Origin of the sequence: Hymenobacter sp. UYP22 (assembly GCF_040547285.1) — a bacterium.
Classification (GTDB): domain Bacteria; phylum Bacteroidota; class Bacteroidia; order Cytophagales; family Hymenobacteraceae; genus Hymenobacter.
In genome coordinates this window covers 172,295-229,181 of record NZ_JBEPPK010000004.1, presented here as the reverse complement: position 1 = coordinate 229,181, position 56,887 = coordinate 172,295, and the positions used below count along the sequence as shown (strand labels likewise).

General features: G+C 59.9%; 52 protein-coding genes (2 of these 52 cut by a window edge). 35 read left to right on the top strand and 17 right to left on the bottom strand.

Annotation, left to right across the window (positions count from 1 at the left end):
- Positions 1 to 620, top strand: the 3' portion of a protein-coding gene (locus ABIB60_RS09525) for a transglutaminase-like domain-containing protein (protein ID WP_354579446.1). 256 nt of this gene lie to the left of the window's left edge; 620 of the gene's 876 nt are visible here — the last part of the coding sequence; its start codon lies beyond the left edge, outside the window; its stop codon occupies positions 618 to 620.
- A 136-nt stretch (positions 621 to 756) separates the two neighbouring features.
- On the opposite strand, the gene ABIB60_RS09520 is transcribed toward ABIB60_RS09525, so the two are convergent.
- Positions 757 to 1,365, bottom strand: a complete 609-nt coding sequence (locus tag ABIB60_RS09520; protein WP_354579444.1) for a redoxin domain-containing protein — start codon at positions 1,363 to 1,365, stop codon at positions 757 to 759.
- Positions 1,366 to 1,450: 85 nt separating this feature from the next.
- Complete coding sequence (locus ABIB60_RS09515) at positions 1,451 to 2,110, bottom strand: 4'-phosphopantetheinyl transferase superfamily protein (RefSeq protein WP_354579443.1); 660 nt, start codon at positions 2,108 to 2,110, stop codon at positions 1,451 to 1,453.
- Between the two features lie 140 nt (positions 2,111 to 2,250).
- On the opposite strand from ABIB60_RS09515, the gene ABIB60_RS09510 reads away from it, so the two are divergent.
- From ABIB60_RS09510 to ABIB60_RS09470, 9 genes are all read left to right on the top strand, one after another.
- On the top strand, positions 2,251 to 3,198 hold the full coding sequence (locus ABIB60_RS09510; RefSeq protein ID WP_354579442.1) for a WD40 repeat domain-containing protein: 948 nt from the start codon (positions 2,251 to 2,253) through the stop codon (positions 3,196 to 3,198).
- A gap of 128 nt (positions 3,199 to 3,326) precedes the next feature.
- Complete coding sequence (locus tag ABIB60_RS09505) at positions 3,327 to 4,310, top strand: DivIVA domain-containing protein (RefSeq protein ID WP_354579440.1); 984 nt, start codon at positions 3,327 to 3,329, stop codon at positions 4,308 to 4,310.
- Between the two features lie 151 nt (positions 4,311 to 4,461).
- Positions 4,462 to 4,818, top strand: coding sequence for a dihydroneopterin aldolase (folB, locus tag ABIB60_RS09500; RefSeq protein WP_354579438.1), 357 nt, complete (start codon positions 4,462 to 4,464; stop codon positions 4,816 to 4,818).
- A gap of 294 nt (positions 4,819 to 5,112) precedes the next feature.
- Positions 5,113 to 5,532, top strand: a complete 420-nt coding sequence (locus tag ABIB60_RS09495; RefSeq protein ID WP_315998494.1) for a BlaI/MecI/CopY family transcriptional regulator — start codon at positions 5,113 to 5,115, stop codon at positions 5,530 to 5,532.
- Positions 5,529 to 8,267 carry a M56 family metallopeptidase gene (locus ABIB60_RS09490; RefSeq protein ID WP_354579436.1) on the top strand — a complete coding sequence of 913 codons (2,739 nt, stop codon included), beginning with the start codon at positions 5,529 to 5,531 and terminating at the stop codon, positions 8,265 to 8,267. The genes ABIB60_RS09495 and ABIB60_RS09490 overlap by 4 nt, the downstream gene beginning before the upstream one ends.
- Before the next feature lie 241 nt (positions 8,268 to 8,508).
- Entirely contained in the window at positions 8,509 to 11,112 is a 2,604-nt protein-coding gene (locus ABIB60_RS09485; RefSeq protein WP_354579434.1) for a DUF5916 domain-containing protein, read from the top strand.
- A gap of 257 nt (positions 11,113 to 11,369) precedes the next feature.
- The gene (locus ABIB60_RS09480; RefSeq protein WP_354579432.1) at positions 11,370 to 12,095 is read left to right on the top strand and encodes a dioxygenase family protein; all 726 of its coding nucleotides are present in this window, start codon (positions 11,370 to 11,372) and stop codon (positions 12,093 to 12,095) included.
- Between the two features lie 88 nt (positions 12,096 to 12,183).
- Positions 12,184 to 12,699, top strand: a complete 516-nt coding sequence (locus ABIB60_RS09475; RefSeq protein ID WP_354579431.1) for a hypothetical protein — start codon at positions 12,184 to 12,186, stop codon at positions 12,697 to 12,699.
- Entirely contained in the window at positions 12,696 to 13,394 is a 699-nt protein-coding gene (locus tag ABIB60_RS09470; protein ID WP_354579429.1) for a pirin family protein, read from the top strand. Before ABIB60_RS09475 ends, ABIB60_RS09470 begins: the two co-directional genes overlap by 4 nt.
- Positions 13,395 to 13,477: 83 nt before the next feature.
- On the opposite strand, the gene meaB is transcribed toward ABIB60_RS09470, so the two are convergent.
- The gene (gene meaB, locus ABIB60_RS09465) at positions 13,478 to 14,455 is read right to left on the bottom strand and encodes a methylmalonyl Co-A mutase-associated GTPase MeaB (RefSeq protein ID WP_354579427.1); all 978 of its coding nucleotides are present in this window, start codon (positions 14,453 to 14,455) and stop codon (positions 13,478 to 13,480) included.
- 128 nt (positions 14,456 to 14,583) lie between these two features.
- On the opposite strand from meaB, the gene ABIB60_RS09460 reads away from it, so the two are divergent.
- Positions 14,584 to 15,984 (top strand): DUF5723 family protein, encoded by a 1,401-nt coding sequence (locus ABIB60_RS09460; RefSeq protein WP_354579425.1) that lies wholly within the window; start codon positions 14,584 to 14,586, stop codon positions 15,982 to 15,984.
- 185 nt (positions 15,985 to 16,169) lie between these two features.
- Here ABIB60_RS09460 and ABIB60_RS09455 read toward each other — a convergent pair whose 3' ends face one another.
- From ABIB60_RS09455 to ABIB60_RS09440, 4 genes are all read right to left on the bottom strand, one after another.
- Entirely contained in the window at positions 16,170 to 17,270 is a 1,101-nt protein-coding gene (locus ABIB60_RS09455) for a YncE family protein (protein ID WP_354579423.1), read from the bottom strand.
- Between the two features lie 101 nt (positions 17,271 to 17,371).
- Positions 17,372 to 17,914 carry an NUDIX hydrolase gene (locus ABIB60_RS09450; RefSeq protein ID WP_354579421.1) on the bottom strand — a complete coding sequence of 181 codons (543 nt, stop codon included), beginning with the start codon at positions 17,912 to 17,914 and terminating at the stop codon, positions 17,372 to 17,374.
- A gap of 93 nt (positions 17,915 to 18,007) precedes the next feature.
- The gene (locus ABIB60_RS09445) at positions 18,008 to 18,808 is read right to left on the bottom strand and encodes a M57 family metalloprotease (RefSeq protein ID WP_354579420.1); all 801 of its coding nucleotides are present in this window, start codon (positions 18,806 to 18,808) and stop codon (positions 18,008 to 18,010) included.
- Between the two features lie 105 nt (positions 18,809 to 18,913).
- A complete protein-coding gene (locus tag ABIB60_RS09440) occupies positions 18,914 to 19,672 on the bottom strand; it encodes a L,D-transpeptidase family protein (protein WP_354579418.1) in 759 nt (252 codons plus the stop codon).
- A gap of 130 nt (positions 19,673 to 19,802) precedes the next feature.
- Between ABIB60_RS09440 and ABIB60_RS09435 the strand changes: the two genes are divergently transcribed.
- The 4 genes from ABIB60_RS09435 (at position 19,803) to ABIB60_RS09420 (ending at position 23,050) form a co-directional block, all read left to right on the top strand.
- Positions 19,803 to 20,801 (top strand): alpha/beta hydrolase, encoded by a 999-nt coding sequence (locus ABIB60_RS09435; RefSeq protein ID WP_354579416.1) that lies wholly within the window; start codon positions 19,803 to 19,805, stop codon positions 20,799 to 20,801.
- Positions 20,802 to 20,808: 7 nt separating this feature from the next.
- The gene (locus ABIB60_RS09430; protein ID WP_354579414.1) at positions 20,809 to 21,231 is read left to right on the top strand and encodes a DUF4174 domain-containing protein; all 423 of its coding nucleotides are present in this window, start codon (positions 20,809 to 20,811) and stop codon (positions 21,229 to 21,231) included.
- A gap of 36 nt (positions 21,232 to 21,267) precedes the next feature.
- The gene (locus ABIB60_RS09425) at positions 21,268 to 22,422 is read left to right on the top strand and encodes an NAD(P)/FAD-dependent oxidoreductase (protein ID WP_354579412.1); all 1,155 of its coding nucleotides are present in this window, start codon (positions 21,268 to 21,270) and stop codon (positions 22,420 to 22,422) included.
- 148 nt (positions 22,423 to 22,570) lie between these two features.
- Positions 22,571 to 23,050 (top strand): hypothetical protein, encoded by a 480-nt coding sequence (locus tag ABIB60_RS09420; protein WP_354579410.1) that lies wholly within the window; start codon positions 22,571 to 22,573, stop codon positions 23,048 to 23,050.
- A gap of 84 nt (positions 23,051 to 23,134) precedes the next feature.
- On the opposite strand, the gene dnaA is transcribed toward ABIB60_RS09420, so the two are convergent.
- The 4 genes from dnaA to ABIB60_RS09400 form a co-directional block, all read right to left on the bottom strand.
- Positions 23,135 to 24,634: a chromosomal replication initiator protein DnaA gene (dnaA, locus tag ABIB60_RS09415; protein WP_354579409.1), complete on the bottom strand. Its 1,500-nt coding sequence runs from the start codon at positions 24,632 to 24,634 to the stop codon at positions 23,135 to 23,137.
- A 318-nt stretch (positions 24,635 to 24,952) separates the two neighbouring features.
- Entirely contained in the window at positions 24,953 to 25,882 is a 930-nt protein-coding gene (locus ABIB60_RS09410; RefSeq protein ID WP_354579407.1) for a bifunctional metallophosphatase/5'-nucleotidase, read from the bottom strand.
- A 125-nt stretch (positions 25,883 to 26,007) separates the two neighbouring features.
- Positions 26,008 to 26,766 carry a 5'-nucleotidase C-terminal domain-containing protein gene (locus tag ABIB60_RS09405; protein WP_354579406.1) on the bottom strand — a complete coding sequence of 253 codons (759 nt, stop codon included), beginning with the start codon at positions 26,764 to 26,766 and terminating at the stop codon, positions 26,008 to 26,010.
- A gap of 161 nt (positions 26,767 to 26,927) precedes the next feature.
- A complete protein-coding gene (locus tag ABIB60_RS09400) occupies positions 26,928 to 28,154 on the bottom strand; it encodes a porin family protein (RefSeq protein WP_354579404.1) in 1,227 nt (408 codons plus the stop codon).
- A 138-nt stretch (positions 28,155 to 28,292) separates the two neighbouring features.
- Here ABIB60_RS09400 and ABIB60_RS09395 point away from each other — a divergent pair, with 138 nt between their 5' ends.
- The 5 genes from ABIB60_RS09395 to ABIB60_RS09375 all read left to right on the top strand — a co-directional run bounded on the left by ABIB60_RS09395 (position 28,293) and on the right by ABIB60_RS09375 (position 34,181).
- Positions 28,293 to 30,071, top strand: a complete 1,779-nt coding sequence (locus tag ABIB60_RS09395; protein ID WP_354579403.1) for a methylmalonyl-CoA mutase family protein — start codon at positions 28,293 to 28,295, stop codon at positions 30,069 to 30,071.
- A gap of 35 nt (positions 30,072 to 30,106) precedes the next feature.
- Positions 30,107 to 30,484 carry a four helix bundle protein gene (locus tag ABIB60_RS09390; protein WP_354579402.1) on the top strand — a complete coding sequence of 126 codons (378 nt, stop codon included), beginning with the start codon at positions 30,107 to 30,109 and terminating at the stop codon, positions 30,482 to 30,484.
- 59 nt (positions 30,485 to 30,543) lie between these two features.
- Positions 30,544 to 32,664, top strand: coding sequence for a methylmalonyl-CoA mutase (gene scpA / locus ABIB60_RS09385; RefSeq protein ID WP_354579400.1), 2,121 nt, complete (start codon positions 30,544 to 30,546; stop codon positions 32,662 to 32,664).
- Positions 32,665 to 32,926: 262 nt separating this feature from the next.
- On the top strand, positions 32,927 to 33,712 hold the full coding sequence (locus ABIB60_RS09380; protein ID WP_354579398.1) for a hypothetical protein: 786 nt from the start codon (positions 32,927 to 32,929) through the stop codon (positions 33,710 to 33,712).
- A 31-nt stretch (positions 33,713 to 33,743) separates the two neighbouring features.
- On the top strand, positions 33,744 to 34,181 hold the full coding sequence (locus ABIB60_RS09375) for a hypothetical protein (protein WP_354579396.1): 438 nt from the start codon (positions 33,744 to 33,746) through the stop codon (positions 34,179 to 34,181).
- A gap of 181 nt (positions 34,182 to 34,362) precedes the next feature.
- Here ABIB60_RS09375 and ABIB60_RS09370 read toward each other — a convergent pair whose 3' ends face one another.
- A complete protein-coding gene (locus ABIB60_RS09370; protein ID WP_354579395.1) occupies positions 34,363 to 35,484 on the bottom strand; it encodes an MBL fold metallo-hydrolase in 1,122 nt (373 codons plus the stop codon).
- A gap of 282 nt (positions 35,485 to 35,766) precedes the next feature.
- Positions 35,767 to 36,252 carry a DUF4890 domain-containing protein gene (locus tag ABIB60_RS09365; RefSeq protein WP_354579393.1) on the bottom strand — a complete coding sequence of 162 codons (486 nt, stop codon included), beginning with the start codon at positions 36,250 to 36,252 and terminating at the stop codon, positions 35,767 to 35,769.
- A gap of 267 nt (positions 36,253 to 36,519) precedes the next feature.
- Between ABIB60_RS09365 and ABIB60_RS09360 the strand changes: the two genes are divergently transcribed.
- Together ABIB60_RS09360 and ABIB60_RS09355 are read left to right on the top strand one after the other, a co-directional pair.
- The gene (locus ABIB60_RS09360; protein ID WP_354579391.1) at positions 36,520 to 37,254 is read left to right on the top strand and encodes a metal-dependent hydrolase; all 735 of its coding nucleotides are present in this window, start codon (positions 36,520 to 36,522) and stop codon (positions 37,252 to 37,254) included.
- A 186-nt stretch (positions 37,255 to 37,440) separates the two neighbouring features.
- Positions 37,441 to 37,737 (top strand): hypothetical protein, encoded by a 297-nt coding sequence (locus ABIB60_RS09355; protein ID WP_354579389.1) that lies wholly within the window; start codon positions 37,441 to 37,443, stop codon positions 37,735 to 37,737.
- A 139-nt stretch (positions 37,738 to 37,876) separates the two neighbouring features.
- Here the strand turns inward: ABIB60_RS09355 and ABIB60_RS09350 are convergent, their stop codons facing one another.
- Complete coding sequence (locus ABIB60_RS09350) at positions 37,877 to 38,365, bottom strand: ankyrin repeat domain-containing protein (RefSeq protein WP_354579387.1); 489 nt, start codon at positions 38,363 to 38,365, stop codon at positions 37,877 to 37,879.
- Positions 38,366 to 38,511: 146 nt separating this feature from the next.
- On the opposite strand from ABIB60_RS09350, the gene ABIB60_RS09345 reads away from it, so the two are divergent.
- Complete coding sequence (locus ABIB60_RS09345) at positions 38,512 to 39,303, top strand: SDR family NAD(P)-dependent oxidoreductase (protein WP_354579385.1); 792 nt, start codon at positions 38,512 to 38,514, stop codon at positions 39,301 to 39,303.
- A gap of 87 nt (positions 39,304 to 39,390) precedes the next feature.
- Here the strand turns inward: ABIB60_RS09345 and ABIB60_RS09340 are convergent, their stop codons facing one another.
- Entirely contained in the window at positions 39,391 to 39,819 is a 429-nt protein-coding gene (locus ABIB60_RS09340; protein WP_354579383.1) for an OsmC family peroxiredoxin, read from the bottom strand.
- 174 nt (positions 39,820 to 39,993) lie between these two features.
- On the opposite strand from ABIB60_RS09340, the gene ABIB60_RS09335 reads away from it, so the two are divergent.
- The 5 genes from ABIB60_RS09335 to ABIB60_RS09315 all read left to right on the top strand — a co-directional run bounded on the left by ABIB60_RS09335 (position 39,994) and on the right by ABIB60_RS09315 (position 44,190).
- Positions 39,994 to 41,487 carry a GH3 auxin-responsive promoter family protein gene (locus tag ABIB60_RS09335; RefSeq protein WP_354579382.1) on the top strand — a complete coding sequence of 498 codons (1,494 nt, stop codon included), beginning with the start codon at positions 39,994 to 39,996 and terminating at the stop codon, positions 41,485 to 41,487.
- A gap of 267 nt (positions 41,488 to 41,754) precedes the next feature.
- Positions 41,755 to 42,213 carry an HAD family hydrolase gene (locus tag ABIB60_RS09330; RefSeq protein WP_354579380.1) on the top strand — a complete coding sequence of 153 codons (459 nt, stop codon included), beginning with the start codon at positions 41,755 to 41,757 and terminating at the stop codon, positions 42,211 to 42,213.
- Positions 42,214 to 42,262: 49 nt separating this feature from the next.
- Positions 42,263 to 43,108: an endonuclease/exonuclease/phosphatase family protein gene (locus ABIB60_RS09325; RefSeq protein WP_354579379.1), complete on the top strand. Its 846-nt coding sequence runs from the start codon at positions 42,263 to 42,265 to the stop codon at positions 43,106 to 43,108.
- Positions 43,109 to 43,150: 42 nt separating this feature from the next.
- A complete protein-coding gene (locus tag ABIB60_RS09320) occupies positions 43,151 to 43,717 on the top strand; it encodes a hypothetical protein (RefSeq protein WP_354579377.1) in 567 nt (188 codons plus the stop codon).
- A complete protein-coding gene (locus tag ABIB60_RS09315; RefSeq protein WP_354579375.1) occupies positions 43,714 to 44,190 on the top strand; it encodes a 3-oxoacyl-ACP synthase in 477 nt (158 codons plus the stop codon). Before ABIB60_RS09320 ends, ABIB60_RS09315 begins: the two co-directional genes overlap by 4 nt.
- A gap of 185 nt (positions 44,191 to 44,375) precedes the next feature.
- Here the strand turns inward: ABIB60_RS09315 and ABIB60_RS09310 are convergent, their stop codons facing one another.
- A complete protein-coding gene (locus ABIB60_RS09310) occupies positions 44,376 to 44,852 on the bottom strand; it encodes a hypothetical protein (protein WP_354579373.1) in 477 nt (158 codons plus the stop codon).
- A 304-nt stretch (positions 44,853 to 45,156) separates the two neighbouring features.
- On the opposite strand from ABIB60_RS09310, the gene ABIB60_RS09305 reads away from it, so the two are divergent.
- The 3 genes from ABIB60_RS09305 (at position 45,157) to ABIB60_RS09295 (ending at position 48,407) form a co-directional block, all read left to right on the top strand.
- A complete protein-coding gene (locus ABIB60_RS09305) occupies positions 45,157 to 46,329 on the top strand; it encodes a 1-deoxy-D-xylulose-5-phosphate reductoisomerase (protein WP_354579371.1) in 1,173 nt (390 codons plus the stop codon).
- 109 nt (positions 46,330 to 46,438) lie between these two features.
- Entirely contained in the window at positions 46,439 to 47,770 is a 1,332-nt protein-coding gene (gene rseP, locus ABIB60_RS09300) for an RIP metalloprotease RseP (protein WP_502915117.1), read from the top strand.
- Positions 47,771 to 47,900: 130 nt separating this feature from the next.
- Positions 47,901 to 48,407, top strand: a complete 507-nt coding sequence (locus tag ABIB60_RS09295) for a DUF6702 family protein (RefSeq protein WP_354579368.1) — start codon at positions 47,901 to 47,903, stop codon at positions 48,405 to 48,407.
- A 217-nt stretch (positions 48,408 to 48,624) separates the two neighbouring features.
- Here the strand turns inward: ABIB60_RS09295 and ABIB60_RS09290 are convergent, their stop codons facing one another.
- Positions 48,625 to 50,697, bottom strand: a complete 2,073-nt coding sequence (locus tag ABIB60_RS09290) for an OmpA family protein (RefSeq protein WP_354579366.1) — start codon at positions 50,695 to 50,697, stop codon at positions 48,625 to 48,627.
- A 370-nt stretch (positions 50,698 to 51,067) separates the two neighbouring features.
- Between ABIB60_RS09290 and lon the strand changes: the two genes are divergently transcribed.
- The 4 genes from lon to ABIB60_RS09270 form a co-directional block, all read left to right on the top strand.
- Positions 51,068 to 53,524, top strand: a complete 2,457-nt coding sequence (lon, locus tag ABIB60_RS09285; RefSeq protein ID WP_354579365.1) for an endopeptidase La — start codon at positions 51,068 to 51,070, stop codon at positions 53,522 to 53,524.
- Between the two features lie 206 nt (positions 53,525 to 53,730).
- Positions 53,731 to 54,795 carry a type IX secretion system protein PorQ gene (gene porQ, locus ABIB60_RS09280; RefSeq protein ID WP_354579363.1) on the top strand — a complete coding sequence of 355 codons (1,065 nt, stop codon included), beginning with the start codon at positions 53,731 to 53,733 and terminating at the stop codon, positions 54,793 to 54,795.
- 94 nt (positions 54,796 to 54,889) lie between these two features.
- The gene (gene hslU, locus ABIB60_RS09275; protein ID WP_354579362.1) at positions 54,890 to 56,308 is read left to right on the top strand and encodes an ATP-dependent protease ATPase subunit HslU; all 1,419 of its coding nucleotides are present in this window, start codon (positions 54,890 to 54,892) and stop codon (positions 56,306 to 56,308) included.
- Between the two features lie 113 nt (positions 56,309 to 56,421).
- Positions 56,422 to 56,887: the 5' portion of an SDR family NAD(P)-dependent oxidoreductase gene (locus tag ABIB60_RS09270; protein ID WP_354579360.1), read on the top strand. Its footprint extends 260 nt past the window's final position; only the first 466 of its 726 coding nucleotides appear in the window; it begins with the start codon at positions 56,422 to 56,424; its stop codon lies off the right edge, out of view.

Sequence of the window (56,887 nt, the reverse complement as noted above, 5' to 3'; positions counted from 1 at the left end):
TGCTCAACAGCTACCAGTACCCGGATGCCGATTTCCAGGTGCTGAACCGGGCCATTGAGCAGCTGCGCTTTGAGGTCTGGACGCTGCTGCAGCCCGAAATGCACCCCGCCGACCAGGTGCAGACGCTCAACCACGTGCTGTTTCGCACCCATAAGTTTGCCGCCAACACCCAGAACTTCCACTCCCCGGCCAACTCCATGCTGCACCGGGTGCTGGAAACCCGCCGGGGCAACCCGCTGACCCTCTGCGTGATTTACCTGCTAGTGGCCCAGCGCCTCAAGCTGCCAGTATTCGGGGTGAATTTGCCCAACCTGTTTGTACTGACTTACCGCGTGGAGCCGCCGCTGGAGCCGTTTTATATCAACTGCTACAACCGGGGCCTGGTACTGTCGCGCACGGATATTGAGCACTACATTGCCCAGCTCAACCTCACGCCCAACGACATGTTCTTCGAGCCTTGCTCGCACCTGGACATCGTGCGCCGGGCCCTGCGTAACCTGCAACTCAGTTTCGAGAAGCTGCAGGAACCCGCCAAAGCCGCCGAAGTTGGCCAGCTACTCGCCATCCTCACGGTGGAAATGGTAGCCGACAACACCGACGCGGCCCCGGATGAGGAGTAGGGAGTAGCACAAAAAGCCATCATCCTGAGCTTGGAAAGAACCTCATAGCGTTGAAACGATAAGCGTAACAACGTAGTGAGGTCTTTCCCAGGCTCAGGATGACGGCTTTTTGTGCGTAATAGTCTGCCTCTGCTTGCTAGAACTTCTTGATGAGGCAGCCGGCGGCGCGCTTGTCGGCCAGGGTAGCGGTGCGGCCGGCCAGCAGGCCGTCGAGCACCTGCTCCAGGTATTTTTCTTTCACGTAGGCCTCCACTTGCGGGTTATCATCAATGGCACCTTTGTAGCGTACGGCAAACCCGTCGCCGGCGGGCTGCAGCACCACCGCCTCGGGTGTTTTGCTGGCACCCAGCAGGATGCTTACTTTCTGGCCTTCATCGGTGAGCAGGGGCAGTTCGGCTCCCATGGTTTTTACTTTCAGCTTCTCGGCCTCGCCCATTTCAGCGCTGGCTTCCAGGTTGATGGGCGTATTCACAAACAGGAACTGCACGCCTTTGGCGCTGTACTCAGTGCTGAGCGCCGCCAGCCGGTTTTGGTAGAGCTTGGAGAAAGCGCAGGCCGGATTTACGAACACTACTACAATGGCCTTGCTGCCGGCGTAGCTCTTGAGCGCAACTTCGGCGTTGGCACCGTTCCGGAGGTTGAAATCCGCCACGGAGCGGCTGCCCTGGGCGCGGGCCACGCTCACGGCTACCGTGCAGAACAGTAGGGCAGCGGCAGTAACAAGGGAAATTCGGCGGAAAGACATGGCAGAGGCGAAGTGGTAAGGTTGTGAAGGGTGAAGTTGTGAATTGGTGAGTCGTAAGCGCAGAAAAAACATCAAACTCACCATTTCACTGACTCACCATTTCACCAATGGTGTACGTTAAGATATAGCCCGGGCTGGGCTGTGAGTAGTGAATCTGGTGTTGGCTGCGGGAGTTTTCGAGCAGCAGGTGTCCCGTCAAAACACCTGCCTCCCGCAGCTCAAACGGGCTGAGCAGCAACTGCTCTTTAAACACCAGGCCCCGGCGGCTGTGCAGCTTGTACAACGTCTCCTTGGCACTCCAATACAGACAGTACTTCACCGCATCGTCGCCGGCATTGGCCAGCTCGGATTCCGCTAGAACCCGGTGAGCCAACTTTTTAGCTTTGGGCCGGATCATTTCAATATCTATGCCAACTGCCTCCTGCGTGGAAAGCACCGCTGCCACCCACTCGCCGGAGTGCGATAGGGAAACGCCGCAAGCGGGCAGTTCCGGAAAGTAGGGCCGGCCATTTTCGTCGTTGTGCAGAGCGGCGGACGCGTCGCTGAGCTCCCGCAGCAGCTGGTGGGCCAGCACCCGGCCCGCCAGCCACTGCCGGGCCCGCAGCTCGTCGCGGCCCTGCGGAAAGCGGGCCAGGTAATGCGCCTGCGCCGGCAGTAGTGGCCACAACTCCTCGGCCGGCTCAGTTAGGTGCCAGAGGCCCAGCACGGCCGTTTGCGAGATGGGGGAGAGGGAGTGCAGGGGCACGTGGGGACGTTGTGAAATGGTGGAGGTGTGAATGGGAAAGGTACGAGGGAAAACAGAGGCCGGATGCTTCAGTAGCGGGCATAGTAGCCGTTGGGCGGTATCTTCGCCCTTTCACAACTTCACCCTTCACGATTTCACCCTTGTCTTCCCGTCCCCAGGTTCAGAAACTCGCCGCCCTTACCGGCCACCGCGACTGTGTGTATGCCCTCACCGGCCACGCGGGCCAGGATACGGTGTACTCCTCGGGGGCCGATGGGCTGGTGGTGGCCTGGCGCGCCGACGCACCCGAGCAGGATGGTGACTTGCTGGCGCGGGTGGAAAACTCGGTGTACGCTCTGCTGCACCTGCCGGGGCGCAACCTGCTGGTGCTGGGCCACAACTTTCAGGGAGTTCAGGTGATTGATTTGGCCACCAAGGTGCTGGTGTACGCCACAGCCCTGCCGCCCGTAGCCATTTTCGACGTGGCCTACTCCGAGCCACGGCAGCGCCTGTACGTGGCCCTGGCCGATGGTACCTTGGCCGTGCTGCGCGCCACCGACTTCACGCTGGAAACGCTGCTGCGCCTCTCCGATAAAAGCCTGCGCTGCCTGGCCCTGCACGAGCAGCGCGGGGAGCTGGCGGTGGGCGGCTCCGACCACTTAGTGCGGGTGCTGGATGCGGACTCTTTGCAGGTGCAGCGCGTTATTGAGGGCGCCACCAACTCAGTATTCACCTGCGCCTACTCTCCCAATGGGCAGTATTTGCTCACGGCCGGCCGAGACGCTCACCTGCGCATTTGGGACGTAGCCGCTGGGTACCGGGAGCACCGCAGCATTGTGGCCCATATGTTCACCATCAACCACCTGGCCTTCTCGCCCGATGCCCGCCTGCTGGCCACCTGCAGCATGGACAAAAGCATCAAGCTCTGGGACACCGAAACCTGGCAGCTGCTGCGCGTGGTGGATCGGGCCAGGCACGCCGGCCACGGCACCTCTGTAAACAAGGTAATTTGGCCGGGCAGCGGGAAACGGCTAGTTTCGTGTAGCGACGACCGTAGCCTGGCCGTGTGGGAAGTGGTCGGGGGTGAGCAACAAGAAGTGAGCGGGTAGCAGGCAAAGCGGTAAAGCCACGGCTTGCGCTTGCCTCCCCGTTTCATCGGCCTGATTGTACCTCCAACGCCGCCCAGGTTTCTGTAAAATTTCGCTTCTGCCTCCTAACTTCTGTCTTCTAGCTTCTCATGAAAATCACCGCCCTCGATATCCGGCAGAAAACCTTTGAAAAAGCTTTCCGGGGCTTGGATAAGGACGAAGTACAGGCGTTTCTGCAAACCCTTTCTCAGCAGTGGGAGCGAATGGGCGACGAAAACCGGGAGCTGCGCCTTAAGCTGGAGCACGCCACCCAGGAGGTGAGCAAGATGCGGGAGGTGGAAACCAGCCTGTACCGCACCCTCAAAACGGCCGAAGACACGGGTAACAGCATCACGGAGCAGGCCCAGCGCGACGCCCAGCTGCGCATCCGGGAAGCTCAGCTCCAGGCCGAGCAGCTCCTGAACGATGCCCGTCAGAAGGCCCGCGCCGTGGTGGATGACGCCTACCAGCAAGCTGAGCGCACCGTAGCCGAAATGCAGAAGGAAGTAAGCGGAATGGGGCAGGAGTGTCAGCGGCTCGAAAACCTGCTGGATGGCCTCACCCGCGACCTGCACAACCTGGCCTCCGAGGCGCTGGATAAAGTGGAGAAAACCCGCAACCGGCCGAAAGCCGCTACCTCGGCCATCCTTTCGCGGGCCGCCAGCGTAAAAGTGAATCGTCCGCACACCGCCGACGACTCACCCAAACCAGACGCCGCCATGTACGTTTCCACTTCTTCTACTGCTTCCGTGGCCGCCGTAGCCGGCGGAGCCGCTTTCCACGCTGGCTCGGCCGCCGATACGGAGCGCCGCCCTATTGGCTACAACCCCAAGCCCGGCCAGCAGCCCGACCCCGGCCAGCAGCCGGAACCCAATCAGCCCGAGCGGCCTGAGCCCGAAATTGAGCGCCCCGGCTCCCCGATTCCCGGTGCCCCCAACCCCGACGTGCAGCCCGGCCAGCCCGATATCCGGCCCAGCGGCCCCGACCGCCCGGAGATTCCGCAGCCGGTGCCGCCCACGCACCCCGGCCAGTCGGACCAGCCCAGCATGCAGGGCGCGGCCCTTGGCGAGAAGTCGTTTTTCGACGAGCTATAAGTCAGTCGTAGTACGTTTGAATTGCGCAAAGCCTACCTTTCGGGGTGGGCTTTGCTGCTTTCTGCCCTCGTCGGGGAATTGTACCGGACAGAGCTTACCGGGGCCAGTTGAGTTATAGTCCGGTATTCGTTTCACTTGCTTAGCTTATTCTATGGACCAGGTTGCGCTTGAAGGCATGGAGTTTTTCGCCTTCCACGGGTACTATGAGGAAGAGCAGAAAATCGGGAATAAGTACAGCGTTGACTTGTACATCGACACCGATTTACAGCAGGCCGGCACTTCTGATGAGTTGGAGAATACGGTAAACTACGTGGTGCTGTACCAACTGGTGGCTGAGGAAATGCACATACCGGCCCGCCTCTTGGAGCACGTGGGGCAACGCATTATCAGCAGGGTGCAGGCGGCATTTCCGCACATCAGCGGAGTGAAAGTGAGCGTATCGAAGTATAACCCGCCTTTTGGGGGTATCTGCTTCCGCTCCCGCGTAACCCTGGAGCGGAAAAGCTGACTTTGGCTGCCCGGGCCCGGTAAGAGCCACCTCCCTGCCGCTACTGACAACCAAGCACCCATAGCTGCGAAAGTAAAGTGGGAAGCTAGCTTCAGAACTGTATTTCAGGTAGTTGAAATATTATACGAAAAAAATCGTAGATTAAACTTGTATCTACGATATGCTTCGTATATGTTTGATGTACGAACTGATTCGTAGCTGTGTCGTTGGCTGCTCCTGCGCGTAGGGGGCAACTGGTAGGCAACGGTTGGCGGCGGTTCGGTAGTCATTTCCAGTACCTCTTAGTTTGTCTCCATGAGTAAATCCCCCATCCCTAAGCCGACTGAATCGGAGCTGGAAATTTTGCAGGTACTCTGGCAGCACGGCCCCAGCACCGTCCGCTTCGTGAACGACGAGCTGAACAACCGCCGTGAGGTGGGCTACACCACTTCCCTGAAGCTGCTGCAACTGATGCTGGATAAGGGCCTGGTGTTGCGCGACGACGACAGCAAAACCCACGTGTACCGGGCCGCCGTGCGGGAGGAAGAAACTCAGGGCCTGCTGCTCGACCGGTTCGTGGATTCCACCTTCGGAGGGTCGGCCATGAAGCTGGTGATGCAGGCGCTGGGCAACCGCCGCACCTCCCGGGAAGAGTTGGCCCAGATTCGGCGCCTGCTCAACGACATTGAAATTCAGAACGACACCACTCCACCTTCAACCAACGACGCGCAATGAACTGGCTGGAAACCTTACTACCCGCTGCGCTGGTACGCGCCTTAGGCTGGACGTTAGTACACTCTCTCTGGCAAGGAGCCGTAGTAGCGTTGGCCCTGGCCGGCTTGCTACTGCTGCTGCGCCGGCATCAGGCTGAAATCCGCTACCGTACGGCGGCGGTGGCCCTGCTGGTATTACTTGCGCTGGCTACCATCACGTTTGCCAGATACTACACGGCAACGCCGGAACCTTCCCCGGTGGCTGGGTTTGTAGTAGGAGATGAAGCCGCCGTACGCGCCGATGGGGTAATGCCGCTGGCCACTGCCGGTAGCGCACCCGCCACACGCTCAACCGCCCCGGCCGTTGCCCCAGCCGCGCCTACGGGCCTGCAGGCGTGGCTTACATACTTTGATAATAACCTGCCGGTATTGGTAGCTGCCTGGCTGTTGGGGTTGCTGGCCATGACGCTCCGCTTGCTGGGTGGCTTGGCGTACGTGCAGCGCCTGCGCCGCTACCGGGTGCAGCCCCTGGCTCAGGAGTGGCAGCAGCGCCTGACCGCCCTGGCCGATAAAGCCGGCCTAAAGCAACCGGTGCAGTTGCTGGAGTCGGCGCTGGTGCGGGTGCCGGTGGTAGTTGGCCACGTAAGCCCCGTTATTCTGCTGCCGCTGGGTACGGTTACGGGCCTGAGCACGGCGTATCTGGAGGCCATTCTGGCCCATGAGCTGGCCCACGTGCAGCGCCGCGACTACCTCATGAACCTAGTGCAGTCGGTGGCCGAAACGCTGTTTTTTTACCATCCGGCCGTGTGGTTCATCAATGCCTGCCTGCGCACGGAGCGCGAAAACTGCTGCGACGACGCCGCCACGGCCCTGGTGGGCGGCAACCCTCTGACAGTAGCCCGGGCCCTGGCCGCCCTGGCCGAGCTGACGGCCGCGCCCGAACCCACCGAAACCCGCTTGGCCATGTCGGCCCTGGGGCCCGATGGCTCAGTGTTGGGCCGCATCCGGCGGCTGGTGCAGGGCCGCACGGCGCCCACTTTCACGGAGGGCTTTATGGCCGCTTGCATCGTGCTGGGTGGTTTGGTGCTGCTGACTTCGGCCGTGGCCATTGCTGATCCGCACCCGGCCAGTGGCCTCAACACTGACAGCGCGCTGCAACAGCTGCCCTTCCTGCTGGACGAGCCTGACACCACGCGCAAAAGTGCTGCCACCGACAAAATGCTGGCTGGCCTGGCCCCGGAAGCGTTGCCTACTGCGGCCCCCATAGCGGGCGAAGATGACCTGGCCGCGCTGAACGCGCCCGCAGCAGCTCCTCTTGCTTCGGCTGCCGCCTCGGTTTCTCCATTGGCTACCCTGGCACCAAGCCCGGACGATGACGGGGACGACGACGGCAAAAAGCGCAAGCGTAGCCGGCAGCAGGTAGTAGTGGTGCCGGGTCCTGGCCGCAACCGCCCCGGCACTGTTGTAATCGAAAAGGACAAGAAGGGCCGAATTACCAATCTGCTGGTAGATGGGCAGCGAGTAGAAACGGCTTCGGTCGGTAAATCGAAAGGCAAGAAAACAGCCAGCCAGGTAGAAGTTATTCAGCTGCCAGGTAGCCGCAATGGATGGGCCAATGGGCAGAACTTCAATTTCAACTTCGACGACAATTTCCGCCGGAGCTTCCGCTTTCAAGGCCCGGGCCTGAGTACGGCAGAGGTGAACCGCATTAAAGTTGATGCTCAGCGGGTGGCCGCCGACGCCCGCCGCCAGTTTGGCAACAACCCGCAGTGGAGCCGCAACCTGGAGCAGAATACCGAAGTATGGGTTGATCAAGCCCTGAAAGCCCGCGCCCAGGGACTGAAAATCCGGTTGCAAGCCCTGCAGGGTGCCGAGAAATCTTTGCGCGCTACCCTGGAAGACCAGGACCTGAACGAGCAGCAGCGGGAACAGCTCCAGGAGCAGCTGGAAAACCTCCGGGAGCAGCAGCAGGATGCCCGCGACGACTTCCGGGAAGAGGCCCGCGACCTGGCCGAAGATGCCGAAGGGCGCACCCGCAACGGCGGCAACGAGGGCGAAGCCGCCCGCCGTCGGGCCGAAGCCGAAATGCGCCGCCACGAAAGTGAGATGCGTCGCCTGGAAGCTGAAATGCGCCGGCACGAAGCCGAAATGCGCCGCAATGAGGCCGAGATGCGCCGCCATGAGTCGGATGACCGTCGGCGGGAAGCCCGGGACTCGGAGGAGGCGCTGTTGCGGGAGCTGCGCAAGGATGGCCTGATCAAGAGCGCCAACAACGTGCAGGTGAATCTGTCGGCCACTTCATTCACCGTAAACGGCAAAAAGCAGCCGGCGGCCGTGCGCGACAAGTACCTGAAACTGGTAGAAAAGCAAACCGGCCGCAAGCTCACCAAGGGCTCGTTTAACCTGAACCGCCAGACCTCCAGCAGCACGGCTACTTTCCGGGGGCCGGAAGTGCCGCCGGCTCCTCCGGCTCCGCCCGCGCCCCCGGTGGCTGGCGTACCGGCCCCGCCCCGCGCTCCGCGTCCGCCGCGTGCTCCCCAGTTCAACTCCGACAACATTCGGGCGGAACTGCGCAAGGACGGTATCATCGGAGCCAACGAAAAGAGCTTTCAGTTTCAGCTAAACGATGCCGGCCTGATGGTAAACGGCAAAAGGCAGTCGGCTGAGCTAACCGAGAAATACCGCAAGCTGGTGGATGCCCCCGATGCCAATGGCCGCAGCACCCACCACAATATTCAGATTTCGATAAGTGAGTAAGGAGTGATAATGCCAGTATCGGCCGCCGCTGCAACGGCGGCCGATTTTTTTATCGGAAAGATGCCCCTGCCTAGGCAACGGTTCGGGTAGGAGTGGCATCTATTGCAACATTCCGCCCCAGCGGGCCAAAAAGCCACCTTCTGTACCAACGTGCCAGCCAACTATTCTGGCGGGCAGTTGGGCCCCACCACCTCCCTATTTTCTGATTCGCTTGTTGTACTTTTCCTCTCGTCGTTGCGTCGTGAAGCGTTGTCGTGTGCTTTTACTGCTGGTGGCCCTGTGGGCTGCCACTGGGTCGGCGCAAGCTCAGTCGGCCCCCGAAACTGCCGCCACGGCGGCTCAGCCGGCTCCCAAGCGCCAGTTGCAGGCTCTGCGCATTACCGAGGCCATGAAGCTGGATGGCGCCCTGGATGAGGCCGTTTGGCAACAGGCCCCTCTGGCCACCGACTTTATCCAGAACCGCCCCAGCCCCGGCCTCCGCGAAAAGCACAAAACCGAGGTGCGCGTGCTCTACGATGATGCCAACCTGTACATTGGCGCCGTGATGCACGACGTGTCCCAGGACTCCATCATGCGGGAGCTTTCGGCCCGCGACGACATGGGCAACACCGACTTTTTCGGGGTTTTCCTGGATACCTACCACGATAAAATCAACGGCTACGGCTTTTTCGTGACTACTGGGGGCGTGCAGGCCGATGCCCGCTACTCCCCGGCCGGGGGCGAGGATTTCAACTGGAATGCCGTGTGGGACTCGCGCACCAGCCTGCGCGGCACCGATTGGGTGTGCGAAATGCGCATTCCGTACTCGGCCATCCGCTTCAGCAAAACGGCCCAGCAGCTCTGGGGCGTAAACTTCATGCGTCAGCGTAAGCGCGACAACCAGGGCTTTTTCTGGAATGAGGTGAAGCCGGCCGTGGATGGGTTTGTAAACCAATGGGGCGAGCTGCAAGGGCTTAAGGATATTCAGCCCCCGCTGCGCCTCTCACTCACGCCCTACGTATCGGCCTACGCCAACCACTACCCCTACGATGTGCAGGGCACGCGCAACACCAGCACCAGCTTTAATGGCGGGGCCGACGTGAAGTGGGGCATTAATGAGAGCTTCACCCTGGACGCCACCCTGGTACCCGATTTCGGGCAGGTGCAGAGCGACAACCAGGTACTCAACCTTTCGCCCTTCGAGGTGCAGTTTCAGGAAAACCGGCAGTTTTTCACCGAGGGCACCGAGCTGTTCAACAAGGGCAATCTGTTTTACTCCCGCCGGGTGGGAGCCACGCCCATCGGCTTCGGTGACGTGAACGGGCAGCTGCGGGCCGGCGAAACGGGCCCCGATGGCCAGCGCCGGCCGGGCGAGGCTGTGGTGAGCAACCCCGGCGTGACGCGCCTGCTCAACGCCACCAAAGTATCGGGCCGTACCAAAAACGGGTTGGGCGTAGGCGTATTCAACGCCCTCAGCAACGACGTGTACGCCGTGGTGCGCGACTCGGTGGACGGGCGGGAGCGGGACGTGCTGACGCAGCCGTTCAGCAACTACAGCATCATGGTGCTGGATCAGAGCCTGAAAAATAACAGCTACGTGTCGCTCATCAATACCAACGTCACGCGCTGGGGCCGCACCTACGATGCCAACGTGACGGGCGGCCTGTTCCGCTTCGCCGATAAGAAGAACGCCTACGCCATTGATGGCCGCGTGGTGTACTCGCGCCGCCGCGGCAACGTGTTCGGCTCGGAGGAGCGCATTGACGACCAGAACGGCTACAAGTACCAGGTAGGCCTGAGCAAAATCAGCGGCAACTTCACCTGGCAGCTGGGGCAGGGCATTGAGTCGGATACCTACAACCCCAACGATTTGGGCATTCTGTTCGGCAACAACAATATTTCGCAGTACGCCAACATCAGCTACAACAAATACCAGCCCTTCTGGAAGGTTAACAACTTCTACTCCTGGGCCAGCCTGAACCACTCCTTGCTCTACAAGCCCACCCGCTACCAGAATGCCAATATTGCGGCCGGCTTCAACACCACCTTCACCAAGAGCTTTCTGACCACGGGCCTGAACCTGGACGCCAACCCCGTCACGCACGACTACTACGAGCCCCGCCAGTACCCGCTGGGCGACTACTACGTGCGGGTGCCGGTGAATGCCAACGTGGGCGGCTTCGTCTCCACGGACTACCGCAAAAAACTGGCCTGGGATGCCAATGCTGGCGTGCGGTGGTATGCTCAGGACGACCGGTTTCCGCGGCCCCGTCGCATGGGCTACGGCCTGGGCCTCTCACCCCGCTACCGCGTGAGCAACCAGCTCAACTTCCGCTACAGCTTTGATTGGAACCTGCGCCAGAACCAGGTGGGCTACGTGAACGGCGGCCTGGATGGCAGCCTGCCCGACGACGCCCGCTTCCGCGACGACCACCCCGGCGACGTGCTGCTGGGCGTGCGCCGCGTGCTCACGGTGACCAACACACTGTCGGGGGGCTACACGTTTAACAACCGCATGTCCTTGACGGTGCGGGCGCGCCACTACACCAGCACCGTGAACTACAGCGAGTTTGCGCGCCTGGGCAAAAACGGCCAGGAGCAGCCCGTAGCCTACCGCCGCAACCGCGACAATACCTTCAACGCCTTCAACGTGGATGCGGTATACGCCTGGTGGTTTGCGCCCGGCTCCCAGGTGAGCATCGTCTGGAAAAACGCCAGCTCCTCCTTCCTGGAAGCCAACGAAGCCACCCCGCTCTACTTCGACAACCTGAGCAACACCATCAACACGCCCCACAACAACAACCTGAGCATCAAAATCCTGTACTACCTGGATTACCTGATGCTGAAGCGCCGGGCCAAGGCGTAACCAAACTTAACCGGCACTGGCTTGAGCCGGCTGCCCTCAGCCGACAAGTAAGCCCCCGGCCGTAGCGCCGGGGGCTTACTTGTCTGTAGAGCTAGCAGTGGCAGGCAGGGCCGCAGAACTTGGGCCGCCGTTACAGTCCAGCTATTTCGCCTAGCCATCGGTAATTACGGCGTATCTGTCGATTAGAATTGGCAGCGGGGAAGTTGAGCGGCAAATTCAGCTAGGAATTCAGCCAATCATTTAACCCGTACTGCCTTATGGAACGCAAGAACTTTTTGAAGAGCCTGTTTGTGGGCGCTGTTTCGGCCCCGGCGGTGCTGGCGGCCTGCAGCAAAGCCGACTCGGATGCCGCCGCGCCCAGCACCGGTGGTACCACCTCGGGCGGGGGCTCCTCATCGGGGAGTTGCGCCGTAGCTCCCACCGAAACCGAAGGGCCTTTCCCCACCAAAGTGCCCTCGTCGTACGTGCGCTCCGACATTACGGACGGCCGCGCGGGCTACGCCCTGACGGCCACCATCACTATTACCAACAGCAACAACAGCTGCGCCGCCCTGGCTGGGGCCTTAGTGGACATCTGGCACTGCGACGCCGAGGGCAACTATTCCGAGTACGGCGGTACGGGTATGCAGAGCACCAACTACCAGGCCGTGCACTTCCTGCGGGGCCGCCAAACCACCGATGCCAGCGGGCAGGTAAAGTTTACTTCCATTTTTCCCGGCTGGTACTCGGGCCGCGCCACCCACATTCACGTGCACGTATATTCAGCCACCGGCACCTCGCTCAAAGTCACCCAAATTGCCTTTCCCGAGGGTATGGGCACAGCTGTTGCGGCCGTAAACGGGTACAAGAAAGGGTTGAGCGGCTATACCAGCAATGCCCAGGACAACGTGTTCAGCGACGGGGTAACCCAGGAGTTGGCCACCGTAACGGGTAGCACGTCGGCGGGCTTCCAGCTGAATATTATGTTTGCGGTGCCGGCTTAAGCGCCTGCGCAAGTGCCCTATATACACAGAAACCGCGCGGGGGTGAGCAGCTTCGGCGCGGTTTTCTTATTGCCTCGAAATCCTGAGTATGGCTGAGCGTATTATCACCCTGTGCTACCGCAAAATTATAGATACCACCTCCCAACGCCCCTGGGACAAGCTGGTGTTTGAGGATACCTATGCCGAGCTTCGTCTGCAGGCCCAGGTGTACAACCCCCAGGGTCGCTACCGCACTTACGCCGAGCTGCTGCACCACGCGCCGGGAGCCAGCCAGCTGCCGTTTCTGGTAAGTGCCGTGGCCCGGGGCTACCTGCCCCAGCTGGGCGGGCTGATACCCGACGTGGTAAATAACCTGGGCCGCCATTTCCTGGGGTTTAGCCGGTTTCAGTTTGAAATTATCAACTCCGACTTTCAGGATAAAAGCCGCCATCAGGTAGCCATCAACTTCTTTTCCGACCCACTCACCTGGCACGACACCATCAACAGCCTGCTGCTGGTATCGGAGGCGGCGGCCCTACCCGAAAATGGGGAGCTGCTGACGCACCTGGTGGCGCTGCAGCCTTACCTAAGCGTATATTCCATCCAAACGGCCCTTGCCTCATGAGTCAACTCTCGCCCGGCCGCATCTTCCTGGCCGACCAGCACGGGACGCTGGCTACTCCGCAGTCGAGCCGAACCAGCGTGTTTTCCTTTGGCCCCTACCAGGATGCGCAGCGCCAGCCCCTTGGGCGGCTGCTGGCCTGCAATGAGGAAACCCTGCACGGCGGCCAGCACCTGACGCTGCCCGCCGCCCAGGCGGCCTATTGCGTGGTGCTGCCCTTAACCGGCGAGGTCAACTGCGCGGCTGATGGCAAACCAGCGCTGGTGCAGGTGGAGCAGGTGTGGGTAGCCACCCTGCCGGAGGGGGAGGTGCTGAGGTTGCGCAACCCCTACGCGGCGGAGGCAGTGCGCTTTCTGCACCTGTGGGTAGCCGCTGAGCCCCTGGCACAGCCAACGCCGGCCACCATCAGCAGCTACACCTTTGCTCAACTGGAAAATGGACTGGCCGAACTCCTTCGCCCGGCCGGCCCCTGGCCATTCGGCCTGAGTCTGGGCCGGTTTGTGGGCCGGCAAGAAGAGGTATACCGCTCCGGCAGTGAGCAGGCTCTGTTTTTTGCCTACGTGCTGGCCGGTGCTTTTGAGGTGGAAGGCCGGCTGCTGCACGCCCAAGATGGGCTGGCGCTGTGGCAAGTAAGGGAAGCCGAGCTGGAAGCCCTGAGCAACAACGCGCTGGTGCTAATACTAGAAGTTCCGCAGTAGCACTAGGCCGTTGCCTGGTTTGGCATTGAAAGGTTGCGGATAGCTTACCCCGCTGAAACCAGACGCAACACCACGGCTTCGCACTACAACCCCAACAGCTCCTCTGCCGCCCCGAAGGCCGATTTGCTACCGCCCATTACCTGTCGGCGCAGCTCCGGGAGGTGGGCGGCTACCTCGGGGCGGGCGTAAAAGCGGGTTTCCAAGGTTTCCCGAATGGTTTCGTGGAGCCAGTGCAGGTTTTGCTCCTGGCGGCGCTGCTGGAAGTAGCCGTTGCCGTGGGCGTGCTGCACGTACTGCTCCACTACCTGCCACACCTCGGGCACGCCCGCCCCCGTGAGGGCCGAGGAGGTGGTAACCACCGGGCTCCACTGGGAGGCCGCCAGCGGGAATAGGTGCAAAGCGTTCTGGTACTCGGCCCGGGCCCGGCGGGCGGCCTGCTCGTTGCCGCCGTCAGCCTTGGTGATGGTCACGGCGTCGGCCATTTCCATAATGCCCTTCTTGATGCCCTGCAGCTCGTCGCCGGCCCCGGCCAGCATCAGCAGCAGGAAGAAATCCACCATGCCATGCACGGCGGTTTCGCTCTGGCCCACGCCCACGGTTTCCACAAAAATCACGTCGTGGCCGGCCGCCTCGCACAAGGCCAGTGCCTCGCGGGTGCTGCGCGTAACGCCCCCCAGGCTGCGCCCGGCCGGGCTGGGCCGGATGAAGGCCTGCGGATGCGCGGCTAGCTCGTTCATGCGGGTTTTGTCGCCGAGGATGCTGCCCCCGCTGCGCTGGCTGCTGGGGTCCACGGCCAGTACCGCCAGGCGCTTGCCCTGCTCGCGCACCAAGTGCAGCCCCAGGGCCTCAATAAACGTGCTTTTGCCCACGCCCGGCACGCCCGTAATACCCACCCGCACTGAGCGGCCGGTGTGCGGCAGTACGGCATCGAGCACTTGCCGGGCCAACTCCTGGTCGGAGGGCAGGGTGCTTTCGACCAGCGTAATGGCGCGGCTGAGCATGACGCGGCTGCCGGCCAGCACGCCGTCACTATATTCAGCAGGGGAAAAGCGTTTGGGCACGAAGCGTTGATAAATGAGGGGCCAGCCCGTAGCTTGCACCGGACACCGGGAAATGGGTATTTTCAGCAGCCGGTAGCCACCAGACTGCCACTTACCGCCGCAAGCTACACCTTACGCTACTTCTTGCCATGATGATTTCCCGATTTGTGGCCGCACTGGCGGCTGGGGTGCTGGGCGCCGCCGCCCCCGCGCTGGCTCAGAATGAGCTTAGCAACTTTACCGCCACCGGCCGGGGCGGCGTGGCCACCACCTTTGCCTCCGACTACCAAGCCATTGGCATCAACCCCGCCAACCTGGGCCGGGTGGGCGGGGCCACGGTGGCGTTTACCATTGGGGAGGTGGGGGCCGGAGCCGCGTCCCAGTCGCTCACGCGCCAGCAGCTGCGCCGCTTTATCACCAACCCCAACGAGCAGCTCACGGCCGCCGAAAAGCAGACGCTGGCCACGGCCTTCAACTCCGATAATGCCCTCAACTTCAATGCCGATGCGACCACCCTAGCGCTGGCCGTGCAGCTGCCCGTAATTGGGGGCGTGGCCATCAGCAACCGGGTGCGCACGGCCGGGCACGTGGGGCTCAATAAAAACGCGGCGGATATCCTATTTCTGGGCCGGGATGCCCCTATTTACACCACCACTGCCGCTGGCAATGTGCCTTTGGTAACGGAAGCGTTGGCCGGCACCGAAATGCAGTTTTCGGTGCTGAATGAGTTCAACCTGGCCTGGGGCACGCGCCTGCTCGATTTGCCGCTGTTTCAGCTGTCGGCGGGGGCGGGGTACCGCTACGTGCAGGGCGTGGGTATTGTGGATGTGCGCGTGCAGCCCGGCAATTTGCAGGCCTACACCTCCATGTCGCCGGTATTTGATATCGACTACGGTACCGTGGCCAGCAACCCCAGCTTCAACCTGCGCACTGGCAACGGGCTGAGCCCCGTGGGCAAGGGCCACGGCTTTGATGTGGGCGTGGCCGCCGAGGTGGGCAAGGCGTTGCGGCTGGGCCTGGCCGTTACCGATATCGGCCACATGACCTGGAACGGCAACCTGCTCACGGCCAACGACCAGAAACTGAAGCGGCTTAAATCCAATGGGGTGGAGAGCTACAACTTCGTTAAGGAAGCCGCCGAAATCTTTGCCTCCGGCTCCGATAGTCTGTTTCAGTACCAGCCCAGCCAGGACCGCCGCGCCGACTTGCCCACCAAGCTGCGGGCCGGGGCCGGGGTACGCCTCAGTGAGTATTTCGAGGTGGGCCTGGATGTAACCATGCCCCTGAATCAGGTGGCTGGCAACTTGCCCTCCACCTTTGTGGGCGCCGGCATCGACTACAAACCGGCCAAATGGCTGCGCCTGAGCAGCGGCCTGACGGGCGGGGCCGGCTACGGCTTCAGCGTGCCGCTGGGCGTTACGCTCGTCACCAGCTTCTACGAGGCCGGCCTCAGCACCCGCGACGTGGCCGGCCTGCTCACCTCCGAAAACCCCTACCTATCAGTGGCTGGCGGTTTTCTGCGGTTTAAGCTGGGCGGCAAGTCGCAGTAGATGTAGTGGTGAAGTGGTGAGCTGTCATTGCAAGTCGGGGGCCAAGCAGCCCTTCCTTGCCGCAGTGTGCAACGCCGACCTATGAAAAAGCCCCTGACGCCAGCACGGACGTCAGGGGCTTTTGGTTTCTTCTCGGGCTTGGTACAGCGGTAACCTGTCACAACTTCACCATTTCACAACTTTATCTATTTCCCCGGCTCGGTGATGAAGATGGGCAGGCCCAGCTTGCTGCGGCGGCCCCCAAGTTTCAGGCCGTCATCCACGTACTTAGCGGCCTCGGAGTTGGGGTTCTGGATGATGCCCAGAAACTGGTTGTCCTCGCGGGCCACGTAGATGTTACCGTCGGGGGCGCGCTGCAAAGAGCCTACTTTGCGGTTCGAGGATTTACCGATGACGGTGGCCTTGCCGGTCTTCAAATCGAACTGGTATACCTGGGCCTGGCCGCCGCCTTCCCCGTTACTGGAGCCGTAGAGCTTGGAGCCGTCGGGGGAAAACTCCACGCCGTAGGCTTCGGGGTAGGGGGCAAAGGCTTTCACGTTCTTCACCAGGCCAGTGGTGCGGTCGAAATCAAACACCTCGTACTTGTTGGCCTCCCGCCACAGAGCCACGGCCAGCTTGCGGCCATCGGGCGAGAATTTCATGGCCCCGATGGCGTTGCGGCCGGGGCCGGCGTGCATGCTGCCCACGTTGCTCATAATGGGCTTGCTCTGCACCCCGTCGGCCGTTACCAGGAAGCTCACGAAGGCGTTGGAATTCCAGCGGTGCGCCACAATCCAGACGTCGCGGCCGTTCTGGTGGCGCACGGCGGCCAGCTTTTCGGCCACGGGCGAAATGAGCAGGGCGTTCAGGCGGGGCACGTCGCCGAGGCCATTTTCCCGGGTCATATCCACCACGGAGTAGCGCAGGCCGTTGGGGCCACCCTGGGCGCCCACGGTAAATACATAAAACACGTTGCCACTGCCGGGGTCGGGCACAATGAGGGCACTCTGGGTGCTGGAGTTGGAACCCATCAGCTTGCGGCCGTTGGGCATTACCTGGTGCTGACGGTTGAACACAAACTCGCCATTGGTGTAGAACAGCAGCTGGCCCTGCTGATTGGTGGCCACGGCCGAACCCTCGTAAGTGGTCATTTTGCTGGTGAGCAGGGGAGTAGGTGCACCTCCGCCCTCGGGAAATTGCAGGCCGGCCTGCTGTCCAAACAGCCAAATGGATTGCTCCCGCTGGGCCAGGGCGGCCCCCGGCAGCAGCAGGGCCAGTAATAGCGGCAAAAAGGAAAGTCGTTTCATATCAGGTCAGATGATTCGGTGCCAGTCAGGATGCAATTTCGTGCCAGATTTTTGGAAGAAGGCAAGAAGATTGATTGCCGGCCTGCTGCCCGTTAGAGCTTCTATATTTCCCACTCCCCGGCCAGCAGGCGCGGAATGAGCGGGCGAATAATGTTGTAGCTGGCTCCCCAGAGCGGGTGCCCGCCCGCCAGCCGGTAGAACGGGATGCGGCGCGGGCCCGGCCAGCCGGGCAGCTCCCAGATTTCCTCGGTGTGGTTAGTAGCATCGGCCAGAAAACGGAGCGGAATTTCCAGCACTTCATCTACCTCGCTGGTTTGCCACTGCCACGCCGCCGGCCGCCGGATGCGGCCCAGAAACGGGCTGATGCGGAAGCCGGTAAGCACCGGCACGGTGGGCAGGGCCGCCAGAATGGCAACGTTGGTGGGCGGCAGATACACTTCCTCAAACGCTTCCCGCAGGGCGGTAGCCCGTAAATCGGCGTCTTGGGGTTCGGGCTTGCCCCCCGGAAATGCCAACTGGCCGCCGTGCACCCCGAAGGCCGCCCGGCGTACCATCACCACCTGCAGCTCACCGGCCTCGTCGCGGAAAACAGGTACAAGAACGGCGGAGTCACGGAGGGTTTTGGGAAACAGGAAATCAGGCATAACGCAACAGCGCCGACGCGGGCTATTCCGCGTCGGCGCTGGCAAGTTACGGCTTCGGCCGACTCGGGGTTGAGCCGGCAGCTGCCGCCCGTTTTAGTACAGGTAGCTTAGGGCGGTCCGGTCGTTGGCATTGAAGGGGCGGCTCTGGCCCGAGCCAATGCAGGCCAGCATCCAGGAGCTGGGGTCGGCGCTGGAGGGTGTGCCCGGAATCAGAACGGCGCCCACTGTGCTGGCACCTTCATTGGCCGTTGAGCCCCCGCAGCTGTAACTCCGGTCCATGTAGTCGGTGTGGCGGAAGCCAATGCAGTGGCCAATCTCGTGGGCCAGAATGGTAGCCAAGTAGGCAGTAACCGGGGTGTTGCCAATGGCCCGCGAATTCACTTTCACCTCGTTGAACGGTGCCCCCGCGCTGGTAGGGAAGCCCGCCGAAGCCAGGTAGCTGCCGTTGCCCCGCACAATGCTAATGGCCGCCCCCGATGATACGCGCTGGAAAGTGAGCTGCAGGCCCTGGGCATTATAGCGGGCAATGGCCTCATCGAGGCCGGCTACGTAAGCAGCGGGTAGCTGGCTGGAAATACTGATGGTAACCACCCGAGGCAGGCCGGTAACCAAGTTGGTAGTGCGGTACTGCTCATCCTGGCCCACGCGCAGCAGCTGCACCGGGTTGTGGGTACTCAAATCAGCCGGCGACAGGGCAATATCTCCCTCCACAATGTAGCTGCCGTCCTCGTCGCGCGAAACATTGGCAGTACTAAAGCCTAACTGCCGGATTTGCGTCAGCGCCTCAGCGCTAATGTCCTCCTGTTTGTTCACTACGGCTTCTTTTTCGGAGCAGCCACTCAGTACAGGCAACGCTGCAATGCCTGTCATCAGTAGAAATGAGGTGAGCTTCATAGGTATGTGGTTGTGGTGAATGGATGCTGATAATGTAGGTATATAAATGAATACTAGCGTTATAGTAGGTTGATTTTAATGCTGCGGCTGAGTGCCACTGCCCCACTAGTTGGCGCAAGCGTAGCTGCCAGCGGCTGTAATAGCTACCGTGGGCAACTCGTGGGTGCGCTCGAAAAACTGGTAGCCAGGAGCCAGCTGCTGCCAAAATGCAAGGTGGGGGCTAGCCATACGCCGGGCCAGGTTCTCGTCCGTTAGCTCAAAGGGGAAGATGTGCACCGGTATACTTGCCTGCCCGGCGCTGCGTGCCTCCACCGCCAGCACGTACAGCTCCCGGATGCCCTCGTCGGTGATGGGCAGGCAGCCAATGGTTTCGTCGGAGCCGTGGATGAAAATATCGTTGCCGGGGTCAAGGGTACCGGCGCGCACCTGGTCGGCGACGTTGGGGTAGTCGAGGCCCAGCGAGAGGTAGTACTTGCTGTCGGGGTTAAAGCGGTTGATGGTGTAAAATCCCTCCGGAATCTGCCCGTCGCCGGCCTGGCGCTTGGGCCCCAGCGTGCCGGAGGTGCCGGCCAGCCGGAACGTGCGCAGCAGCACAAACTGCCCCTGGCCTTGGTTGCGCCCCCATACCTCCACTCGCCGGCCCACTTTAAACGCCCGCAGAAACAGCTCCAGTCGCTCGGGCACTAAGCCGTTGCGGCGCAGCTGCGCCCGCGCCGCGCCATGGTAGGCCGCGTAGGCTACCCGCACCTTAGGAAACAGCAGTTGGTTAGCCCGGAAGGCCAGATTGGGCTCGGGCGCGCGCACTGAGGAGCGCGCGGCGGCCGCTACCAGCAGCACAGCGGCCGTTAGCAATAGAAAACGCATACAAGGGAGAGAAAAGCAGCTACCTAATCGCCAGAGTAAGGTAAACGGGCCGGCCAAGCGGTTTCGTATAGAGCAGGTACTATATTCGGCAAAGGCCGTATCGGGCGGCGCGGTTTTGCGTAGGCAGGCTATGGCTCCCACTCCCGCATCCCTTTCCGGTACTTACCAGCCCGATGTATTGGGGGCGGGCTTCGAACAGCTCATCCTGCCCCAGCCCGCCGACTACGAAGGGCCCGTGCGGGCCGTGCTGATCCGGTGCCAGTCCGGCCAGGAGAGGCCCTCCATCGGCCAGGCGGTGCTGTACGTGCATGGTTTCAACGACTATTTCTTCCAGCGGGAGCTGGCCCTGGAGTGCACGGCCCACGGCTACGGCTTCTACGCCCTCGATTTGCGCAAATACGGCCGGGCCCTGCTGCCGCACCAGCAGCCTAACACGGTGCGCCACCTCAGCGAGTATTACCCCGACCTGGATGACGCCCTGGCCCAGCTGCGCCAGGAAGGCTTTGCGGAAGTAGTGCTGATGGGCCACTCCACGGGCGGGCTAATTACGGCCCTGTATGCCGCCCACCGCCAGCCGGCCCAGGTGCGGGCGGTGGTGCTGAACAGCCCATTTCTGGAGCTACACCAGTCGTGGCTGCGGCGGCACGTGACCGTGCCGGCGGCGGTGGCCGTGGGAGCGGTATGGCCTACGCTACCGTTGCCCGCCGGCCTCCCCGATACCTACGGCCAGAGCCTGCACCGCGCCTACCGGGGCCACTGGGACTACAACCTGGCCTGGAAACCCAACCACGTGTTTGCGGTGAATGCGGGCTGGCTGCGGGCCATCCGGCGGGGCCAGGCCCAGGTAAAGCGCGGCCTGCGCCTGCCACTGCCGGTTCTGGTGCTGCACTCCGACCGCACGGCCACCGGGCGGCACTGGCAGGCGGATTTTCAGCGCGCCGATATTGTACTTGATGTGGAGCACATCCGGCGGCTGGCGCCCCGCCTGGGTTCCCAGGTAACCAACCTGCCCCTGCCCGGAGCCGTGCACGACGTATTTTTGTCCGGTCCGGAAGTGCGGGCCACGGCCTACCAGCAGCTGTTTGCCTGGCTGGATGCGGTACCAGCCTTGGCTACACACTCCTTATAACCTGGCTATGCTACTCCGAATAAGCGTGGTACTGGGCTGCCTGGGGCTACTGGCCACAACCTGCCCGGCCCAGACTTCCCTGGCAGCCCTGCTCAAAGCCAGCAAGTGGCAGAAGCGCGTATTGTTGCTTTGTGCCCCCACCGCCGATGATGCCAATTTGCGCCGCCAGCAGCAACTGCTCGGGCCCGTTGTGGACGATATGAATGCCCGCGACCTGCTGGTGCGGGAAGTGCTGTTCGACCACCTCACCGACCCCGACCGGCGCTACCTGCGTGAGCAATTGGGCGTGAAAACTACCAGCTTCACGGTGCTGCTGATTGGCAAAGACGGGGGCGTGAAGCAACGCGCTGGCACGCCCCTGCCACCCGCCCGGCTTTTTACCACCATTGATGCCATGCCCATGCGCCGCCAGGAAATGCGCCGTCCTTGATGTGCAGCAAAGGCCGCTCCCTGCGTACTTTCGGCCATGAGCTTGCCCGAGTATGATGTGCTGATTATTGGAGCCGGCCCGGCTGGCACGGCCTGCGCCCTGGCGCTCGGAGGAAGTGGCCTGCGGGTGGGGCTGCTGGACAAAGCGCAATTCCCGCGCGACAAGGTGTGCGGCGACGCCATTCCGGGCCCTACGCTCAAGGCCCTGGCCCACCTCAACCCCCAGTACGCCCAGGAGCTGCGCGCCCTCACGGCCCCGCACCGCACCGATGTGGCGTGCAGCCGCCTGGTGTCGTCGGCGGGGCAGGAGGTGAGCGTAGCTTGGCAGGCTCCGGCTTTCAATAGCCCCCGGTTGCAGTTTGATGCGGCGCTGCTCACCCTGGTGCGCCGCCACACCGCCACCGAGGTACTGGAAGGCAGCACCGTAAAAACGGTAGCGGCCACCGCCAGCGGCGCCACTGTTACGCTCCATAACGGCACTCAGCTTACTGCCCACCTGTTAATCGGCTGCGACGGGGCCAACTCCGTAGTGGCGCGCCAGCTGGCCCCACACCCCCTCAACCGGCAGCGGCACTGCGCCGCCGTGCGGGCCTACTACCAGGACGTAACCGACACGCCGGATACTACCAGTGACTTCCTGTTTTTGCGGCGCTACCGGGCGGGCTACTGTTGGGTATTTCCGGTGGGCAACGGCACCTACAATGTAGGTTTTGGTATGCTGTCCTCGGATATAGCCCGCCATAAAGTAGACTTGAAGCGGGTGCTGGCCGAGTTACTGGTTACCCATCCGCACCTAGCGGCCCGCTTTCAGAACGCCCGCCAGCTAGGACTGGTGCAGGGGTTTGGGTTGCCGCTGGGGGGCTCCCGGCGGCCCCTTACTGGCCCCCGCGCCCTGCTCTGCGGAGATGCCGCCGCCCTCATCGACCCCATGCAGGGCCACGGAATTGACAAAGCCGTCATCAGCGGGTTGCTGGCCGCCGAGCACGCCCGCCGCTGCTGCGCCACTCAGGATTTCACGGCGGCGGCGCTGTTCCCGTACGAGGTGGCCGTGCAGCGGCGGCTAGGCCGGGAGCTAAGGCAGCGCTACCGCCTCATGCAGCTGCTGGCCCGGCTGCCTTGGCTGACAGAAGCGGCCTTTTGGGCAGGCCGCTGGCCCTGGCTACGGCGGCGGCTGGTGCAGGCGCTGGGGTAGGAGGAAGCAGGGAGGCTGGCGGCGGCGCGGTGGGGTAGCCACCGGGAAATACCCCTGGTGCTAAGCTTTGCTAAGCTCCGCGCTGCTGCTTGGCCTCCGCAACAAATAAGTACTTACTTTTGCGAGCCTCAGCGACTCTCCCGCCCTTATGCATCCAGATTCTACCCGCATCCGTCTTCAACCCGCCAACACGCAGCGCATCCCGTTCTGGGGCCAGCTTTTCCTGGGCCTGCTCTGGATAGCCTACACCGTGTCTCTGATTGTGACGGGCGAAGGCGCCAGCGACATGCACTTTCTGCACTATGTATTTCTGGTGTTCAGCTTAATTTACCTGGGCTACGTGCTGGTGCACAATGCACCAGTGTTCGGTACCCAGAGTTACCTGGAGTTCACGCCCGCCTACATTGTACACAAAGACGGCCTGTTCCGGCCCAAGCAGGCATTCCCCGCCGAAAATATTGCGGGTCTGGAGCTGGCACCCCAGCAGCTGCGCGTGCAGCTCAAAGAAGGTGGCAACTACTCCCTGAGCCTGCGCCAGGTAAAAGGCACCAAGCGCAAGCGCATGCTGCGTGAGCAGGTGCGCAGCTTCGCCGCCAAGCATAACTTACCCCTGCGCGACGCTCAGTAAGTATCAACCTCCTCTCCAAAAAGGCCACGGGCCGCAACTACCACAGTTGCGGCCCGTGGCCTTTTCATGTAAAGCGCAGCGTGTTTACTTGCCCGCAAACTTCTTGCGCAGCTCCACAATCGTGCTGCGGAACGACTTGTCGGAGTCAATCAGGTCGGAAACGGTTTGCACCGAGTGAATTACCGTGCTATGGTCGCGGCCCCCGAAATGGTGGCCGATGCTTTTAAGCGAGTGAGTAGTGTGCTCCTTGGCGAAATACATGGCCACCTGCCGGGCCGTTACCACTTCCTTCTTGCGCGTTTTGGCCTTGAGCAAATCCAGAGACACGCCAAAGTACTCGGCGCAGGTTTTCTGAATGAAGTCGAGGTTAACCTCAGCCTCCACCTCCTCAATAATGTGCCGCAACGCCTGCTTGGCCATTTCCAGGTCAATTTCGCGGCGGTTGAGGCTACTTTGGGCTACCAGGGAAATCAGCACCCCTTCCAGCTCGCGCACGTTGGTATTCACCGAGTGGGCCAGGTACTCCACCACCTGCGGCGGAATATCAATGCCATCCTGCTGCATCTTGTTCTGGATGATGGCCATGCGCGTCTCGAAGTCGGGGCTCTGCAAGTCGGCCGTGAGGCCCCACTTAAAGCGCGAGAGTAGCCGGTCTTCCAGCCCCACCAAATCACGCGGGGGGCGGTCCGAAGTCATCACAATCTGCTTGCCCGCCTGGTGCAGGTGGTTGAAGATGTGGAAGAACATTTCCTGGGTCTTGTCCTTGCCCGAGAGGAACTGCACGTCGTCCAGAATCAGGATATCCACCAGCAGGTAGAAGTTGGCAAAGTCCTGTACCTGGTTGGAGCGCAGGCTTTCGATGAACTGGTTGGTGAACTTCTCGGCCGACACGTAGAGCACGAACTTCTCGGTGTTGGTGGCCTTGATGTGGTTGCCGATGGCCTGCACCAGGTGGGTCTTGCCCAGGCCCACACCCCCGTAAATCATGAGCGGATTGAAGCTGGTGGTACCGGGCTTGTTGGCCACGGCCAACCCCGCCGAGCGGGAAAGGCGGTTGCAGTCACCCTCGATGTAATTTTCGAAGGTATACGTGGTATTCAACTGCGACTTCAGGTAGTCGCGCTCAATGGTTTTGCTGGCCTCGAAGGGGTTACGCAGGGTGGGGGGGGCCGGAGCGGGCGCCACCGAGGCCGCCGCCACGTTGCGGGCCGACGCCGTCATGGCGCTGCTGGCCATGGCCGTGGCCGCCGGCGTAGCAGAAGCCGCCGGCCCCGCCGATTTGCGGGCCGTGGGCAGGTTGAGCGTCCGGGGTTTCTGCTGAGCGTTGCCCTGATCTACCACAATGCTGTACTCCAGGCGGCCATCGGGGCCCAGCTCCTGGTGAATAGCGCGCTTCAATTCTTCTACGTAGTGCTCCTCCAGAAACTCGTAGAAATAGGTGCTCGGCACCTGAATCAGCAGAATGTTATTATGGAGCTGCACCGGCACAATGGGTTGAAACCACGTCCGGAAACTCTGCTCACCAATCGTTGCCTTGATGACACGCAGACAGTTGGCCCATACGGTACGACAATCCTTGAGCATCAATGAGATAGGGCAGGAGCAACGGGTGTGCAGGTGAGAAAAATAACGGGCCAGCCAAGGGCCCCGAGGGGGCTATTTTTTCTAGGGGGAGACAAAAATGTGGAAAACTCCTCAGACAAAAAAAACTTCTAAGCCTTGGATTTTTCGCGCTTTTACCACTTGCCTCATTCCCTAACAGACGGGTTAGCCTAACGCAGGCCACCCCCCGGCGGTATACGGAACGCCCGAAAAAAGACGACCTCTATCCGCGCAAAACCGCGCCGGTTCGGCAGGTTTCCCGGCCAAACCAGCGCGGTTTTACCGCCCGGTAGCTGCGCCTTACGCCTGCCGGATGGGTACCACGGCCGACGCGGCCACCGTGGGCCGGCGGGTGCCGTGCTCAAACGAATAGTCGAGGCGGCCGAGGTTGATGCCCGACCAGCCCACCTGGTTTACCAGCGTAGCCTGGCCGTTGGGGCTGGCAATGGGCTCGGGCTGCTCCAGGAAGGTGTGGGTGTGCCCACCCAAAATCAGGTCGATGCCGCTGACCTGCGCCGCCAGCTTCCGGTCGTCAAGTTTGCTGCTCTCGTACTTGTAGCCCAGGTGGGACAGGCAGATAACCAGGTCGCACCGCTCAGCTCCGCGCAGCTTGGTAACCATGTCCTTGGCTACGGCCACGGGGTCGAGGTACTTGGTGGCGCCAAAGTTTTTATCGGCTACCAGCCCGGCCATTTCAATGCCCAGCCCAAACACGCCAATGCGCACGCCCTGCTTCTCAAACACCTTATACGGCTGAAACTTGCCGGCCAGAATGGTACCCGTGAAGTCGTAGTTGGCAATCAGGAAGGGAAAAGTGGCGTGGGGCAGTTGCTTCTGCAGGCCTTCCAGGCCGTTATCGAAGTCGTGGTTGCCGAGGGTGCTGGCGTCGTAGGCCATCTGGCTCATGAGCTTGTACTCCAACTCGCCCTGGAAGAAGTTAAAGTAGGGCGTGCCCTGCCAGATGTCGCCGGAATCCAGCAGCAACACATTGGGCTCCTGCTTCCGAATCTGCTCAATAAGCGTAGCGCGTCGGGCCATACCACCCATGCCGGCCCACTGGGCGGCATTATCGGGGAAGGGCTCGATGCGGGAGTGCATGTCGTTGGTGTGCAGAATGGTCAAGCGCACGGCCTTTTTGTCGGCGGCAGCGGCCGGCAGCGCGGCGGCGCCTAGCAGGCCCAGGGAAGCGGCCCCCAGGCCGGAGTATTTCAGAAATTCGCGACGGTCCACGTTGGTAATGTGCTGAATGTGGTGGAATGAGAGAAATGTGGGAAATAGGATGGGGGACTAAGCGACGACGTGACAGCGAAATTTCATTCTGCACATTCTGCCTCATTCCCCGCACATTTCTCACATTAAAACTTCACCCGGCCTTCTACTTTGGCCTCAATGGGTTTGCCCTGCTTGGTTTGCTCCTGGATATATTCGGCAATGGCGGAGCGCAGCAGCACGCCGGTACCCCGGGGCTTGATGGGCTTGAAAAACACCATATTGTCGCCGCCGCCGGCCAGATAGTCGGATATGGCCACGGTGTAGGTACGGCTGGCATCAAACGGCTGCCCGTTGATGAGGATGTCTTGGGGCTTGCCATCGGCGGCCACGGTGTAAGTAGCGCCCGAAACGGCCATTTTGATGCGGGCCGCGTAGGTAAACAGCTGCTGCACCACGGCCCCGGAGGCATCCAGCACCACCAGCTCGTTCTCGAAGGGCATTAGCTCAAACACCGAGCCCATGGTCACGGCTCCGGCCGGAATAGGGGCCCGCAGTCCGCCGTTCGACATCACGCCCAACTCCACGGGCTTACCCAGCTCCCGGCTGGCGCGCACCCGTTGGATGTCGGCCACAAAATTGGACAGCGGCGACTCCCCGCTGTTTTTGGTGAGGGCCACCGGAGCCTGGCCGATGACGGCCGTCATTTGGTCGGTTACACGTTGGCGGTAGGGGGCAATGGTAGCGGCGGCCTGAGCATTTTCGGGCAGGGCTTTGCCAACGGGCTGGGCCGTAACGGGGGCCAGCTGCGTCTTGGGCAGGTAAGCACCACGCTGACAGGCGGGAGCCAGGGCTACCGTGGCCAGCAGGCCCAACGCCGCTACCCGGGAACGAATAAACTGCATGAGTTCAGGAAAAGAAGGAAGGCAAAGCGCAAAGATACAGCCGCCCGCCGGGAGTTGGCATACAGGGCATCCCTACCCCGCAGGCCCAACAGAAAGCCGGCCGCTCTACTCCCTCAGAGTACAGCGGCCGGCTTAGCAAAGGATGCAGGCGAAGTTCTGACTTAACGGCCGAAGGTGAAGGCAGTCAGGACGCTCCACTTGGTATGCCCGCCCAGGATGTTGTTTTCCTGCGACAGTTTGCCCAGCCACGTCAGCCGGCCTTCCAGTTGCACCCGGCCCAGCGAGCCTGCCGGTATCGATACGCCGCCGGCACCTACTCCGCCTAAGGAGAAGGTTTGCAGGCTGAACTCATTCCGGTTAGCCACCGAACTATTGGGCAGATAATAGTTGCGGTACGATTCCCGCCCAAAGTTGAGAGCTGCTACCGGGCCGGCCTGCAAGTACGGCCGAATGGTGCCCCGGGAGAGGTCGGCGCGGAGCAGGAAAGGTATCTGCACCGTCTGAAACCGGGCATATACATCCTCGCGCGAAGTCTGGCCCTGAAAAATGCCGCCGGATTCTACCACTATCTGCTGGCTGAGCAGAGTACGCGCATAGAGGGCCTGCAGGTGGAAGGACAAGCGAGGGTTGAAAAACTCCGGATTGAATTGCAGGCCCGCTCCCACCTCTACATGTGCATCGGAAGAAAAAGCCGGGTTGCCAGCGTACGTAATGCGGGCAATGCTGCCTCCCACCAGAATTTCTGGGCGCACTCGCTTGTAGCTGTCCTCGGTGACGGCGACGCGCACGGGCTGCTGGTCGCAGGTGTTATACACGGTAAAGAGCTTGACCAGGGAAACCCGGTTGAGCGCCGTTTTGGAAATCAGGGACTGTGCCGGGTAGCAGCCATCCATCAGGTTCACAAGGATGGGCTGAAACAGCGGAAACCGTTTTTTAACCCGTACCTCCCGCTGCTGCCGGTTATCATACTCCACTTCCACCGTATCCCGCTGGGTAAGCAGAATGAGGGTCGCATCGGCTGGTTTGGTGGTGTAGTACTGCATATCCTGCTCGGGCAAGGATAATGAGTACAGGCTCAGGCGGCCGGGATATAACAATTGGGCAAACACGGGCTTGCCCGTGCTCAACTGCCGGCTCACATATTGCCGCCGGGGCGAGGACACACCGTAGCCTTTCAATTGATCGGGGGTGTACTCAGTAGGAGCCGTGCTGGCTGCCGGCCGGAACCGGCACATTAGGCTGTTTTGAACTTCGCCGCGCACATCCACCTCGCCCCGTAGCGTATCGCTGGCCGTGGTAACCACGTAACCCGGAGTAAAGCCGCTTTGCGCCTGGGCCGCCGTTACCAATCCGGCGGTTATCAAGGAAAGAAGTATTCGTTTGAGCATACTAATAAGGTAAAAAAGCCAGCTACTTACTTGAAGCTGGTCAGCAAAGCTAGGGCTGCTTCCGTAATAAACAGTGCCAATCCGGTATCTTTAGCCCGCCCCGCCGGGGCTTGTTCCACCCATCCCACCCGCTGCCGTATGGCCGATTTGCCGCGCCCCGCACCCGTTTCGTTTTCTGAGTTTGACGCCGTGTCCACCGCCCAGTGGCAGGAGCGCATTACCCGCGACCTGAAGGGCAAAGACCCCGCTACCTTGGTTTGGGCCACGCCGGATGGTTTTCCGGTGCAGCCGTTTTACCACCAGGAGGCCCTGGCTGCGCTGGGGGGCGCCCCGCTTCCCCAGGCCCTGTCCGCTGGCCGCTGGCGCAACGTGCCTACTTACTCGGTGGCTACTCTGGAGCGGGGGCATAACGCCATAGAGCGGGCCGCCGAAGCGCTGAAACGGGGGGCTGACGGCGCGCATTTCGTGCTGGGGCTGGCTGAGGGCTTCGACACGGAACACCTGCAGCAGCGCCTGCCCCTGGCCGATATCTACGTGGGCTATACCGTGCGCAACGGCGCGGCCGGCTTGGTGCAGCGCCTGGCCGCCGCGGGTAGCGCCCCGCGCGGCTTTTTGGTGTCTGACCCTATTACCCGCCATGCTGCCAACATGGCGGCGCAGCTGGAAGAGCTACGTACTGCGGTGCAAACGGCCCGCAGCTGGCCCGAGTTTAGGGCGCTGGGGCTGGATGTGGCCTACTACGGTAACCGGGGCGCTACTGCCACCCAGCAAATTGCCTTTGCCCTGAGCACGGCCGCCGCCTACCTGAGCGAACTGCCCACCGCCGACCTGCCGGTAGCCGCCGTGGCCGCGGCCCTGCACCTGCACGTGGCGGTGGGGCCCAACTACTTTTTCGAAATGGCCAAGCTGCGGGCCCTGCGCCGGTTGTGGGCCACGCTGCTGCACGCCTACGGGCTGCCGGCCGAAGCTGCCCAGCAGCTCACCATTTTCGCCAGTACTGCCACTTGGAGCCAGACCACCCTCGATCCGCACACCAACCTGCTGCGCACCACTACCGAGGCCATGAGTGCTGTAATGGGCGGCGCCGATGCCGTAAGCGTAGGCACCTTCGATAGCCTGTTTCACGCCCCCAATGAGTTTGCCGAGCGCCTGGCCCGCAACCTGCCGGTGCTGCTGCGTGAAGAAGCCTACCTCGACCGGGTGCAGGACCCCGCCGCCGGTTCTTACTACGTGGAAACCCTCACCGACCAGCTGGCCCAGGAGGCTTGGGCGCTGTTCCAGAAAATTCAGAACCAGGGTGGACTACCCGCCGCCACGGGGTTTGTACTCCAGGAGATGCACGCTTCGGCCCAGGCCCAGTTCCGGCGCATTGCCACCGGCGAGCAGGTAGTGGTGGGCACCAACAAATTTCAGAACCCGCAGGAAACCTTCGACTACAACCCCAAACGCCTGCTGCGCAGCCGGGACTTCGACAGCACCCGCGCTACTTACCCCGCCGAGGTACTGCGGCTGGCTACCGCCCTGCACTTTGAGCGCCGGGAGAAAAAGAAAAAACGGGCGGCATTGGTACTGCTGGGTGCCCACACCAACCAGACCATTCTGGAATCGTTTCTGCTGACCTTGCCGGAGGCCGACCGGGGTGAGCTGCACAAATCCCGCCCCGAGGGTACGCTGTCGGTGCTATTTTCTTCCCCGGAGGAAGCTACGCTGATGTACGCCACCCCCGAGCAATTCGGGCGCCTGGCCCGGGCCATTAGCCACGTGCCCATCGACGAGCCCAACTTCATCCCACCCGCTCTGCTCACTGCTGATCTGGCCACCATGCAGGAAGCCACCCAACTTTTCGGCCTCAAGGAGTTCAGCGTGCACGGCTATTCTACTGAGGACGTGCTGGCCCGTCTGCAGGGAAAAAAGTAACAGGGTGACAGGTAACAGGTGAAAAGTAACACATCATGGCAACTGAGCGGCGTAGTAAGCCACATTATAAGCTGGAATGCTGGCGGTTGGCTTTCGAATTTGTTCCTTTTGCTTACGATCTGGCACGTCATTTTCCGGCAGAAGAGCGCTACGAACTGGCTTCTCAATTGCGCCGGGCAGCCACTTCCGTTACGCTGAATATTGCCGAAGGAGCTGGCCGAAATTCTGCGGCTGAGTTCACACGCTTTTTGTTCATTGCTCGCGGCTCCGTTACTGAAATCGATACAATTATGCTTCTTGCTGAACGCCTGGGCTATATTTCATCCACCCAAGCTGACCAGGCAATAGCCACCCTGGACCGTATTGCAGGCTTACTTACGGGCTTGATAAGAAGTATACAGCCTAAACTCTAATCTGCTATCCACATCTATCACCTGTTACTTCTCACCTGTAACCTGTCACCCCACCACCCATGAAGCCCGACTTCTCTACTATAGCTTACGACGCGGCCCAACTGCCCGCGCCAACCACCGAGCCCACCGAAACCAGTACGCCCGAGGGCATTGCCCTGAAGCAGTTCTACACGGCCCAGGATGTGCAGCACCTCACGCACCTGGGCTTTGGGGCCGGGCAGGCTCCGTATCTGCGCGGGCCTTATGCTACCATGTACGTGCAGAACCCCTGGACCATTCGGCAGTACGCGGGTTTCAGCACGGCCGAGGAAAGCAACGCCTTTTACCGCCGCAACCTGGCGGGCGGGCAGAAGGGTCTTTCGGTAGCATTTGACCTGGCTACGCACCGGGGCTACGACTCCGACCACCCCCGCGTGGTGGGCGACGTGGGCAAGGCCGGCGTGGCCATCGACTCGGTGGAGGACATGAAAGTGCTCTTCGACCAGATTCCTCTGGATCAGATGTCGGTGTCGATGACCATGAACGGGGCGGTGCTGCCGATTCTGGCCTTCTACATTGTGGCGGCCGAGGAGCAGGGCGTGAGCCCCGATAAGCTGGCGGGCACCATTCAGAACGACATTCTGAAGGAGTTCATGGTGCGTAACACCTACATCTACCCGCCCCAGCCGAGTATGCGCATCATTGCGGATATCTTCAGCTTCACGGCGCAGAAGATGCCCAAGTTTAACAGCATCAGCATCTCGGGCTACCACATGCAGGAGGCCGGGGCCACCGCCGACCTGGAGCTGGCCTACACCCTGGCCGACGGGCTGGAATACGTGCGGGCGGGCCTGGCCGCGGGCATGAAGATTGACGATTTCGCGCCCCGCCTGTCGTTTTTCTGGGCCATTGGCATGAACCACTTCATGGAAATTGCCAAAATGCGGGCCGGCCGTTTGCTCTGGGCCAAGCTCATCCAGCAGTTCAACCCCCAGAACCCCAAAAGCCTGGCCCTGCGCACGCACTGCCAGACTTCGGGCTACTCACTCACCGAGCAGGACCCCTTCAACAACGTGGCCCGCACGGCCATTGAGGCCATGGCGGCGGCCCTGGGCGGCACCCAAAGCCTGCACACCAACGCCCTCGACGAGGCCATTGCCCTGCCCACCGACTTCTCGGCCCGCATTGCCCGCAACACCCAGCTCTACATCCAGCACGAGACGGACATTACCCGCGTGGTAGACCCCTGGGGCGGCTCCTACTACGTGGAAACCCTCACCCACGAGCTGGCCGACAAAGCCTGGGCCCTGATTCAGGAAGTGGAAGAGCTGGGCGGCATGGCTAAGGCCATTGAAACCGGCCTGCCCAAAATGCGCATCGAGGAAGCCGCGGCCCGCAAGCAGGCCCGCATCGACTCGGGCAAGGAAACGGTGGTGGGCGTGAACAAGTACCGCGTAAACGAGGCCACCGATATTGAGGTGCTCGACATCGACAACGCCGCCGTGCGCGAGTCGCAAATCACCCGCCTGAACACCATTAAAGCATCCCGCGACACGGCCGCCGTGCAGCAGGCCCTGGATGCCCTCACGGAAGCCGCCCGCACCGGCAACGAGAACCTGCTGGCCCTGGCCGTAGATGCGGCCCGCCTGCGCGCTACGCTGGGCGAAATTTCGGATGCGCTGGAGAAAGTGTACGGCCGCCACCAGGCCACCATTCGGGCTATTTCGGGCGTGTATTCCCAGGAAATGAACTACGACGAGGCGTTTGCCAAGGCCCGCCAGCTGGCCGATGAGTTTGCCCAGCGCGAAGGCCGCCGCCCCCGCATGATGGTAGCCAAAATGGGCCAGGACGGCCACGACCGGGGCTCCAAGGTAATTGCCACCAGCTTCGCCGACGTGGGCTTCGATGTGGACATTGCGCCCCTGTTCCAGACGCCCGCCGAAGTAGCCCGCCAGGCCGCCGAGAACGACGTGCACGTGGTGGGCGTGAGCAGCCTCGCCGCCGGCCACAAAACCCTGATTCCGCAGCTACTCCAGGAGCTGCAGCAGCTCGGCCGCGAGGATATCCTCGTCATTGCCGGTGGCGTCATCCCCGCCCAGGACTACCAGTTCCTCTACGATGCCGGCGTGGCCGGCGTGTACGGCCCCGGGACAGTCATTGCCATAGCCGCCCAGGAGATTTTGGGGAAGTTGGGCGAGTAGATAGATAATATTTGATCTTAAGAATACTGTAGATTCTGATATACTAATGGAAACATTTCTAATAATCATCAATATTATATTACTGTCAATCACTCTATTTTTGATAACCAATTGGATAGGTGCGCACTCACTCTCTTATGGATATATAAGCATGACTTTGTTTGTACAGCGAGATAACTCTCCTGCTTACAATATAATATTTCGCATATTAAGTCCAGTAATATTTATTATCATAGTATCAAGCATATACTATTTTGCAGGAATGGACGAAATAGTAAAAAATATATGGTTTATTACTCCTGTTTATCTATTAATAAGATTTATGGTTAATATTTTTTTAAACAAATGGCTTCTCTTAGATAAAAAAAGGGAGGTTATTATATCTATAATATCAATAGGTATAAGCTACATAGTATATAAAAAGTTTATAATTCTAAAAAATAACTTGTTGCCTGATCCTGCTAATTTGACTGGTGAGTTATGGATAATCATTATTCTGTATCTCTACAGTACTTTTAATAACATTGATGTAGGAACGTCCGGATCAGAAAAAAGAAGAGATATTTATTATTCTAAATATTATAACATGTTTAAAGAACAGTACCATGATATAATTTCGTCATCTAATCCATCACCAATACTAGAGTCTCTTATATATTCAGTACTGATGTATGAAAATTTTAATCGTCCACCTTTAATAAGATTTTTTGAAAGGAAAGTATTTCCTCGATACAGCAAAACCCTTGGTATAATGCAGGTTAAAACCAAAAAAAATATAAATGATAGGGAAAGTGTAGTATTAGGATCAAATAAGATTATAAGGTCATATAATAAACAGTTGCCAATATCTATAGAAAAAGAAAAAGAATCAATTGAAAATCCTGAAAATCATAAGTCATTGATAGGTATTAACCTGCGGGCTTCTTATGGCGTAATAATAGAAGCACTAAAAGACTACAACAAAGACGATAACTATATCCAGGGAGTAATGGAGCTACAAGAAATATTAGTGAAAAAGTTTTATCCAAATGTTGACATTATTTGGTGATATAACGCTGATTGTCAAATATTAGAATCATATGCGCATTCACGACATCGACCAGGAAGACGCCGACATTGATTACTTCGCCACCGATGCGGCCGGGCACATTGTGCACGTTGCGTCCGGGGGTGGGGTGCTGCCGGAATCGGTGGCGGCGGGTGAGGTGGCGCTGCTGGAGCTGCACCAGTATTTCCTGACGCGGCCGGAAACCGATTCGGCGGTGGCGGCCGCGCCGGCTTTGGCCCAGGACGGGGCCTACCCGGGAGCCGCCCGCTACGCCCGGCGCGGGCTGTTCTCCTTCGCCAAAACCCGCCTGCATGAGCGCGCCGATACCCGCTACTACGCGGTGGCCCGCCCCCTGCAGCCCCTCACCCTGGCCGAGCTACCGCCGCCGCTGGCGGAGCTGCTGCGCCGCACCCAGCTGCCCGGCTCCGCGGCCGAGCTGGAAACGCTGGACATAGCCGGTATTGCCTGAAACAGAAACCGGCCCGCTGCTGCAGCGAGCCGATTTTGTGTTCAGGCAATAATAAAACGGTCATGCTGAGCGAAGTCGAAGCATCTCTACCGCTTCGCCCACACGTTAGGAGTTAGCCAGAGGTAGAGATGCTTCGACTTCGCTCAGCATGACCGTTTTATTATTGCCTCACGTTCCGTTCTTATTCCCACCACCGCAGCTGCGGCAGGGGCTGGCCTAACGTAACGGGCTGGCCCAACTCGGGGGTGGTGATGGGCAGCTGGTGCAGGGCCGCGGCGGCCGTGGCGCGGCGCACGGGCTCGTTCCAGGCGTGGTGGGCTTCGGTGAAAGCGCCCCAGTGCACCGGCTGCAGGGCGCGGGCCCGCACATCCAGCGCGGCCTGCACGCTTTGCTCGGGCAGCATATGAATTTGGGCCCAGCTGGCGTCGTACTGCCCGCACTCCATCAGGGCCAAATCAAAGGGGCCGTGCTGGCGGCCGATTTGCTGGAAATGCTGGCCGTAGCCTCCGTCGCCGCTGTAGAACACGCGGTGAGTGGGCGTTTTCAGCACCCAGGAACTCCAAGAGGTGGAGTTACGGTTGGTAAGGCCCCGGCCCGAGAAGTGTCGGGCTGGCGTGCTGATGATGGTGAGGCCCGGCAGCTGCACCGAGTCCTGCCAGTCTAGCTCCTGTATTTTTTCGGGGGCCACGCCCCAGGCTAGCAGGTGCGCCCCCACGCCCAGCGGCACCAAGAAGCGGGCCGCTTTGTCCTTGAGCTTCCGGATGGTCTGGTAGTCGAGGTGGTCGTAGTGGTCGTGGGAGATGAGCACGGCATCAATGGCCGGGACCTGCTCGGCGGTAATGGCCAAGCTGGGGTTGTAGCGCTTGGGCGTTACGAGGGGCAGCGGCCCCATCTTCACGCTCAGCATGGGGTCGAGGAGGACGTTTTTGCCCCCGATTTCCACCAAGCTGGCCGAGTGTCCAAACCACGTGACGCGCACCAACTCGGGCGTTTTGCGGATGATGCTACTGGAATCGAGCGGTTGGGTAGGCAGCGGTGCCGCCGGCGCGGCGTTGGGCACTTTGGTAAACAGGAAGCGCCAGAGCACCGAAAACGTGCTGCCGCCAGTCATGACTTCCGTGGGCTCTAGGTTTTGAAACTCCCCATCCATGTAGCGGCCGGTGCGGGCGTAGGCGGCTTTTTGGGCCTTAGTGGGTTTGCCGCCCAGCTCGGGGCTGAGGTTGGCGAAGGCCACGCCGGCTACTACTAATACGGCCAGCAGCACCAGGGCCAGACGGCCGGTTATTTTCAGAAATCTGCGCATCAATTCGAGCTATAATCACCAGCCTGCGAGGCGGGTGTACAAGTAGTCGGATTGATACGGGAAATATTGCACCGGCGCCGCCTGCGCCAACAGGCCGGCCCGGTCCGGCGGCTGCAAGCCGTCGGGCCGGTCGTCGTCCGATTCAGCCGCATGACATTACCACAACGTCAGCTCACGACAACCGGCCCGACGGCTTGCAGCCGCCGAACCGGGCCGCAACATACCTGCCCTGCCCGGTTTCCCAGGCAGGGCAGTTGCATTTGGTAGCCAGCAAGCTACTTCTTAGCCCCGGCCGTTGAAGTCGCGGCGCTCGGAACCTCCGCGGCGCTGGTCGCCCTGGCGGCTTTGCATCTGGCGCATCCGCTCCTGGCGCTTGGCTTCAAACTGGGCGTACTGCTTCTTGGACAGCACATCTTTCAGCTTTTTGTCGGTGCTCTCGTGGATGCGCTTGAACTCGTCGCGCTGCTGGCTACGGTCCTGGCCCGACTGGCCGCGCAGGGCCATTTGCTGCTGTTGCTCCCGGAAGATTTTCTCTACTTTGGATTTCTGCTTGCTGCTCAGGTCCAGCTCCTTGGCCATAGCATCAAGGCGCTGCTGGCGGCGCTGGCCGTCTTGGCGCGGACCTTTGCGGCCCTGACGGCCGTCTTTATGGTGGCGGTCATCCTGGCGCTGCTCCTGGCCAAACGAGGCGGAAGCGGCCAGGGAAGGCTCGGCAGCGGAGGCAATCAGACCGAGAAGCAGGGCGAGGCTCAACAATTGCTTTTTCATGGGTGCTTGAAATGAAGGTGAAAGTCGAAGGGAAGTGAGTATCAGAACTGTGCGTTCTTGTCTGCCTGTATTCAAACCCAGTGCCGACCTGCCCGCCAAAAAACCAATACTTCAGCAAGCCCGCAGAAAAACCGACCAACCGCCCTTTTCCTTCGCCCACGCCCATCAGCTCTGTGTTGCTAGGTTGGAGCAATAGCTGGGACGGGGGCAGAAACGGAAAGGCCGCTACCTTTCCCACCTCAAATGCACCTGTTCATTGCCTACTGTATGCCTGCTACCACCCGTATTCAGCTGTTGGGCCACGCCAGCTTCCGCATCACCACACCCGAGAGCCGCATTATTCTGCTGGACCCCTGGCTGAGCAACAACCCCTTCGTACCGGAACAATTGCGCCAGCCCGAGCGCGCCGACCTCATCCTGCTCACCCACGGCCACGACGACCATATGGACGCCGAGCTACCGGCTTTGTTGGTCCAAACTGGAGCAAAGGTTGCGGCGCCCGCGCCCGTGCGCTTCTACCTGCAGGAGCAAGGGGTACCAGCCGCCCAGTGCGAAGCCATGAACGTGGGCGGGAGCATTGACGTGCTGGACGTGCGCCTAACCATGACGGTAGCCCACCACGCCGCCCACGTCGACCGCCCCGACGGTACCACCAGCCATCAGCACGAGGGCGTCGGCTTTATCCTACGCTTCTCGGATGGCACGGTGCTGTACGCCGCCGGCGACACGGCCTTGTTCGGGGATATGCGCCTGCTGGCTGAACTGCACCAGCCCACCCTAGCCCTGCTGCCCATCGGCGACCGGTACACGATGGGGCCGCTGGAGGCCGCCCACGCCGTGCGGCTGCTGGGAGTGCGCCACGTGGTGCCGTTTCATTACGGCACGTTCCCCTCATTGGTGGGCACGCCCGAGCAGCTGCGGCAGCACCTGGGCCCAGATCAAGCGGTGACGATACACGCCCTGCAGCCCGGCGAAACGCTAACTCTAAGTGAGCTAGCGTAAAAGGCTATCGAAACTTATGAACGGCGTAGAGACGCATGCTTGCCTCTCATCCTCCGGACCGTACGCCGACTGTTCAACGACGAGACGGAAGTATGCGTCTCTACACCGTTTAGGAATCCGCTATCAGGGCTCGGCGGCGAGCGGGCGACTTGCGTATAGCGAAGCCACACCCACTTGATTTCAACTATGACTGCCGATACTTTCTCCACCGGCCCGGCCGGCGTGTACGCCCACATTGAGCACCAAGGCCAGCGGGTTACCGTTGTGAAGCTGCAGGAGGCCTTCCTCACCGAGGCCAGTACGTTAGAATCCCAACTCCGCTCCGCGCTCGGGCTTGCGGCTCACGAGCTACTGCTGGTGCTGCCCACGGAAGGCGCACCGTTACTCGGCCAGGGCCCAGCCGAGCAAATCTACAATGACTTCCTATCCACGAATACTGCCGCCGTGGTGGAACAACGCTGGCTACCCCTGGAAAAGCGGTAACCAGAGCGGATACAGAAACACGTCATTCCGGGCGAAGCCGAGGAGCCTCGCGTGCCAACGTCAGGGGTAATGTCCCAACATCAGTACGCGAGATTCCTCGGCTTCGCTCGGAATGACGGTCTGCATTCAGTAGAGCCAGTTACTCCTGCGGCAATATTTCTAAAGCAGTTTCATTGCCTTGCTGAATGGCCAGGTCGCGGGCGGAGAGGCCGCGCACGTCGCGCAGGGAAGTATCGGCGCCGGCGTTCAGCAACAGGGGCACAATGTTGTGGCGGCCGAACAGGGTGGCAAACATGAGAGCCGTACCGTCGTTGCCGTTGCGGGCGTTCAAGTCGGCACCGTTGTCGATGAGGAGCTGGGCAATTTCGGGGTAGCCCTTGAAGGCCACGCCCATCAGGGCGGTGTTGCCGCTGGCGTCGTGCACGTCGGGGTTGGCGCCGGCTTCCAGCAGCAGGCGGGTGGCGTCGAGGTGGTTGTCGTAGGCGGCCAGAATGAGGGCCGTGAAGCCGCGTCCGTCCTGGGCGTTTACGTCCACGCCCTCCTGGAGCAGGCGTTGCAGGGTGGCCACGTCGCCCTGGCGGGCTGCGTTAAAAAAAAGGTCTTCGGGGCGGGAAGAGGTAAAATCCATGAGCAGATTGGTTGGAGAAAACGGGGTAGCCGCTATGCGTAGCCAGCCTGGGCAGTACGCAGCCGGCCCGAAATGGATAGCCTGGCAGACAAAATAGCGGCCGTGAGGTTATACAACTTCATTCCTTCCATTCAGGTTATTTTTCCATGGATTTACAGCTCACCAATAAAACCGCCCTGGTTACGGGCTCCACGGCTGGAATCGGCCTGGCCATTGCCCGCCGCCTGGCTGCCGAAGGTGCCGAGGTTATCCTGACCGGCCGCACCGAAGTGCGCATCAACGAAGCCCGAACGGCTATTCTGCAGGAAACCCCCAATGCCAAGCTGCGCGGCGTGCCCGTCGATTTTGGCCGGGCCGAGCAGGTGCAGTATCTGCTGAATGAAGTGCCCACGGTGGATATTCTGGTGAACAACGTGGGCATCTTCGAGCCCAAACCCTTCGCCGACATTACGGACGAGGACTGGCTGCACTTCTTTGAAGTGAACGTGCTGAGCGGGGTGCGCCTCTCGCGCCAGTATTTCCCGCAGATGCTGGAAAAGAAATGGGGCCGCATCCTGTTCATCTCCAGCGAATCGGGCCTGCAGATTCCGCAGGAAATGATTCACTATGGCACCACCAAAACGGCCCAGCTGGCCGTGGCCCGCGGCCTGGCCGAACTCACGGCCGGCACTGAGGTAACCGTCAACTCGGTGCTGCCCGGCCCCACGGCCTCCGAAGGCGTGGAGGAGTTTCTGCAGAAGCTGGCCGGCGACGGCAAAACCCGGGAGGAGGCCGAGCACGAGTTCTTCCGCGACGCCCGGCCCTCGTCCTTGCTCAAGCGCTTCATCACCCCCGAAGAAATTGCCAACATGGTAGCCTACCTCGCCAGCCCGCTGGCCGTGGCTACCAACGGAGCTTCTGTACGGGTAGATGGAGGCGTAATCCGCAGCATCGGTTAATCAACGCACCACATAGCTACAGAAACAGCCCCTGGAGCAACGACTGAGTCGTTGCTCCAGGGGCTGTTTCTGTAGCTATGTGGCTGGTTACTTCAGCTTGGCCGAAGCCAGCTCCATCTCCGGCACGGCCTTCAGCAGCACCGAAATAGGGCAGTTTTCCTTGGCTTTCTCGGCGTACTGCTGGAATTCTTCCTGCGAAATGCCCTCTACTTCGCCTTCGGTAGTAAGGCTGATTTTGACCACTTTCGGCACGTCGCCGGAGGTATCCAATGTTACTTTTGATTCGGTGTGAAGCTGCTTTACCTGCTTGCCGTCTTTGCTCAGGATGCTGTTCAGGAACATGGTGTAGCAGCCGGCGTGGGCGGCCCCAATCAGCTCCTCGGGGTTTGTGCCTTTCTGGCCCTCAAACCGCGCCCCTACCGAGTAGGGGGCTTTTACGGTGCCGCTCTGGGTGGAAATTTCGCCGCTGCCTTTAATGTCGCCGTTCCAAACGGCCGTGCCACGTTGGTTGATCATGGGAGATGGTGAAGTTGTGAAGGGTGAAGTTGTGAAGGCAATACGCAAGACGGGCGGTAAAAGATGAGCTTGACCGGCTGGCAAAAAATGGCCGGAAGTGTACCTTTGAATGGTGCCTGATGAGAAGATGCTGTTATTCTTTTCACAATTTCACCTTTCACAACTTCGCCATCCATGGGCCTGAAATCAACCCTCAGCCGACCTTTGGCCGCCTACATTGCCCGGCAGTACGCCCACTGGCAGCACGACCCTATTGGCACCCAGCAACGGGTGCTGCGCGAGTTGCTAGAGAAGGGAGCCAGCACGGCTTTCGGGCAGGCCCACCACTTGGGCAGCGTGCGTACAGCCCAGGATTTTGCCTGGCAAATTCCCGTGCGCGACTATGAGGCGCTGAAGCCCTGGTTTGAGCGGGTGAAGCAGGGAGAAACCAACGTGCTCTGGCCCGGCAAGCCTTTGTACCTGGCCAAAACCTCCGGCACTACCAGCGGGGCCAAGTACATCCCGCTAACCAAGGACAGTATTCCCAACCACATCAATGGGGCCCGGGACGCCCTGCTCCACTATGTGCACCGCACCGGCAATAGTCGGTTTCTGGATGGCAAGCTGATGTTTCTGTCGGGTAGCCCGGAGCTGGAAACGGTGGGCGGCATCCATACCGGCCGGCTCTCGGGCATCGTGAACCACCACGTACCGGCCTACCTGCGCCGCAACCAACTGCCCAGCTACGCCACCAACATCATCGACGACTGGGAAACTAAGCTTGACCGGATTGTGGACGAAACCCTGAACCAGCCCATGACGCTGATTTCGGGGATTCCGCCCTGGGTGCAGATGTACTTCGACCGGATTGTGGAGCGTACCGGGCGGCCGGTGGGGGAGGTGTTCCCGGGGTTCGACCTGTTTGTGTACGGGGGCGTCAACTTTGAGCCCTACCGCAAAAAACTGCTGGAAACCATCGGCCGGCCCGTGGACAGCGTGGAGCTGTTTCCGGCCTCCGAGGGATTCTTGGCTTTCCAGGATGAGCCCGGCAACCCCGGCCTGCTGCTGCTCCTGGACGCGGGTATCTACTACGAATTTGTGCCGGCCGAACGGTTCTTCGAGAAGAACCCGCCCCGCTGTACCCTGGCCGAAGTGGAGCTGGACCGCCAATACGCGGTGGTGCTCAGCAGCAACGCCGGCCTCTGGGGCTACTCTCTCGGCGATACGGTGCGCTTCGTGAGTAAATATCCGTTCCGGGTAGTGGTTACGGGCCGCATCAAGCACTTCCTCTCCGCTTTCGGGGAGCATGTAATCGGGGAAGAAGTGGAGCAAACCCTGCGCGAAGCCATGCGCCAGCACCCCGAGGCGGAAGTAGTGGAATTCACCGTGGCTCCTCAGGTTAGCGACGACCCCGCCGTGCCCTCCCGCCACCAGTGGTTAGTGGAATTCGCCCGCCCGCCCCATAATACCGCTGCCTTTGCCGCCGCCCTGGACGCGGGCCTGCGCCAACGCAATGTGTACTACGACGACCTGCTGCGCGGCCACATTCTGGCCCCGTTGCAGCTTACTGCGCTACCACCCGGAGCATTCCAACGCTACATGAAAAGCCAGGGCAAGCTTGGTGGCCAGAACAAAGTGCCCCGCCTCAGCAACGACCGGACGCTGGCCGAGGGATTGTTAGGTAGTTGATTCATGAATCAGATAAATAGTGTCATATCAGTGGGAGTGAGTGTATTGCTTAGCTTACTGGGGGCATTTGGGGGCGCAGTTTTTTCCGCTTGCACTAGGCAGGGTGGACAGTAGACTTAGAGCCCGTTATGCAGAGCCGGAGGCGAAGCATCTCGCATGCTGATGTCTGAATAGCTTGGTATACGTCAGCACGCAAGATGCTTCGCCTCCAGCTCTGCATGACAACTTGTATAACAACAAAAATCCTTCATATCCACATGCCCAAGAATGCGCATCGCCTTCGACCTCGACAATACGCTTATCCGCAATAACCACCTGTTTCCACTTGAACAGCCTCGTTGGCCGTGGGTAGCGCGTTTGCTAGATCAAGAAGGGCTACGTCAGGGAATAGTGCAGGCTGTGAACTTTTGCCGAGCGCAGAAGTGGGAGGTATGGGTATATACCACATCATACCGAAGTGCGTGGTACATCCGGCAACTATTCTGGCTCCACGGTATTCAGCTAGATGGGGTGGTAAACCAGCAACGGCACGACAGGGCGGTGCAAACTCGATGCACGAAGCATCCACCTACCTTCGATATTGACCTGCTCGTGGATGACTCCGATGGTGTGCGGCTGGAAGGCGAACGGCACGGCTTTCGGGTACTGGTGGTGCAGCCAGAGGATGAAAAGTGGGTAGCAGCCGTGCAGGCGGCTATGGTGCTTGGCTTGGCAAACGGCTCGTAGGAAAGCCAGAACCCGTAATTTGTCCCGCCTTCTACCTACTACTTCCTCCATGCGCCTGCTTGTTCTCGCTCTGCTGAGTTTCCTGCTCGGGAGTCAGCCCACCGCTGCTCAAAAACAAGGTCAGCCCCTACGGGTAGCCACTTATAATCTGCGCCTCAATGTGGCCAGTGATGGAGTAAATGCCTGGCCCAACCGCAAGGAGATGGTGAAAAACCTGGTGCGCTACCACAATTTTGATGTGTTTGGCACCCAGGAGGGCTTCCGTGGTCAGCTCAACGATATTGCTGAACTGCCCGAGTATAGCTTCGTAGGTCACGGCCGCGACGATGGCAAGGAAGCTGGGGAGCACTCGGCCATCGTGTACAAAAAAAGCCGCTTGCAGCTGCTGCAATCCGGCGACTTCTGGCTGAGCCAGACACCCAACCAGCCCTCCAAAGGCTGGGACGCCACCTGCTGCAACCGCATCTGCAGCTGGGCGAAGTTCCGGGACCTTGCCACCAAACAGGAGTTGTTCTTCTTCAGTGTCCACTTCGACCACGAGGGCGTGGAAGCCCGCCGCCAGTCGGGCCGGCTGATGGTGCAGAAAATTAAGGAAATTGCCAAAACCGCCCCGGTTATCTGCGTCGGCGACTTCAACTCCACCCCCGATACCGAGCAAGTTCACACGATGCAGACGCTGCTTGGTGACGCCTTCCGCGCCACCAAGCAGCCGCCCTACGGCCCCGTAGGCACCTTCACCGGCTTTAAGTTCGATGCCCCACTGACCGACCGTATCGACTACATCTTCGTGAGCCAGCAGTTTATCGTGCTGGACTACGCCGTCCTCACCGATTCCATGCGCGGCCTCTATCCGTCCGACCACTTTCCGGTGGTGGTGAATGTGGTGCAGCGGTAGGTAAATGAATTTATAGAAAGTAATCCCTACATTTTCTGGTTGATGTTTACATTCCTGCTGAGCCTATTACTATCGACGGTGGCTGTTGCGTCTGCACCACCGTTTTCGGATGTGCCTGTTATTACCAGTGTTTCGGTAGACAGGGCGCGAATAGGCATGCTAACAGATGAGTTGCGCAAACTATACAAGGGCTGCACTTTTACCAAAGTGCACATGGCGCGTTACGGCTTGTATGGAGATGGTGATAAGCCCCGCGGTGTGCTGGTTAGCCAAGACAAAATCCCTCTTTTCGTGTATTTTGAAAATTGGGCGATACCAGGCCGAGTCTACGGAATAGTGGCGTTGCACCCGTCTTATCGAACCCGGAAAAACATTGGCGTAGGTAGTACCTCGGGAGCATTGCGAACCGCTTTTCCAGCCATTACCGTTGGGCAGGATCCAATGGATGACTACAACCAAAACATCCAAAACGCTTCTTTGGAGGGAAGCCCAATAACCTACACGTTTGCCAAACAGAAAAATGTTGGTAAATACACGCATGAAGTGTTTGATTCTCGTATTGTAAATACAACGGCGGTTATTTTCTGGATTACGGTTTTGCCCGAATGACAAATACTACAACGGAAGTCACTTCCCAGATAAAACCCCAACTCCACGCCTTCTGCCTGGCCTACGTGCAGGAGCGCATCGATGCCTGCCAGGCTGCCATCCGGGCCGCGCAGGAATCGGCCAACTCCGAAACCAAGAGCAGCGCCGGCGACAAATACGAAACCGGCCGCGCCATGGCCCAGAACGAGCGGGACCGGAACGCTATTCAGCTCCAGCAGGCCCAGCAACTCCAGGGCGAGCTGCAGCGCATCAACCCCGAGCTACCCTGCGACACGGTGCGGCCTGGGGCGTTGGTGCACACCAGTATGGGCACGTTCTACTTCGGCATCAGCGCGGGCAAGCTCACCGTGGACGGTCAGGATTACTTCGCCGTATCGGCCGCCGCGCCCGTGGCGGCAGCTTTAGCCGGTAAACGAGCTGGTGAGTCAGCCGTGTTCAACGGCAAGCAGGTGCAGATTACAGCCATTGAATAGCTATCCTGCCCGATTGTAGAGACGCGACATTTCGCGTTTCTCCGTTGAACGGCCGCAATAAGATTGTAAGCCCGTCATTCCGAGCCTGCCGAGGAATCTCGCGTACTGATGTTGCAATACCATCCAGACGTCAGCACGCGAGATTCCTCGACTTCGCTCGAAATGACGTCCTTCTAAGTCACCAGCTACACCCGCGGCAGCAGCCCCGAAATGCCTCGGATATTGAGGCGCACGAAGTTGCGCACCCGTTCGAAGCGGGCGGTGGCTTCGTCCAACTCCTCGTCGGGCTCTTGCTTGGTGGGGCGGCGGATGTCGAGTAGGGAAAACACCGTTTCGGCCATATCCATGTAGCCTAGTATCATCAGGAACAGCAACTTCTTGTCGTCTTCTTGGTAGCTTTTCTGGCGCACAGCCTTGGCGAGGCTGTCGAGCTGGGTGGTTTCGTCCACGTACAGGTCGCGCAGTACGGCCCGCTGGTGCTGGTAGTCGAGTAGTTGCTGGGGCTCCAGGCTAGCGGCCGAAAACGGGAAGGTATCGGTGAAGCGGGTAGCGGCCCGGAAGTCTTTCTCGGCGGCGTACACCGTGCTCAGGTGCTTTTGCAGGCTGGCCCAGAGGCCGGTACGGGCTTTATCGAAGGCGGAAGGAGCGGCGGGTTCGGTCACGGTGGAGCAGGAAAGAAGCGGAAAGCCCAAAAGTACGCTGATTCGCGCGCGGCCGCTATAAAAAGCTGTAACGGTTTGCTGAACGGTCCAGCAGGTGGTCCGGTCCGGCGGGCGCAGCCCGTCGGGCCGGTTGAAGTAAGCTACCACCCGAACGATGACGCAACAACGACGCAACATCAGCTTGCTTCAACCGGCCCGACGGGCTACGCCCGCCGGACCGGACCAGTCGCCCCGGCCGGTAGCCGAACTTCCACGTACTTTTGCTCAGCTTCCGCCGTTTCTCTTGCTCCGCTAGTTATAGTTCATGTCCAGTACCCCCAAACGCGTCAGCCTGTTGGGCTCCACCGGCTCCATTGGCACCCAGGCCCTCGATGTAGTGCGCGCCCAGCCCGGCCGGTTTCAGGTTACGGCCCTTTCGGCCCAGTCGAATGCCGAGCTGCTCATTGCCCAGGCCCGGGAGTTCCGGCCCGCCGCCGTGGTAATCGGTGATGAAGCCAAGTACCCGCAGGTGCGCGAGGCCCTGGCTAACCAGCCCGAAACCGAAGTGCTGGCCGGTGCCAATGCCCTCACCGAAGTAGCCGCCCGCCCCGATGCCGATGTGGTGCTAACAGCTATGGTAGGCTACGCCGGGCTCCTGCCCACGGTGGCCGCCATTCGGGCCGGGAAGGATATTGCCCTGGCCAACAAGGAAACCCTGGTGGTGGCCGGCCAGCTCATCACGAAGCTGGTACAGGAGCACGGCGTGCAGCTACTGCCCGTGGATTCGGAGCACTCGGCTATTTTTCAGTGCCTAGTAGGGGAGGAGCAGAATCCCATTGAGAAAATCATCCTCACGGCCTCGGGCGGGCCGTTTCGGGGCCGTACCCGGGAGCAACTGGCCCAGGTTACCAAGGCCCAGGCCCTCAAGCACCCCAACTGGGACATGGGTGCCAAAATCACCATCGACTCGGCCTCGCTCATGAACAAGGGGCTGGAGGTAATTGAGGCCAAGTGGCTGTTCAACCTCCGCGACGAGCAGATTGACGTGGTGGTGCACCCGCAAAGCATCATCCACTCCCTGGTGCAGTTCGAAGATGGTTCTTTAAAAGCCCAGCTGGGCCTGCCCGATATGAAGCTGCCCATCCAGTACGCCCTAGGTTACCCGCAACGCCTGCCCAACCAGTTCCCCCGCTTCAGCTTCCTTGATTACCCCCAGCTTACCTTCGAGCAGCCCGATACTACTGCTTTCCGTAACCTGGCGCTGGCGTTTGAGGCCCTGAAACGGGGCGGCAACGCGGCCTGCATCCTCAATGCCGCCAACGAAATTGCCGTGGCCGCTTTCCTGCGCGACGAAATCGGGTTTCTGGAAATGTCGGACGTGGTGGAGTCCAGCCTCGCCCGGGTTTCGTACCTTGCTACGCCCTCGCTCGACGACTACGTGCTGACCGACCAGGAAACCCGCCGCGTGGCCCGGGAGCTTTGCGCTGCCCGCGTCTGACACCTTGGCGGAACCGGGCGGCAACTCTACGCTTCGGTGCGTTGTTTGTTGCGGTGGGCATTAGTACCCTTCATCACCTCATTACCTACTTCCCTTGACAGGACTTATCATGGCCGGGCAGATGCTGCTGGGCCTTTCCATACTAGTTGGCTTGCACGAGTTTGGCCACTTTGCCGCCGCCAAATACTTCAAAATTCGGGTCGATAAGTTTTACATCTTCTTCGATTTCCTGTTTCCGCTGCCTGGGGTGATGAACTTCGCCCTGTTCAAAAAGAAAATCGGGGAGACGGAGTACGGCCTGGGCTGGTTCCCATTGGGCGGCTACGTGGCCATTCACGGCATGATCGACGAAACCCAGGATGCCGAAACCCTGGCCGCTGAGCCCCAGCCCAACGAGTTCCGCTCCAAGCCGGCCTGGCAGCGTTTGATTGTGATGCTGGGCGGCATCATCATGAACGTCATCACCGGCATCGTCATCTTCTCGCTGATAACCTTCAAGTACGGCGAAAGCTACCTGCCGGCTTCGGAGGCCCGTTTCGGAATTGTGCCCAATGAGCTGGGCAAGCAAATCGGCTTCCGCGAGGGGGATAAGATTGTGAAAATCAACGGCAATCCGTTCGAGGATTTCAGTGAGGTATACAGCCCCGAGGTAATTCTGGGCAACAACGCTTACTACACCGTGGACCGCAACGGGGAGTTGCGCGACATCAACGTGCCCAACAACTTCATGGACCGCCTGGCCGATGAAGGGGAGCAGCGTTTCGTGCAGCCCCTCGACCCCTTCGTGGTGGATGAGGTAACGCCCAGCAGCCCCGCCGACCGCGCCGGCCTGCAGCCCCTCGACCAGATACTGACCGTGGCGGGCAAAACCACCCAGTTCTTCCCCCAACTGCAACAGGCCCTCAAGGACAACGCCGGCAAAACGGTGCCCGTGCAGGTAAAGCGCGCCGGCCAGCCCGTGACGCTGAAAGTTGCCGTGGATGACGACGGTAAAATCGGGTTCCGGCCCAAGTCCCTGCTCAACGTCAAGACCCGCCAATACGGCTTGGTGGAGGCCATACCCGTAGGTACCAAAACGGCTTTCGGTGTCATTACTACCCAGGTAAAGGCGTTTGCCAAGATTTTCCGGGGCGAGGCCTCCTTCCGCAAATCCATTGGTGGCCCCATCGAAATTGCCCAGCAGTACGGTGGCAAATGGGACTGGTACCGGTTCTGGACCCTCACGGGTATGCTCTCCATGGTGCTGGCCTTCATGAACCTGCTGCCCATTCCGGCCTTGGATGGCGGCCACGTTATCTTTCTGCTCTACGAAATGATTGCCGGCCGCAAGCCCTCCGATAAATTCATGGAAAACGCGCAGAAAGTGGGCATGATGCTGATTCTGGCCCTGATGGCCTTCGTGCTCATCATCAACCCAATTCTGAAGAAGCTGGCGTTATAAGGTCCCGTAAAACCGCATCGAAAGCCGTGCTGCCCGTGAAAGGTGGCACGGCTTTTATGTAAAACGGGTTTTGCTGATAGCACGGGCCTCTTGCCCGCACCTTCCTCCTAAATTTAGTAGTCTGTACGCCATGAAATTCCTTCGCTTTCTGCTGCCGCTGGTGGTGTTGCTGACTGTTAGCGTGGCCGCTTGGGCCCACGCCTATCACGCCAGCATCTTGGAGTTGCGCTTCAACCCGGAGAAGCAGCGGCTGGAAATGGCCCTCAAAATCTTCACTGATGATTTGGAACAGGAGTTATCCGCCGGTAAGCCCCGTCCCGTGCGCACCGACCAGCTCACGCGGGCCCAGCTGAATCCGCTGCTGGCCGATTTGCTGCGCCGCTCGGTGCAATTCAGCACCCGCCCCAATGAGGCTGCGTTGCCTCTCACGCTGGTAGGTTTGCAGAAGGAAAAAGACGCGTACTGGCTCTACTTCACCGCCCCGCTGTCGGCTAAGGCTACCGGCATTACCCTGCGCCACCAACTCTTGCTGGCCACCTTTCCCGACCAGATGAACATCGTTAACCTGGAAGCCAAGGGCCAGAAGCAAAGCCTGCTCTTCCGCGACGGGGAGACGCAGCAGCAGTTGAAGTGGTAGAGCGGTAGCTGCTGGGAAAGCCGCCACATTGTAGCGACGTGACACTTCGCATTTGCTGGTAACGCAAAAACCGAACGATGCCCTTCAACGGCATGATGGGAGCTACTTAGTCACTATATGCAAAAGCCCCTGTCGCCAACACGGCCGACAGGGGCTTTTTAGGTTATATAGCCGGGAAAAGGGGGGCGGTTCTTTGGCCTCGCAGTAACAAGCTATGCTACCAATCCAATTTCCCATCCTTATCACCGGCAGCGGGCTTGGGTGCAGGCTTGTCAGGCTGAACAGGGTCGGCTTTAAACTCGGTGTCCTTGTCACCGTCGGGGCGGATGAGGCGGAACTCTACGCGGCGGTTGGTTTTGGCGTCCTCCTCGGTCACCTCATCCTTGAGCGGGCGGGAGGAGCCGTAGCCGAAACTATCGATGCGGTTGGCCGTGAGCTTGCCCTTCTGCTCAATGTAGCGCCTAATGGACTGGGCCCGCTCCTGGGACAGCCGCTCATTGAAGTCCGGGTCGCCTTTGCCGTCGGTGTGGCCCGTGATGCTAAGCCGGAACGTGGGGTGGTCCACCATGAATACGGCAATGCGGTCCAGAACCGGGTGCATACTGGCTCGGATGTGCGACTTATCCTGGTCGAACTCGATATTCTTAAAAATCAGCGGAAGCTTGTAGTCGATGGAATTGGTCATGAGCTTCATCACCGTGTCGCCTTCCAGGGCAAACTTCTTCTCCACACTGAAGAAATCCGGGCTCTGAATCAGCATTACGTAGTGCGAGCCTTCAATCAAATCAAAGTCGAATGACCCATCATCCCGCAGGTATTTGCTGGCTACTTCAATGCCATTGTCGGTATCAATGATGCTCACAATGCCGTTAAGCGGCTTTTGGCTCACCGAGTCAATGAGGGAGCCCTCTACGTGGGTGGTAGCCAGCGGCTGGGCCTCCATGGGCAAGGGGAAGGAGTAGAGGTCCAGGTTTTTCATGTCCTGGGCCTCAGAGCGCGCATAGTACAGGCTCTTGGAGTCGGAGTCGATGGTGAAGTAGTACTCCGAGCCCTTGCCATTCACCAAGGGCCCAATGTTGATGGGCTCCTGCCAGCGGCCCCGCACCCGGTAGGTTTTATAAATATCAAAGTCGCCGAAATTGAGCAGCTGCCCGCGGGAACTGAAATACAGCACGTGGTAGAGCGGGTGGTAAAAAGGGCTCACCTCACTCTCGCGGGTGTTTACCACCGGGCCCATATTCTGCGCTTTGCTCCACTGCCCGTTCTTCTGCTTTACTGTGTACCAGATATCCGACAACCCGAAGCCGCCCAGGCGGTCAGAAGCAAAATACAGCGTATCCTCGCCCGGCGACAGAGTAGGCTGCGAATCCCAGGCGGTGGAGTTAACGTTGGCCCCCAGGCTTTTAGGCATCGACCATTTGCCGTCCTTGAGCGTAGCCGTATACAGGTCGCAGTTGCCGTGGCAGGTAGGACACTCGCAGCGGGCAAAGTACAGGGTGGTGCCATCCTTGCTGATGCAGGCCGAACCCTCGTTGTAGGAGGAGTTGATAGGCTTGGGCAGGGGCTCAGCGGGTGCCCACACGCCGTTTTCGCGGCGGGCCGTGTACAAATCCTCGTCAATGACGCTGTGCAGGCCGCGCATTTTGCGCTTAGAGGAGAATATCAGCAGGTCGGCGTCGGCGCTGAGGGTAGGGCCGTAGTCCTCACGCTGGGAGTTGATGGCCTCGCCCATAGTGGTGTACACGCCCTTGGGCGGCCGGAAGGTGGCGATGTTCTTCCGGTACTCCACAATATCGTAGTACGTTTTCAGGGGTACGTACAGCTCCGTTTCCTTTTGCTCCAGGGAGTCATAGTAGCGCTGCACTTTGGTGAGCGACTGGCGGCGGTGCTTGAGGGCGAGGCGGTAGTAGGCTTTGGCGCGGTCCTCATTGCCGGCTTTATCCCAGAGCTGGCCCAGGTGCCAGAGCAACACGTTGTCCTTATAGAAGTTTTCGATGCCGAACTGGCCCACGTAGGCTTCCAGCAGGTTGCGGGCGGCCGTCCAGTTTTTGCGCTTCTCGGCTCGCTGAATTTCGCGCATGGCCTTCTTATCCTGGAAGTAGGCGAGGCGGTTGATATTCGGAAACTCCGGGGTGGCATCGGTACGGGCCCGGGCCTGCCGGATTACCTTGGCCGTAAGCTTACGTTGCGCGTTGGGAACTCCTGATTTCTGTTGAGCGGATAGGGTAGTGGGCAGGCCCAGTGCAAGAAGCACCGCGCATAAGGTGAGCAAACGGGCAAAGAAACGCATAGCAGCAATAAGGCACGAAAGCGGTGGGAACCGGCAAGCATCAAAAATAGGAAATTTTAGGTATGAGCCTATAGGCTGAGCAGCATAAGGGTGGGAGAGTATAAGGGTTGGATAAGGAATATTACGGACGTCCTCCATCTGTAATCCGCCCGTCTGCTTACCTTCACCGGCTTACTCATGCTCTGCCGATGTGGCCGCCTCCGTTGGTGGCACGGCGCTTGCCGAATCCCTATCTTCAATACCTACGTTAGCCTCCCGGGTTAAATTACAAGCCGTTTGCCTGTCATTGTGGCATCTGTCTTCCGTCTTGCCCGTCTTTCATTCCATGAGCCGTAATACCCCGCCCTCTTCTCCTTTCTCTTCCTTACTAATGGCTGAAGACCCCGCCGAAATGGTGTCCATTGTGGCCGCCGACCCCGACCAGCCGCTGGGGGCCGATGAGTCGCCGGAGGTGTTGCCGTTGCTGCCGGTACGCAATACTGTGTTATTCCCAGGGGTGGTGTTGCCCGTAACTGTCACGCGCAAAAAGAGCATTCGATTGGTGCGCAAGGCGTACCGGGGCAACAAAATTGTGGGGGTAGTGGCTCAGAAGAACGGTCAGAGCGACGACCCGGAACTGCAGGATCTGTATCCGGTGGGCACCATGGCCAAAATCCTGAAGCTGCTGGTGCTGCCCGACGGTAATACCACCATTATCATTCAGGGCCAGTCCCGCTTCCGCATCGAGGAAGCCGTGCAAACTACGCCTTACCTCACAGCCCGCGTGAGCTACATTCCGGAGGTATTCCCAGCCAAAAGCTCCAAGGAAGTGAAAGCACTGGTGTCGTCGCTGAAGGAAGCGGCGGCCCGCATGCTCAAGCTCAACCCCGAAATTCCGCAGGAAGCCCAGGTGGCCCTGGATAATATTGAGTCGCCTTCCTTCCTCACGCACTTCCTGTCTTCCAACATCAACGTGGAGGTGAGCATGAAACAGCAGCTGCTGGAAACGGCCGACGGCGTGGAGCGCGGCACCCGCCTGCTGGAGCTGATGATGAAGGAGATTCAGCTGCTGGAAATCAAACGCGAAATCCAGACCAAAGTGCACACCGATATCGACCAGCAGCAGCGCGACTATTTCCTGCGCCAGCAGATTAAAGTGTTGCAGGATGAGCTGGGTTTCGACGGTCCGGACCAGGAAGTGGAAAAGCTGCGTCAACGCGCCAAGGGCAAGAAGTGGCCCGAGTCCGTAGCCAAGCACTTTGCCAAAGAGCTGGATAAACTCACCCGCATCAACCCCCAGGCCGCCGAGTACCCGGTGAGCCTGAACTACGTGGAGTTCCTGCTGGACTTGCCCTGGGGCGAGTATACCAAGGATAACTTCAACCTGAAGCGCACCCAGAAAATCCTTGACCAGGACCACTACGGCATGGAAAAGGTGAAGGAGCGTATTATCGAGTACCTGGCCGTGCTCAAGCTCAAAAACGACCTGAAAGCGCCTATTTTATGCCTGTACGGGCCTCCCGGCGTGGGCAAAACCAGCCTGGGCCGCTCTATTGCCAAAAGTCTGGGCCGCCAGTACGTGCGCATGAGCCTGGGTGGGGTGCGCGACGAAGCAGAAATTCGGGGGCACCGCAAAACTTACGTGGGTGCCATGCCCGGCCGTATTATCTCGCAAATCAAGAAAGCCGGCGCCTCCAACCCGGTGATTGTGCTGGATGAAATCGACAAGCTGGCCTCCGACTTCCGTGGCGACCCATCGTCGGCGCTGCTGGAAGTGCTGGACCCCGAGCAAAACAGCACCTTCACCGACAACTTCCTGGAGGTGGAATATGACCTTTCGCGGGTGCTGTTCATTGCCACGGCTAACTCCCTGGAAACGATTCAGCCCGCTTTGCGCGACCGGATGGAAATCATCGACCTGACCGGCTACACCCTGGAAGAGAAAACCCAGATTGCCAAAAAGCACCTCTGGCCCAAGCTCCTGCACGAGCACGGCCTCACACTCAAAGATGCCGGCATCACCAACGGGGCTTTGCAGCGCGTGATTGATGATTACACCCGCGAATCGGGAGTGCGCAGCCTGGAGCGGAAGCTGGGCGCGGTGGTGCGCAACATTGCCAAAAGCAAGGCCATGAAGGAGCCTCACCCCGCCACCCTGGAGCCCAAAGACGTCCGCCGCATCCTCGGGGCGGCCATCTTCGACCGGGACCAGTACCAGGACAACGAAACGGCCGGCGTGGTAACGGGACTTGCCTGGACCTCCGTGGGTGGTGATATTCTGTTCATTGAAAGCCTGCTCAGCCGGGGCCGGGGCAAGCTCACCCTTTCGGGCCAGCTTGGTGATGTTATGAAGGAATCGGCCGTAACGGCCCTGAGCTACCTGCGCAGCCGGGCCGAGGAACTGGACATCGACTACCGCCTCTTCGACCAGTACGACCTGCACATTCACTTCCCCGAAGGCGCTGTGCCCAAGGATGGCCCTTCGGCTGGTATTGCCATCTTCACCAGCATTGCCTCGGTATTCACCCAGCGCAAAATCCGCAGTCATCTGGCCATGACCGGCGAAATCACCCTGCGCGGCAAGGTGTTGCCGGTGGGCGGCATCAAGGAGAAGATCCTGGCCGCTAAGCGGGCTGGTGTGCGCGACATCATCCTCTGCCCGAAAAACAAAAAGGACATCGACGAAATTTCGGCCGAATACCTCAAGGACCTCACCATTCACTACGCCGACCGGGTAGACGATGTACTACGGGTGGCGCTACTGGAGGAGAAGGTAGCCCACCCCATTAAGCTAGTAGTGCGCGACGAAGCGCCGCTGCCCGCCGGGCCTAGTGTAGAGGTTAGCTGAAAACGCGGATTGTGCGGATTACTCAGATTTCGCTGATTCTGGATATAATTTTCAGCCGTGGGCTCGTTCACTAAATTCAGTGGCCCCGACTAGGGCTGGCTAACTGGTCAAGGGTAGAGGGGTAAGTACATTGCTTGCAACCTTGGCGTATCCAAAATCTGTGAAATCTGAGTAATCCGCACAATCCGCGTTTATCTTCGTTGCTGATGATGCTACCCCTACGCCGCGCCGTTCTTCTTGCTGTTTCCTCGTTGGCTATGCTGGCGGCTGCCCCGGCGGCTCAGGCCCAGATTGGTGGTCAGCAGGCTATGTCGTTTCTCAACCTGCCTACCAGCGCCAAAATGGCTGGTTTGGGCGGCGTGAACGTTTCGGCCCGCGACGCGGATGGCACTATGCTGTATGGCAACCCCGCCCTGCTGAACGAGGAAATGGATGGCCGTCTGGCCTTGGGCTACGTCGATTACCTGGCCGACATCAAGCAAAGCACGGCCGCTTACGTGTTCAACACGCAGAAGGCGGGTCGCTTTGGCGTGGGGCTCACCTACCTCAATTACGGTGACAACAAACAGTACGATGCCGCTGGTAATTATTTGGGAGAATTTTCGGTGAATGAGTACGCCCTGAGTATTGCCGACTCCTATACCACCGGCGCCTTTACGCTCGGCGGCACCCTGAAGCTGGCGGGCTCGGGCATTGCCGGTAACCATTCCTACGCGGCCTTAGCTGATGTGGGGGGACTATTTAAGCACCCCGAGCAGGATTTTACGGTGGGCTTAGTGGTGCGCAATGCGGGCATTCAGCTTAAGCCCTACGACGGGGCCGACCGGGAGCCTATGCCGCTGGATGTACAGCTGGGTACTTCCTTCAAGCCCGAGCACCTACCATTCCGTTTTTCTTTCACGGCCCATCATCTGCAGCAGTTGGATATCGTCTACCTCGACCCCAACCAGCGCGGGCAGCTGGATGAAAATGGCGAGGAAATCAAGCCCAAGAAAACGCTCGGTGACAAAATTGCCCGTCATTTTGTGGTAGGGGGGGAGTTGCTGTTGAGCAAGAACCTGAACGTGCGGGTAGGCTACAATCACCTGCAGCGCCGGGAATTACGCCTGGAAAATACGGCGGGTGGTGCAGGTTTTTCCTTCGGTGTGATGCTGCGTATCAGTCAGTTTCAGCTGGATTATACGCACGCGGGCTACCATGCTTCGGGGGGAGCTAACTACTTCACCATTGCCCGCAACCTCGATTCCCTATTTAAAAAGCAGCCGCAGTAGCGCTTGCCCGCCCGAAATGGCGCTAAACCTTTCGTTAACCGCTACGGTACTATCTGTTCGTCATGCCGACTAGGTGGCTTACCTGATTTTTTCTATGCTTGACTCCGCTGAGTTCCTGACCCCGGCCCAGATTGTGGCTGAACTTGATAAGTACATCATCGGCCAACATGACGCCAAGCGCCACGTGGCTATTGCCCTGCGCAACCGTTGGCGCCGCCTGCATGCTTCCCAGGAAATGCAGCCCGAAATCGTGCCCAACAACATCCTCATGATTGGCTCCACGGGCGTGGGCAAGACTGAAATTGCTCGCCGTCTGGCCAGCATTGCCGGGGCTCCATTCACCAAAGTGGAGGCTTCCAAATTCACCGAAGTGGGCTACGTGGGCCGCGACGTGGAGAGTATGGTGCGCGACCTGGTGGAGCAGTCGGTAAATATGGTGAAGCAGCGCCGCAAGGAGGAGGTAAAAGTGCAGGCTGCGCAGGTAGTGGAGGATATCATTCTGGACATTCTGATTCCGCCCGTAACGGCTGGCCCCGCGGCGGCCCCCAAGCCTACGGTAGGCTTCCCCCTGCCCGCCGCCGGTGATGCCGCGCCCGATTCTGACCAGGAGCTCAACGAGCGGACCCGGGAGCGTTTTCGGGAGAAGATTCGGAATGGGGAGTTGGATGAGCGCAAAATCGATATTCGGGTGCAGCAGAACAGCGGCCCCGGTATTGGGGTGGTAGGTGGCCCTGGCGGCATCGATGAGGCCAGCATGGCCGGCATTCAGGACATGCTGGGTTCTATGCTGCCCAAGAAAACCCGCAAGCGCAAGGTAACTGTGGCCGAAGCCCGCAAGATTCTCCTGGATGAGGAAGCCGCTAAACTCATCGATATGGATGAGGTGAAGGACGAAGCTATCCGCCAGGCCGAAAACGCCGGTATCATCTTCATCGACGAAATTGACAAGGTAGCCAGCCGGAGCGGGAAGGGTGGGGGCGGCCCCGACGTAAGCCGGGAAGGCGTGCAGCGCGACTTGCTGCCCATTGTGGAGGGCTCTGCTGTGAGCACCAAGTACGGCGTTATCCACACCGACCACATCCTGTTTATTGCCGCCGGGGCTTTCCACGTGGCCAAGCCCTCCGATTTGATTCCGGAGTTGCAGGGCCGCTTCCCCATTCGAGTAGAGTTGCAGAGCCTCAGTAAGCACGACTTCTACCGCATTTTAAAGGACCCCAAAAACGCCCTTACCAAGCAATACGAAGCCTTATTACAGGCTGAAAACGTGAAGCTTTCTTTCGATGATAATGCTTTGGAGCGTCTGGCTGAAATTGCGTTTGAGGTCAACAGTGAGGTAGAGAATATCGGAGCCCGTCGTCTGCATACCGTCATGAGCCGTCTGCTTAATGATATTCTCTTTGATGTACCCGACGTTATTGGGGCCAATGCACACATCGTCATCACCCGGGAACTAGTGGAAGAGCGCCTCCACGACATGGTGCGCAACCGCGACCTAAGTCAGTATATCCTATAGCGCATTGCCAGCGCACTGCGCCAGGAAGCAGATTACCGGTAAAAGAGGCAGTAATACTGCCTCTTTTTTTGTTTTACCGTATGGCTGAATACCCCTTTCCTACTCACCATACTATGCATTACTACATCATCACCGGAGCCAGCCGTGGGCTGGGCAAGGCCCTTGCCGAAACGCTGCTGCAACAGCCGGACACGTTTGTGCTAGGCGTATCCCGCCACACTACCATTGAGCATCCCCGCTACCAGCATCAACCCCTCGATTTGTCTGATATGCTGGCCGTGCAGAACAACCTGCATAAGGTATTTCCCCCATTTCCTGAAGCTAGCAGCCTCACCCTTATCAATAACGCAGGCGTGTTAGGTGAAATAGGCTATATGGGAGAACAGCCGAACGAGCACTTCGAATTTGTGTTCGACGTGAACCTAATAGCGCCGGCCATGCTCATGAACACTTTCCTGCGCACGTATTCCGGCATATCAGCATCCCGTACCGTTCTCAACATCAGCAGCGGAGCCGCCCAACGGCCCGTAGATGGCTGGGCGGCCTACTCAGCCTCCAAAGCTGCCCTCGATGCCCTTT

Coding starts and splice junctions, on each gene's coding strand:
- ABIB60_RS09520 (WP_354579444.1), bottom strand. CDS start 1,365: ATGTCTTTCCGCCGAATTTCCCTTGTTACTGCCGCTGCCCTACTGTTC.
- ABIB60_RS09505 (WP_354579440.1), top strand. CDS start 3,327: ATGAAAATCACCGCCCTCGATATCCGGCAGAAAACCTTTGAAAAAGCT.
- folB (WP_354579438.1), top strand. CDS start 4,462: ATGGACCAGGTTGCGCTTGAAGGCATGGAGTTTTTCGCCTTCCACGGG.
- ABIB60_RS09495 (WP_315998494.1), top strand. CDS start 5,113: ATGAGTAAATCCCCCATCCCTAAGCCGACTGAATCGGAGCTGGAAATT.
- ABIB60_RS09490 (WP_354579436.1), top strand. CDS start 5,529: ATGAACTGGCTGGAAACCTTACTACCCGCTGCGCTGGTACGCGCCTTA.
- ABIB60_RS09480 (WP_354579432.1), top strand. CDS start 11,370: ATGGAACGCAAGAACTTTTTGAAGAGCCTGTTTGTGGGCGCTGTTTCG.
- ABIB60_RS09475 (WP_354579431.1), top strand. CDS start 12,184: ATGGCTGAGCGTATTATCACCCTGTGCTACCGCAAAATTATAGATACC.
- ABIB60_RS09470 (WP_354579429.1), top strand. CDS start 12,696: ATGAGTCAACTCTCGCCCGGCCGCATCTTCCTGGCCGACCAGCACGGG.
- ABIB60_RS09460 (WP_354579425.1), top strand. CDS start 14,584: ATGATGATTTCCCGATTTGTGGCCGCACTGGCGGCTGGGGTGCTGGGC.
- ABIB60_RS09455 (WP_354579423.1), bottom strand. CDS start 17,270: ATGAAACGACTTTCCTTTTTGCCGCTATTACTGGCCCTGCTGCTGCCG.
- ABIB60_RS09450 (WP_354579421.1), bottom strand. CDS start 17,914: ATGCCTGATTTCCTGTTTCCCAAAACCCTCCGTGACTCCGCCGTTCTT.
- ABIB60_RS09445 (WP_354579420.1), bottom strand. CDS start 18,808: ATGAAGCTCACCTCATTTCTACTGATGACAGGCATTGCAGCGTTGCCT.
- ABIB60_RS09440 (WP_354579418.1), bottom strand. CDS start 19,672: ATGCGTTTTCTATTGCTAACGGCCGCTGTGCTGCTGGTAGCGGCCGCC.
- ABIB60_RS09435 (WP_354579416.1), top strand. CDS start 19,803: ATGGCTCCCACTCCCGCATCCCTTTCCGGTACTTACCAGCCCGATGTA.
- ABIB60_RS09430 (WP_354579414.1), top strand. CDS start 20,809: ATGCTACTCCGAATAAGCGTGGTACTGGGCTGCCTGGGGCTACTGGCC.
- ABIB60_RS09425 (WP_354579412.1), top strand. CDS start 21,268: ATGAGCTTGCCCGAGTATGATGTGCTGATTATTGGAGCCGGCCCGGCT.
- ABIB60_RS09420 (WP_354579410.1), top strand. CDS start 22,571: ATGCATCCAGATTCTACCCGCATCCGTCTTCAACCCGCCAACACGCAG.
- dnaA (WP_354579409.1), bottom strand. CDS start 24,634: ATGCTCAAGGATTGTCGTACCGTATGGGCCAACTGTCTGCGTGTCATC.
- ABIB60_RS09405 (WP_354579406.1), bottom strand. CDS start 26,766: ATGCAGTTTATTCGTTCCCGGGTAGCGGCGTTGGGCCTGCTGGCCACG.
- ABIB60_RS09400 (WP_354579404.1), bottom strand. CDS start 28,154: ATGCTCAAACGAATACTTCTTTCCTTGATAACCGCCGGATTGGTAACG.
- ABIB60_RS09395 (WP_354579403.1), top strand. CDS start 28,293: ATGGCCGATTTGCCGCGCCCCGCACCCGTTTCGTTTTCTGAGTTTGAC.
- ABIB60_RS09390 (WP_354579402.1), top strand. CDS start 30,107: ATGGCAACTGAGCGGCGTAGTAAGCCACATTATAAGCTGGAATGCTGG.
- scpA (WP_354579400.1), top strand. CDS start 30,544: ATGAAGCCCGACTTCTCTACTATAGCTTACGACGCGGCCCAACTGCCC.
- ABIB60_RS09380 (WP_354579398.1), top strand. CDS start 32,927: ATGGACGAAATAGTAAAAAATATATGGTTTATTACTCCTGTTTATCTA.
- ABIB60_RS09375 (WP_354579396.1), top strand. CDS start 33,744: ATGCGCATTCACGACATCGACCAGGAAGACGCCGACATTGATTACTTC.
- ABIB60_RS09370 (WP_354579395.1), bottom strand. CDS start 35,484: ATGCGCAGATTTCTGAAAATAACCGGCCGTCTGGCCCTGGTGCTGCTG.
- ABIB60_RS09365 (WP_354579393.1), bottom strand. CDS start 36,252: ATGAAAAAGCAATTGTTGAGCCTCGCCCTGCTTCTCGGTCTGATTGCC.
- ABIB60_RS09360 (WP_354579391.1), top strand. CDS start 36,520: ATGCCTGCTACCACCCGTATTCAGCTGTTGGGCCACGCCAGCTTCCGC.
- ABIB60_RS09355 (WP_354579389.1), top strand. CDS start 37,441: ATGACTGCCGATACTTTCTCCACCGGCCCGGCCGGCGTGTACGCCCAC.
- ABIB60_RS09350 (WP_354579387.1), bottom strand. CDS start 38,365: ATGGATTTTACCTCTTCCCGCCCCGAAGACCTTTTTTTTAACGCAGCC.
- ABIB60_RS09345 (WP_354579385.1), top strand. CDS start 38,512: ATGGATTTACAGCTCACCAATAAAACCGCCCTGGTTACGGGCTCCACG.
- ABIB60_RS09340 (WP_354579383.1), bottom strand. CDS start 39,819: ATGATCAACCAACGTGGCACGGCCGTTTGGAACGGCGACATTAAAGGC.
- ABIB60_RS09335 (WP_354579382.1), top strand. CDS start 39,994: ATGGGCCTGAAATCAACCCTCAGCCGACCTTTGGCCGCCTACATTGCC.
- ABIB60_RS09330 (WP_354579380.1), top strand. CDS start 41,755: ATGCGCATCGCCTTCGACCTCGACAATACGCTTATCCGCAATAACCAC.
- ABIB60_RS09325 (WP_354579379.1), top strand. CDS start 42,263: ATGCGCCTGCTTGTTCTCGCTCTGCTGAGTTTCCTGCTCGGGAGTCAG.
- ABIB60_RS09320 (WP_354579377.1), top strand. CDS start 43,151: ATGTTTACATTCCTGCTGAGCCTATTACTATCGACGGTGGCTGTTGCG.
- ABIB60_RS09315 (WP_354579375.1), top strand. CDS start 43,714: ATGACAAATACTACAACGGAAGTCACTTCCCAGATAAAACCCCAACTC.
- ABIB60_RS09305 (WP_354579371.1), top strand. CDS start 45,157: ATGTCCAGTACCCCCAAACGCGTCAGCCTGTTGGGCTCCACCGGCTCC.
- rseP (WP_502915117.1), top strand. CDS start 46,439: ATGGCCGGGCAGATGCTGCTGGGCCTTTCCATACTAGTTGGCTTGCAC.
- ABIB60_RS09295 (WP_354579368.1), top strand. CDS start 47,901: ATGAAATTCCTTCGCTTTCTGCTGCCGCTGGTGGTGTTGCTGACTGTT.
- ABIB60_RS09290 (WP_354579366.1), bottom strand. CDS start 50,697: ATGCGTTTCTTTGCCCGTTTGCTCACCTTATGCGCGGTGCTTCTTGCA.
- lon (WP_354579365.1), top strand. CDS start 51,068: ATGGCTGAAGACCCCGCCGAAATGGTGTCCATTGTGGCCGCCGACCCC.
- porQ (WP_354579363.1), top strand. CDS start 53,731: ATGATGCTACCCCTACGCCGCGCCGTTCTTCTTGCTGTTTCCTCGTTG.
- hslU (WP_354579362.1), top strand. CDS start 54,890: ATGCTTGACTCCGCTGAGTTCCTGACCCCGGCCCAGATTGTGGCTGAA.